63 protein-coding genes (1 of these 63 cut by a window edge) are annotated in these 56,488 nt (G+C 45.5%); 21 read left to right on the top strand and 42 right to left on the bottom strand.

Going from position 1 to position 56,488, the window contains the following annotated elements; genetic code table 11:
- The 9 genes from fliY to aroQ all read right to left on the bottom strand — a co-directional run.
- Positions 1–619, bottom strand: partial view of a flagellar motor switch protein FliY gene (fliY, locus tag Q0394_RS07800; RefSeq protein ID WP_298946576.1) — the 5' portion only. It extends 215 nt beyond the left edge of the window; 619 of the gene's 834 nt are visible here — the first part of the coding sequence; the start codon lies at positions 617–619; its stop codon lies off the left edge, out of view.
- Positions 612–1,718 carry a flagellar motor switch protein FliM gene (fliM, locus tag Q0394_RS07795; protein ID WP_002947559.1) on the bottom strand — a complete coding sequence of 369 codons (1,107 nt, stop codon included), beginning with the start codon at positions 1,716–1,718 and terminating at the stop codon, positions 612–614. The genes fliY and fliM overlap by 8 nt, the downstream gene beginning before the upstream one ends.
- Entirely contained in the window at positions 1,718–2,413 is a 696-nt protein-coding gene (locus tag Q0394_RS07790) for an RNA polymerase sigma factor FliA (RefSeq protein WP_298946588.1), read from the bottom strand. The genes fliM and Q0394_RS07790 overlap by 1 nt, the downstream gene beginning before the upstream one ends.
- Complete coding sequence (locus Q0394_RS07785) at positions 2,397–2,750, bottom strand: hypothetical protein (protein ID WP_298946574.1); 354 nt, start codon at positions 2,748–2,750, stop codon at positions 2,397–2,399. The genes Q0394_RS07790 and Q0394_RS07785 overlap by 17 nt, the downstream gene beginning before the upstream one ends.
- Positions 2,751–2,765: 15 nt before the next feature.
- Positions 2,766–3,632: a MinD/ParA family protein gene (locus Q0394_RS07780; protein WP_298946572.1), complete on the bottom strand. Its 867-nt coding sequence runs from the start codon at positions 3,630–3,632 to the stop codon at positions 2,766–2,768.
- Positions 3,625–5,034 carry a flagellar biosynthesis protein FlhF gene (gene flhF, locus Q0394_RS07775; RefSeq protein ID WP_298058935.1) on the bottom strand — a complete coding sequence of 470 codons (1,410 nt, stop codon included), beginning with the start codon at positions 5,032–5,034 and terminating at the stop codon, positions 3,625–3,627. The genes Q0394_RS07780 and flhF overlap by 8 nt, the downstream gene beginning before the upstream one ends.
- Positions 5,035–5,146: 112 nt before the next feature.
- Complete coding sequence (gene folK / locus Q0394_RS07770; protein WP_298946570.1) at positions 5,147–5,647, bottom strand: 2-amino-4-hydroxy-6-hydroxymethyldihydropteridine diphosphokinase; 501 nt, start codon at positions 5,645–5,647, stop codon at positions 5,147–5,149.
- Positions 5,644–6,669 (bottom strand): M24 family metallopeptidase, encoded by a 1,026-nt coding sequence (locus Q0394_RS07765; RefSeq protein ID WP_298946568.1) that lies wholly within the window; start codon positions 6,667–6,669, stop codon positions 5,644–5,646. The genes folK and Q0394_RS07765 overlap by 4 nt, the downstream gene beginning before the upstream one ends.
- A 13-nt stretch (positions 6,670–6,682) precedes the next feature.
- A complete protein-coding gene (gene aroQ, locus Q0394_RS07760; protein WP_298946566.1) occupies positions 6,683–7,171 on the bottom strand; it encodes a type II 3-dehydroquinate dehydratase in 489 nt (162 codons plus the stop codon).
- 91 nt (positions 7,172–7,262) lie between these two features.
- Here aroQ and Q0394_RS07755 point away from each other — a divergent pair, with 91 nt between their 5' ends.
- Together Q0394_RS07755 and sppA are read left to right on the top strand one after the other, a co-directional pair.
- Complete coding sequence (locus tag Q0394_RS07755) at positions 7,263–8,489, top strand: metal-dependent hydrolase (protein ID WP_298946565.1); 1,227 nt, start codon at positions 7,263–7,265, stop codon at positions 8,487–8,489.
- 155 nt (positions 8,490–8,644) lie between these two features.
- Positions 8,645–9,514 carry a signal peptide peptidase SppA gene (gene sppA / locus Q0394_RS07750; RefSeq protein ID WP_298946563.1) on the top strand — a complete coding sequence of 290 codons (870 nt, stop codon included), beginning with the start codon at positions 8,645–8,647 and terminating at the stop codon, positions 9,512–9,514.
- 378 nt (positions 9,515–9,892) lie between these two features.
- On the opposite strand, the gene thiF is transcribed toward sppA, so the two are convergent.
- The 3 genes from thiF to ribD form a co-directional block, all read right to left on the bottom strand.
- The gene (thiF, locus tag Q0394_RS07745) at positions 9,893–10,747 is read right to left on the bottom strand and encodes a sulfur carrier protein ThiS adenylyltransferase ThiF (protein ID WP_298946561.1); all 855 of its coding nucleotides are present in this window, start codon (positions 10,745–10,747) and stop codon (positions 9,893–9,895) included.
- 285 nt (positions 10,748–11,032) lie between these two features.
- The gene (locus tag Q0394_RS07740; RefSeq protein WP_298946559.1) at positions 11,033–11,815 is read right to left on the bottom strand and encodes a hypothetical protein; all 783 of its coding nucleotides are present in this window, start codon (positions 11,813–11,815) and stop codon (positions 11,033–11,035) included.
- 86 nt (positions 11,816–11,901) lie between these two features.
- Entirely contained in the window at positions 11,902–12,978 is a 1,077-nt protein-coding gene (ribD, locus tag Q0394_RS07735) for a bifunctional diaminohydroxyphosphoribosylaminopyrimidine deaminase/5-amino-6-(5-phosphoribosylamino)uracil reductase RibD (RefSeq protein WP_298946557.1), read from the bottom strand.
- A gap of 162 nt (positions 12,979–13,140) precedes the next feature.
- Between ribD and Q0394_RS07730 the strand changes: the two genes are divergently transcribed.
- Positions 13,141–14,103 carry a DUF3137 domain-containing protein gene (locus Q0394_RS07730; protein WP_298946555.1) on the top strand — a complete coding sequence of 321 codons (963 nt, stop codon included), beginning with the start codon at positions 13,141–13,143 and terminating at the stop codon, positions 14,101–14,103.
- 166 nt (positions 14,104–14,269) lie between these two features.
- On the opposite strand, the gene bamA is transcribed toward Q0394_RS07730, so the two are convergent.
- A complete protein-coding gene (bamA, locus tag Q0394_RS07725) occupies positions 14,270–16,540 on the bottom strand; it encodes an outer membrane protein assembly factor BamA (RefSeq protein ID WP_298946553.1) in 2,271 nt (756 codons plus the stop codon).
- Between the two features lie 80 nt (positions 16,541–16,620).
- Between bamA and Q0394_RS07720 the strand changes: the two genes are divergently transcribed.
- The 16 genes from Q0394_RS07720 to Q0394_RS07645 all read left to right on the top strand — a co-directional run bounded on the left by Q0394_RS07720 (position 16,621) and on the right by Q0394_RS07645 (position 30,872).
- Positions 16,621–17,451 (top strand): prephenate dehydrogenase, encoded by an 831-nt coding sequence (locus Q0394_RS07720; RefSeq protein WP_298946551.1) that lies wholly within the window; start codon positions 16,621–16,623, stop codon positions 17,449–17,451.
- A 72-nt stretch (positions 17,452–17,523) separates the two neighbouring features.
- Positions 17,524–18,891 carry a peptidoglycan DD-metalloendopeptidase family protein gene (locus Q0394_RS07715; protein ID WP_298946549.1) on the top strand — a complete coding sequence of 456 codons (1,368 nt, stop codon included), beginning with the start codon at positions 17,524–17,526 and terminating at the stop codon, positions 18,889–18,891.
- Between the two features lie 63 nt (positions 18,892–18,954).
- Positions 18,955–19,839, top strand: coding sequence for a UDP-3-O-acyl-N-acetylglucosamine deacetylase (gene lpxC, locus Q0394_RS07710; protein ID WP_298946547.1), 885 nt, complete (start codon positions 18,955–18,957; stop codon positions 19,837–19,839).
- Positions 19,840–19,964: 125 nt separating this feature from the next.
- On the top strand, positions 19,965–20,291 hold the full coding sequence (locus Q0394_RS07705) for a glycoprotease (RefSeq protein WP_298946545.1): 327 nt from the start codon (positions 19,965–19,967) through the stop codon (positions 20,289–20,291).
- A gap of 8 nt (positions 20,292–20,299) precedes the next feature.
- Positions 20,300–21,184, top strand: a complete 885-nt coding sequence (gene thrB / locus Q0394_RS07700; RefSeq protein ID WP_298946543.1) for a homoserine kinase — start codon at positions 20,300–20,302, stop codon at positions 21,182–21,184.
- 25 nt (positions 21,185–21,209) lie between these two features.
- Positions 21,210–21,494, top strand: coding sequence for a DUF448 domain-containing protein (locus Q0394_RS07695; RefSeq protein WP_002947517.1), 285 nt, complete (start codon positions 21,210–21,212; stop codon positions 21,492–21,494).
- A complete protein-coding gene (infB, locus tag Q0394_RS07690; RefSeq protein WP_298946541.1) occupies positions 21,460–24,156 on the top strand; it encodes a translation initiation factor IF-2 in 2,697 nt (898 codons plus the stop codon). Before Q0394_RS07695 ends, infB begins: the two co-directional genes overlap by 35 nt.
- The gene (gene rbfA, locus Q0394_RS07685; protein WP_002943703.1) at positions 24,153–24,524 is read left to right on the top strand and encodes a 30S ribosome-binding factor RbfA; all 372 of its coding nucleotides are present in this window, start codon (positions 24,153–24,155) and stop codon (positions 24,522–24,524) included. The genes infB and rbfA overlap by 4 nt, the downstream gene beginning before the upstream one ends.
- Positions 24,511–24,939 (top strand): ribosome maturation factor RimP, encoded by a 429-nt coding sequence (gene rimP / locus Q0394_RS07680; protein WP_122868837.1) that lies wholly within the window; start codon positions 24,511–24,513, stop codon positions 24,937–24,939. The genes rbfA and rimP overlap by 14 nt, the downstream gene beginning before the upstream one ends.
- 298 nt (positions 24,940–25,237) lie before the next feature.
- A complete protein-coding gene (gene accD, locus Q0394_RS07675; RefSeq protein ID WP_298946539.1) occupies positions 25,238–26,131 on the top strand; it encodes an acetyl-CoA carboxylase, carboxyltransferase subunit beta in 894 nt (297 codons plus the stop codon).
- Between the two features lie 2 nt (positions 26,132–26,133).
- On the top strand, positions 26,134–26,589 hold the full coding sequence (locus Q0394_RS07670) for a 23S rRNA (pseudouridine(1915)-N(3))-methyltransferase RlmH (RefSeq protein WP_002947511.1): 456 nt from the start codon (positions 26,134–26,136) through the stop codon (positions 26,587–26,589).
- Positions 26,590–26,598: 9 nt separating this feature from the next.
- Positions 26,599–26,952 carry an RNA polymerase-binding protein DksA gene (gene dksA / locus Q0394_RS07665; protein WP_002947510.1) on the top strand — a complete coding sequence of 118 codons (354 nt, stop codon included), beginning with the start codon at positions 26,599–26,601 and terminating at the stop codon, positions 26,950–26,952.
- 9 nt (positions 26,953–26,961) lie between these two features.
- On the top strand, positions 26,962–27,999 hold the full coding sequence (locus Q0394_RS07660) for a hypothetical protein (RefSeq protein WP_298946537.1): 1,038 nt from the start codon (positions 26,962–26,964) through the stop codon (positions 27,997–27,999).
- Positions 27,996–28,913 (top strand): tRNA-dihydrouridine synthase, encoded by a 918-nt coding sequence (locus Q0394_RS07655; protein ID WP_298946586.1) that lies wholly within the window; start codon positions 27,996–27,998, stop codon positions 28,911–28,913. Before Q0394_RS07660 ends, Q0394_RS07655 begins: the two co-directional genes overlap by 4 nt.
- Positions 28,914–28,915: 2 nt before the next feature.
- Complete coding sequence (gene recO, locus Q0394_RS07650; protein ID WP_298946535.1) at positions 28,916–29,530, top strand: recombination protein RecO; 615 nt, start codon at positions 28,916–28,918, stop codon at positions 29,528–29,530.
- A gap of 190 nt (positions 29,531–29,720) precedes the next feature.
- A complete protein-coding gene (locus Q0394_RS07645) occupies positions 29,721–30,872 on the top strand; it encodes an ankyrin repeat domain-containing protein (protein WP_298946533.1) in 1,152 nt (383 codons plus the stop codon).
- A gap of 104 nt (positions 30,873–30,976) precedes the next feature.
- On the opposite strand, the gene Q0394_RS07640 is transcribed toward Q0394_RS07645, so the two are convergent.
- From Q0394_RS07640 to Q0394_RS07510, 28 genes are all read right to left on the bottom strand, one after another.
- On the bottom strand, positions 30,977–31,744 hold the full coding sequence (locus tag Q0394_RS07640; protein ID WP_298946530.1) for an ATP-binding protein: 768 nt from the start codon (positions 31,742–31,744) through the stop codon (positions 30,977–30,979).
- A complete protein-coding gene (locus Q0394_RS07635) occupies positions 31,741–32,424 on the bottom strand; it encodes a 5'-methylthioadenosine/adenosylhomocysteine nucleosidase (RefSeq protein WP_298946528.1) in 684 nt (227 codons plus the stop codon). The genes Q0394_RS07640 and Q0394_RS07635 overlap by 4 nt, the downstream gene beginning before the upstream one ends.
- Entirely contained in the window at positions 32,421–33,341 is a 921-nt protein-coding gene (gene fabD / locus Q0394_RS07630; protein ID WP_298791573.1) for an ACP S-malonyltransferase, read from the bottom strand. The genes Q0394_RS07635 and fabD overlap by 4 nt, the downstream gene beginning before the upstream one ends.
- A gap of 10 nt (positions 33,342–33,351) precedes the next feature.
- Positions 33,352–33,921 carry a peptidylprolyl isomerase gene (locus Q0394_RS07625; protein WP_298946526.1) on the bottom strand — a complete coding sequence of 190 codons (570 nt, stop codon included), beginning with the start codon at positions 33,919–33,921 and terminating at the stop codon, positions 33,352–33,354.
- Between the two features lie 59 nt (positions 33,922–33,980).
- The gene (locus Q0394_RS07620) at positions 33,981–34,880 is read right to left on the bottom strand and encodes a tetratricopeptide repeat protein (protein ID WP_298791569.1); all 900 of its coding nucleotides are present in this window, start codon (positions 34,878–34,880) and stop codon (positions 33,981–33,983) included.
- Between the two features lie 8 nt (positions 34,881–34,888).
- Positions 34,889–35,407 carry an OmpA family protein gene (locus Q0394_RS07615; RefSeq protein ID WP_298791568.1) on the bottom strand — a complete coding sequence of 173 codons (519 nt, stop codon included), beginning with the start codon at positions 35,405–35,407 and terminating at the stop codon, positions 34,889–34,891.
- Between the two features lie 53 nt (positions 35,408–35,460).
- Positions 35,461–36,735, bottom strand: coding sequence for a Tol-Pal system protein TolB (tolB, locus tag Q0394_RS07610; RefSeq protein WP_298946524.1), 1,275 nt, complete (start codon positions 36,733–36,735; stop codon positions 35,461–35,463).
- Between the two features lie 10 nt (positions 36,736–36,745).
- On the bottom strand, positions 36,746–37,570 hold the full coding sequence (locus Q0394_RS07605) for a TonB C-terminal domain-containing protein (protein ID WP_298946522.1): 825 nt from the start codon (positions 37,568–37,570) through the stop codon (positions 36,746–36,748).
- Complete coding sequence (locus Q0394_RS07600) at positions 37,563–37,955, bottom strand: biopolymer transporter ExbD (RefSeq protein ID WP_009494953.1); 393 nt, start codon at positions 37,953–37,955, stop codon at positions 37,563–37,565. The genes Q0394_RS07605 and Q0394_RS07600 overlap by 8 nt, the downstream gene beginning before the upstream one ends.
- Positions 37,952–38,533 (bottom strand): MotA/TolQ/ExbB proton channel family protein, encoded by a 582-nt coding sequence (locus Q0394_RS07595; protein WP_298946520.1) that lies wholly within the window; start codon positions 38,531–38,533, stop codon positions 37,952–37,954. Before Q0394_RS07595 ends, Q0394_RS07600 begins: the two co-directional genes overlap by 4 nt.
- Entirely contained in the window at positions 38,533–38,922 is a 390-nt protein-coding gene (gene atpC / locus Q0394_RS07590; protein WP_298946518.1) for an ATP synthase F1 subunit epsilon, read from the bottom strand. The genes Q0394_RS07595 and atpC overlap by 1 nt, the downstream gene beginning before the upstream one ends.
- Before the next feature lie 17 nt (positions 38,923–38,939).
- Positions 38,940–40,337 (bottom strand): F0F1 ATP synthase subunit beta, encoded by a 1,398-nt coding sequence (gene atpD, locus Q0394_RS07585; RefSeq protein WP_002947477.1) that lies wholly within the window; start codon positions 40,335–40,337, stop codon positions 38,940–38,942.
- Positions 40,338–40,350: 13 nt separating this feature from the next.
- Positions 40,351–41,235, bottom strand: a complete 885-nt coding sequence (atpG, locus tag Q0394_RS07580) for an ATP synthase F1 subunit gamma (RefSeq protein ID WP_298946516.1) — start codon at positions 41,233–41,235, stop codon at positions 40,351–40,353.
- Between the two features lie 9 nt (positions 41,236–41,244).
- Entirely contained in the window at positions 41,245–42,762 is a 1,518-nt protein-coding gene (gene atpA / locus Q0394_RS07575; RefSeq protein ID WP_002952438.1) for a F0F1 ATP synthase subunit alpha, read from the bottom strand.
- A gap of 12 nt (positions 42,763–42,774) precedes the next feature.
- Complete coding sequence (locus tag Q0394_RS07570; protein ID WP_298946514.1) at positions 42,775–43,305, bottom strand: F0F1 ATP synthase subunit delta; 531 nt, start codon at positions 43,303–43,305, stop codon at positions 42,775–42,777.
- A complete protein-coding gene (locus tag Q0394_RS07565) occupies positions 43,305–43,802 on the bottom strand; it encodes a F0F1 ATP synthase subunit B (RefSeq protein WP_298946512.1) in 498 nt (165 codons plus the stop codon). Before Q0394_RS07565 ends, Q0394_RS07570 begins: the two co-directional genes overlap by 1 nt.
- A gap of 1 nt (position 43,803) precedes the next feature.
- Positions 43,804–44,226 (bottom strand): F0F1 ATP synthase subunit B', encoded by a 423-nt coding sequence (locus Q0394_RS07560; protein WP_298791556.1) that lies wholly within the window; start codon positions 44,224–44,226, stop codon positions 43,804–43,806.
- A gap of 98 nt (positions 44,227–44,324) precedes the next feature.
- Positions 44,325–45,179 (bottom strand): ParB/RepB/Spo0J family partition protein, encoded by an 855-nt coding sequence (locus Q0394_RS07555; RefSeq protein ID WP_298946510.1) that lies wholly within the window; start codon positions 45,177–45,179, stop codon positions 44,325–44,327.
- A 3-nt stretch (positions 45,180–45,182) separates the two neighbouring features.
- Positions 45,183–45,965, bottom strand: a complete 783-nt coding sequence (locus tag Q0394_RS07550) for an AAA family ATPase (RefSeq protein ID WP_002947459.1) — start codon at positions 45,963–45,965, stop codon at positions 45,183–45,185.
- A gap of 160 nt (positions 45,966–46,125) precedes the next feature.
- A complete protein-coding gene (locus tag Q0394_RS07545; RefSeq protein ID WP_298946508.1) occupies positions 46,126–46,761 on the bottom strand; it encodes a biotin--[acetyl-CoA-carboxylase] ligase in 636 nt (211 codons plus the stop codon).
- Between the two features lie 69 nt (positions 46,762–46,830).
- A complete protein-coding gene (gene fmt / locus Q0394_RS07540) occupies positions 46,831–47,751 on the bottom strand; it encodes a methionyl-tRNA formyltransferase (protein ID WP_298946506.1) in 921 nt (306 codons plus the stop codon).
- 114 nt (positions 47,752–47,865) lie between these two features.
- Entirely contained in the window at positions 47,866–48,078 is a 213-nt protein-coding gene (locus tag Q0394_RS11970; RefSeq protein ID WP_366115833.1) for an EF-hand domain-containing protein, read from the bottom strand.
- Positions 48,079–48,084: 6 nt separating this feature from the next.
- Positions 48,085–48,207 carry a hypothetical protein gene (locus Q0394_RS07535; protein WP_298946504.1) on the bottom strand — a complete coding sequence of 41 codons (123 nt, stop codon included), beginning with the start codon at positions 48,205–48,207 and terminating at the stop codon, positions 48,085–48,087.
- Positions 48,208–48,334: 127 nt separating this feature from the next.
- Complete coding sequence (obgE, locus tag Q0394_RS07530; RefSeq protein ID WP_298946502.1) at positions 48,335–49,390, bottom strand: GTPase ObgE; 1,056 nt, start codon at positions 49,388–49,390, stop codon at positions 48,335–48,337.
- 344 nt (positions 49,391–49,734) lie between these two features.
- Positions 49,735–49,992, bottom strand: coding sequence for a 50S ribosomal protein L27 (gene rpmA / locus Q0394_RS07525; protein WP_002943616.1), 258 nt, complete (start codon positions 49,990–49,992; stop codon positions 49,735–49,737).
- A gap of 11 nt (positions 49,993–50,003) precedes the next feature.
- Positions 50,004–50,318, bottom strand: a complete 315-nt coding sequence (gene rplU, locus Q0394_RS07520) for a 50S ribosomal protein L21 (protein WP_002947447.1) — start codon at positions 50,316–50,318, stop codon at positions 50,004–50,006.
- 101 nt (positions 50,319–50,419) lie between these two features.
- The gene (locus Q0394_RS07515; protein WP_298793185.1) at positions 50,420–51,418 is read right to left on the bottom strand and encodes a hypothetical protein; all 999 of its coding nucleotides are present in this window, start codon (positions 51,416–51,418) and stop codon (positions 50,420–50,422) included.
- Complete coding sequence (locus Q0394_RS07510; protein WP_298946498.1) at positions 51,363–51,974, bottom strand: hypothetical protein; 612 nt, start codon at positions 51,972–51,974, stop codon at positions 51,363–51,365. Before Q0394_RS07510 ends, Q0394_RS07515 begins: the two co-directional genes overlap by 56 nt.
- Before the next feature lie 89 nt (positions 51,975–52,063).
- On the opposite strand from Q0394_RS07510, the gene flhB reads away from it, so the two are divergent.
- Positions 52,064–53,140, top strand: a complete 1,077-nt coding sequence (flhB, locus tag Q0394_RS07505) for a flagellar biosynthesis protein FlhB (protein WP_002947441.1) — start codon at positions 52,064–52,066, stop codon at positions 53,138–53,140.
- 538 nt (positions 53,141–53,678) lie between these two features.
- Here the strand turns inward: flhB and Q0394_RS07500 are convergent.
- The gene (locus Q0394_RS07500) at positions 53,679–55,358 is read right to left on the bottom strand and encodes an anaerobic C4-dicarboxylate transporter (protein ID WP_298791266.1); all 1,680 of its coding nucleotides are present in this window, start codon (positions 55,356–55,358) and stop codon (positions 53,679–53,681) included.
- A 214-nt stretch (positions 55,359–55,572) separates the two neighbouring features.
- Between Q0394_RS07500 and larA the strand changes: the two genes are divergently transcribed.
- A partial coding sequence (gene larA, locus Q0394_RS07495; RefSeq protein WP_298946496.1) for a nickel-dependent lactate racemase occupies positions 55,573–56,488 on the top strand: 916 nt, incomplete at its 3' end.

The following is a 56,488-nucleotide window of genomic DNA, read 5'->3' as shown; positions in this document are numbered from 1 at the left end:
CGTGAAGCGGCAGGCGCACATCCATTATGAGCCCGATATTTCGCATTTCCTCGATGCTTAAATCGCCTTTTGCGGGGGTTGCTTGCTGGGCGGGCTCTTTGTGATCTTTATTTAAAAATTTCACCAATGCAAAATCAAGCACTACGGCGATTTGCTCGCTGACGTCTCCGATTTTAACGGAATAGACGTATATTTTTTCAAACGCGTTCAAATCAAAATTTGCGCTCTCGTCGAGGAAATTTACTTTCGCGACCTCGAAATTTAGCTTCGGCATACCTTTTTGCGCGCCAAGGCTCGTAGAAAACGCGCCCATGATATTTGAAAACACCTCTTTAGCGGCATCCAGCTCGTCCTCGCTTAGATTTTCGTTGCGCGAGATCTCTTCTTCTCCGAGCATCCATTCGCCGATCGCGCTCATCAGTACCGGCGTGGCTACTAGTATCATCTTTGCCGTCGTATCGCCGCTAACGGCTATGTTTGCAACGGCTAGAGGCGGCTTTATGCCTTCTTGCTTAGGAGCGTCGTATTCGTTTCTCTCGCCTATTTCAGGCGTCCTACCCGTTAGCCCTTCGACCGTAGCCCTTACCTCGTTTACGAAAATTTTAAAAAAATCATTCATTGTTTTCATCCTCGCCTAATATGTCATCGTCTTCGTACTCATCCTCGTGCTCTGTGCTCATGAGTTTTGCTCTGCGCTCTTCTTCGTACTGCTCGAGGATGTTTTTGATCTCGTCTTTGTCGCTTCTGATTAGCTCTTCTATACGGATAGATTTTCTAAATCTATGCAGCCCGACCTCAGCCAAAAACACCTCTTTTTTATCGATCGTTACGATAGCTTTGTCGTTTGCCGAGCGGTCAAGGCGCAGTATGTCGCCTTCTTTTAAATTTAAAAACTCGTTTACGCTAACGATACTTTTACCTAGTATCGCCTCATATAGCACCTCGGCGCGCCCGATCAGCGTTTTTAGCTCTTTGTTTCGGCTCTTTTTCGCGCTCGTTTCGCCTAGCATTATATCGCGGTTAGCTAGGCGGCTTAAGATCGGCTCTAGGTAGATGACCGGATAGCAGATATTTATCATGCCGCTTGAGTTGCCTACAATGATCTCCATGACGACCATTATCACGATCTCGTTTTGGCTTACGATTTGCACGACGTTTGGGCTACTTTCTTTAGCCTCGACGTTTGGGTACATATCGGTGATCATCGACCAGCTCTCTTTTAGGCGCTGCATCATCATCCTTAGGATCGCATCGAGCAAATTTACCTCGATATCGGTTAGCTCCCTGCTGGTCTCAAAGCCCTCACCGTTACCGCCTAGCAAGCGATCTATCATCGGAAACGCGATGCTTGGGTTTATCTCCAAAACGCAGTTGCCGTCAAGCGGCTTGATCGAAAAGACGTTAAAGCTAGTAGGGCTCGGCAAACTCATCAAAAACTCGCCGTACGTCATCTGATCGACGCTATGCAGGCGGATCTCCACGATACTTCTCATAACGCTTGAAATTTGAGAAGCCAAATTTCTCGCAAGCTTGTCGTGTATGCCCTTTATCGCGCGCAGTTGTTCCTTGCTGACGCGGTTTGGGCGTTTAAAATCGTAAATTATTACCTGCTGCTGTTCTTCTTTTTTTGATTTTTCGCCGATAGATTCGCTAGCATCGTCGTCGTCCACGACTTCTAGTAGCGCGTCTATCTCTTCTTGACTTAAAATGTCCGCCATTATTTACCCTCAAGCTTTTTTCTTATTTTTTCCATCAAACGCTTATGTATCTGCGAGATCCTACTCTCGGTAATCTGCAAAATTTCGCTGATCTCCTTTAAACTCAGCTCTTCGTAATAATAAAGCTGTACGATGAGCTGATCGCGCTCCTCAAATTCGTTTAAAATTTGAGTTATCTTTTCTATCAAATCCTCTTTTTCGACCCGTTCTAGCGTATTCTCCTCGCTCATTAGCTCCATTTGATCGTCGATGTTTAGGACGGCGACGACCGCACTAACGTTCCTTGCTTCGCTTACCTTTTCTACTTCGATACCGAGTTTACTTGCGATATATACATCGTCCGGTTCGCACTCGAATTTATTAAAATACTCATTTACTAAAGCCTCGATAGACTTTACCAAAGTACGGTCCGAGCGGCTAACCACGTCAAGCCCGCGCAAAAAATCAAGCATCGCGCCGTAAACTCGCTTTTGCGCGTAGCCCCAAAAGGAGTCGTTTTGCTCTTTGTCGTATTTTCTGGAGAGCTTTACCATCTCCTCCAGCCCAGCGCCGATCAGGTCGCTAACGTCGATATGAGCGGGCAAACGCTCCTTTAGCCTAAAAGCCATCGCGCGAAGAGCTGGCGTGTAGGCTAGCACGACCTCGTCTTGTTCTTTTTTTAAATTTGAGGCATAAGGATTATGCGGCTTTTGCATTTCTTTCGCCATTTTTGCCTAGCGCTTGTTTTATTAGGATATTTTCGCTAGCTAGCTTACTTAATATATTATCTATACGCTTTTCTCTAAGAGCTAGTTCGCCGATAAGATAATCAGCTGTTTGCTCGTATTGCTCTTTATCAAATCTCTTTTTAAGAGATAATCTTACGTCGATATAGTTCATTATGATAACGTGAATCACGAGATAAAAGAAAAACGTAATCACGAAAGTATAAAACAACATCTGTATCGGGTCGCTTAACTTTAACGCCGAAAAAACGACTCCCGTAAAAAATCCGCAAACAGTAAAAAATGCTATAAAATTTTCCGCTTTCAAAACTAAATCCTAAATTTAAAATTGCTCAATCATGCGCTTAAAAAAGGCGCTAAAGCTATTGACTTGACCATCTTTAAGCACTTTTTGTTCCAATCTCGAAATAAGCCTTTGAGCTATCTGATTTAACTCCAAGCTCGGCAGACAAAATTCGCTATCGTCGGTAAAAAGCGTACGCTGTTTTATGCTCTTTGAGACGCTTTTATCCTCGCTAATAGCCCCTAAAAACTCCAAATTTAGCGGATTTTCGATATTTGCTTTGGCTACCTTTTGTATATGCTCAAATATCCTCATTGCCTCTTTTTCGTTTTTCACCATGTTAAAAACCATCAAAAGATTGTCTTTATCTTTTGAAGTGATTTTTATAACGGCATAGGCATCCGTTATCGCTGCAGGATCGGGCATAGTAACCACCACGACCTCGTCTGCAGCCTCTAAAAATAGCCGAGTGTTGCCGCCAATACCGGCGCCCGTGTCGATGATGATAAAATCAAGCCCGTCAAGGTTCGCCGACTCGGCAAAAAACTGCTCGCACAAAAATTGATTGTTAAATTTTAATATCTCCTCGCCGCTTTCACCGGGAATCAGCGTCAAATTCGGCTTTATTTCGATCAAAATATCTTTTAAGGAACATTCGCCTTTTAGCACGTGAAGCAAATTTTTATTAACGCGCACGTTTAAGATGACATCTAAATTCGCTAGCCCGATATCCGCATCAAAAAGAGCAACTCTATACCCGCTTTTGGCCAAGACGTTAGCCAAATTTGCGCTTATGGTGCTTTTACCTACTCCGCCCTTGCCGCTAGTTACAGCGATAAAATACGTAGTTTTTGCCTTGGCTTGGGCGGCCACTATGCCTTTTAGTTTCTCGGCCTGATTACTCATTATGTTCCTTGCTAAATCCCTCTAATACGCAGCTTACTAAAAATTCGCTCTTTGCTACCAAGATATCGTCCGGCACCTCCTGGCCGACGGAGAAAAAACTAACCGGTTTATTCGTCTCGTAAACTAGCGAAAATACATTGCCGAAAATCTTCGTCTCGTCAAATTTGGTGATAATCAGGGTATCAATGTCAAGAAAGCTAAAACCGTTGTAAATTTCAAGCATATCTTCGATCTTTGCCCCGGCCGATAGCACCAGATGCACGTCTATATGCGTATCCGTACTTTTTATAAACTTTTCTAGCCTTGATAGCTTTTCTTTATCGTACTGTGAGCTGCCCGTGGTGTCTATAAGGATAACCTCGCAGTGATTTAGCTGCTTTAGTGCGTTTTTAAAATCATCAACTTCGATAACGTCAAGGATCGGTAGCTTCATCATCTTTGCGTATTGAAACAGCTGCTCGACCGCCCCGATACGGTAGGTATCAAGCGTGATGATGCCCGTTTTTGCACGCTTACCGTCTCCATACGCAAATCTTGCAGCAAGTTTAGCTAGAGTCGTGGTTTTACCAACTCCGGTCGGCCCAACCAGCATCATTATCTTTTGTTTTCTATCGTCCTCTTCGCTCCTGCACGGCAGCATCTTTCTAAGCAGCGAGCTAAAATATCTCCTAACCGCAGTCGGATTAGCCTTCATCTGAGGCGACATATTTTCCACGGTTATTTTCATTATCTGCTCTAGGTGTTCCTCTTTCATGCCGCTATTTTTGGCATCTTTGTAGATGCTGGCAAACTCGGGCGGTATGCTTAGGTTGTTTCTAGCACCCGCTCTCTCCTCCCAGAACATATCGGCTATCATATTTACTTTTTCGCTTAGCATACTCACTTGCCTTGCGACGTCGTCTATCTTTTTATCGTAGTTTTGATCTTGGCGACTAGGCATAGTTTCGATATTTGCTATTTGGCTTATCTCTTTTGCGGCTTTTGAGATGTTTAGGAGTATGTCCTCGCCGCTATTTTGAACGGTTTTGTAGTTTTGATTTTGCGAGGCTGAGCTCGTGGAGTTTTGGCTAAAATTTGCCGCAGCTAAAGCGCTTTGAGCTTCGACTTCAAAAAGCTCGCGCTCGTCTAAAATAATCTTTTGCGGCCTTTCCTCTTTTGCTGCCTGAGCGCGCAAAAACTCCTCGTAGCCCTTTAAATTTTGCTTTTGAGGCTGATTTTTTTTCTGCTCGCTCGCGTCCTCTTCGACGCTAACTAAAATTTCATAAAGCGGCTTTTTGTTTATCGTCTTTGGCTGAATTTGCTTCGTCGTTACCAAGATCGCCCTCTCGCCGCACTGAGCCTGCGCCTTTTTTAGCGCTTCCATACTGCTCTCGCCGGTAAACGTATAAAACTTCGTCGCCAAATCTTCTCCTTCGTTTCTCGCTAAATTTAGCCGCCTTTAGCCCAAATCGTCGCGGCAAAGGCTATGCATTTTCCGTTCCCGCCTCAAATTTAGGCTTTGCGGCCGCTAAATCTTAAAATCTCACTCCGCTTTTGCTAACGCGCTTCATCGTCCCAAGCGGCAAAATCACGCTAGCCCTGCTTTGCGCGCCGGGATGCGGTAGCGCCAGCCGCGCATCGTTTCTGTTTCGTCCGCTAAAATACAAAATGTCTATATCAAGCGTTCTGGGCGCGTTTTTAAAGCTTCTCACGCGTCCAAAACGCCTTTCTAAATTTGCCGTTATTTTTAAAATTTGCCTCGCGGCAAGGCTCGTTTGCACAAGCATTACGGCATTTGTAAAATCCGCCTGCTCTTTAAAACCAAATGCTTCGTTTATAAGGAGCGCCGAGTTTTCCACGACGTGAAACCTACTATCTCGGCTGAGTTTAAAATGCAGCCCATTAAAGCGCTTTTTCACGTCGCCGATATTACCGCCCAGCCCCAAAATAACGCTATTTTTAAAGCCCGGTCTAAAATCAAAAACCTTCGGGAAAAAGAGGCATTTGCTAAACCGTCTCGCCCCCGCTACCCTCATAAAATTTCGGCTCCGTTTTCGCGCACGACCACGACGTCCTCGATGCGCACGCCAAACTCGCCGGGCAGGTAGATCCCGGGCTCCACGCTAAAGACCATGCCTTCTTTTAGCACGGTATCTCCGCGCTTTGAGATAAACGGAAGCTCGTGGATATCGACTCCTACGCCGTGTCCGGTGCTGTGAAAAAACGCCTCGCCGAGGCTCTGAGCGGCGATAAAATCCCTAGCCGCCGCGTCGATCTCGCGCGCCTTTTTGCCGGGCACAACCGCCGCGATAGCAAGAGCCTGCGCCTCTTTTACGATTTCGTAAATTTCTTGCCGTTTGGCGTTTTTAAAATTTTGCTCTTTGCCGAAGTTAAAATTTTCGTCAAAGCACGCCGTGCGCGTCCTATCCGAGCAGTAGCGGTTAAATTTAACCCCCGCGTCCAGCAGGAGCAAATCGCCCTGCCGTAGCCGCTTTTTGCTTGGCAGAGCGTGCGCCTTTGCGGCGTTTTCGTTGATCGCGACGATAGGCGAAAAGCTAAGCGCGAGCTCGCCCTTTTTCTTAAAGATGAGCTCGGCGTTAAAAAACAGCTCCTCTTCGCTCATCCCTTCGCCGCTAGAGCGCACGAACGCGGCAAATTCGTCAAATCTTTCCGCGCCTAGCTGCGCCGCGCGTTTTAAAATTTTTATCTCGTCTTCTGATTTTACTATGCGCGAAATTTGTGAAAAATTCACCCGCGCCTTAAATCTTATCCCAAGCCCCTTGCTAAGCGCCCCCCACTCGCCCGCGCTAAAATCGTACGGGTTATAGCTAAGCTCAGCAACGCCCGCCTTTCGCAAAAATAGCCGCGCGTCTTTTATCAAATTTCGCTCGACCTCGATAACCTCGGTATCTTTGCAAAGCTCGCGCGCCTCGATGCTATAACGCGCATCGGTGAGGAAAAATTTGCGCCCCGCGAGGCTCAAAAATATCGCGTTGTCGCAGCTGTATCCGCACTCACAAAATACGGCGTTTTCGTCCTTTAGGATAAAATTTTTCAAATCTTGCCTCGTTTTACTCCGCTTTTTCGCCCGCTCTTGCGGCTTTCATAGCTTTTATCTGCTCGAAAATTTGCAGCATCGCAATCATAGCTAGGTGGTAGCCCACGGGTCCAAAGCCCACGATCTGTCCCGCAGTTACCGGCGCTATGAGGCTTTTTTGGCGGAATTCTTCGCGGCGATGGATGTTGCTGATATGCACCTCGATGACCGGAAGCCCGACGGCTGCGATAGCGTCGCGGATCGCGATAGATGTGTGCGTGTAGGCAGCTGGGTTTATGATGATGCCGTCAAATTCGCCAAAGCACTCTTGGATCTTATCCACTAGCTCGCCCTCGAAATTGCTCTGAAAAAACTCAATCTCGATGCCGTTTTGCTCGGCAAAAAGCTTCATCTGTGCGTGGATATCCTCCATCTTCATCGAGCCGTAGATATCAGGCTCGCGCGTGCCCAGCATGTTGATATTCGGGCCTTGGATGACCATTAGTTTAGATTTTGTTTCCATTTTTAGCCTTTTAAAAGATTTAAATTTAGCCTTGATTATACATTTTTTAAGCTAAATTTTCGCTACAATCACGAAAAATAGGAGCTTAAAAATGATCATAGTTAAACCAAAATTTACAATGCTATGCGACGAAAATTTTACCGTTTTAGAGGATGCGGCGGTCGCTTTTGATGAGCGTATCGAGGCGGTTGGGGAGGCCGAGGAACTACGCAAAAGATACGAGGGCGCGCAGTTTTTCGAGTATCCTGACGCCGTTTTGGCGCCGGCATTCATCAACCCGCACGTGCACCTGGAATTCAGCGCGAACAAAACCAGCCTCGTTTACGGCGATTTTTTAGAGTGGCTAAGCTCGGTTATCGCCTCTCGCGGCGCGCTCTCGCAGGCAGCAAACGACGCCGTCATCGCCTCCGCGATAAAAACCATGCAGCGTAGCGGCGTGGCGAGCTTTGGAGCGGTTTCTAGCTTTGGCGGGGATTTGGATGCATGCGCGAACTGCGGTGGCAGGGTCGTGTTTTTTAACGAAATTTTGGGCACGAACGAAGCCGCGTTAGAGCAAAATTTGGCAAATTTTACCGCCCGATTTGACGCGTCGCAAAAGCGCAAAAGTCCGCTTTTTACGCCTGCGGTTTCGGTGCATTCGCCCTACTCCACGCACCCTGATTTAGCTGCTACAGCGCTAAATTTAGCCCGCGAGCGGGACCTGGTCGTCTCGACGCATTTTATGGAGAGCGAACACGAAAAAAGCTGGCTAGAGGGCGGCACGGGCGGCTTTAAAGAGTGGCTGGGCAAATTTAACCCCGCTGCGCACCCGCTTTATACGCCAAGCTCGTTTGTAGCGATGTTTGCGGGCATTCGCACGCTCTTTACGCACTGCGTTTGGGCCGATGATTTTTCGGGCTTTGACCGTGAGCTTCACAGCCTCACGCACTGCGCGGTCTCAAACAGGCTGCTTAGCAAGCACATGCTAAATTTACGCGCCGCGCTAAATGCCGGAGTGAGCATAAATATCGGCACGGACGGCCTTAGCTCAAATATGAGCCTAAATTTCCTTGATGAGCTGCGGGCAAATTTACTCATTCATGCAGATTTTGATCCGCTAGAGCTAGCTAAAATCTTGCTTCTAGCATCGACAAAAAACGCCGCAAAGGCGCTAAATTTAGACGCAGGCGAGATAAAAGAGGGCAAGCTGGCCGACCTCGCGCTCTACGACGGTTTTGCAGACGCCGACGCGGCGCAGCTACCGCTAATGCTCATCTTGCACGCGGGGGGCTGCGAGCGGCTATTGATAGGCGGCGCGGAGGTAAATTTAAACGATTGAGCCGAATTTGCGATTTAGACTTTGGCGCAACAAATGCCAAATTTAAGCTCAAATTTGAAGCAGTTTTCCCAAATCCAGCCCGCTAGCTAAATTTATAAATTTAAATGGTAAAATGCGCCCGAATTTCACGAAAACGATAAATTTAAAGGAAAAAAATGGGATTTTTGAGATTTATTTTTGCACCGATTGGGGCGATTTTTAGGTTCATAAACACGTATTTTAAGACGATGCTGTTTTTGCTCATCGTGTTTTTGATATTTTTTAGCGGCGAGCGTGAGAGCATAAATTCGCCCAACCTAACCCAGATCAACCTCTCAGGCGCGATCATGGACGCAAACGAGGCGCTAGAAAAGATCGAGGCCGCGCGCAAGGACGCCAACATCAAGGGCGTACTGCTCTACATCGATAGCCCGGGCGGCGCGCTCGCGCCTAGCGTCGAGCTGCACCTCGCGGTCAAAAATCTGCGCGCCAAAAAGCCCGTAGTCGCGTATGCGGGCGGGTCGATGACGAGCGGGAGCTACTATGCGGGCGCGGGCGCGGACAGGATTTTGGCAAATCCGGGCGCATTTATCGGCTCGATCGGCGTGATAATGCAAGGTGCCGACGCTAGCGAGCTAGCGGCTAAAATCGGCGTCTCGCAGCAAGTCGTAAAAGCGGGCGAGTATAAAGAGGCTGGGACGTTTCTGCGCCCGTGGAGCAAAATCGAGCGCGAGCAGCTGCAAGAGCTCGTAAACGCCAGCTACGAGATGTTCGTAAGCGACGTGGCAGCCGATAGAAATCTAGACGCCAACAAAAGCAAAGAGTGGGCCAACGCGCGGGTATTTTTGGCTCGAGACGCGGCAAAGCTCGGGCTCATCGACGAGGTTAGCGATTATTATTCTGCGCGCGCCGAGCTAGAAAAGCTAAGCGGCGTGGCCGAGCCCGTCTGGGAAAAGCCGTCCGTCTACCAAAAAGCAATGCAAAAATTTATAAATCAAAGCGCAAACTCGCTAATCTCGGCATTTTTTGAAGCTAAGGCGAGGTAAATTTAAAAACGGCTAGATTTTATAGTCTTAAAATCTAGCCTTTCACGACCGCAAAAACCCGGCTCTCGCAGGTACAAAGGAAAAGGCTTTTAAAACGAAACGTCAATTCGGAAATTTAGTCCGTATTTTTACCTCGCAAGGCAAGATTTATGCTAAATTTTGATACTAAATTTGTAGCGGTGAAAGAGTCGCTAATGTATTGATTTTGTCGCTACAAATTTGCTCAAATTTAGAGCAACTACAAAAACTCGTCAAAAACCAGAAATTAAGCGTGACGACAAAATCAACTTCAAGCAATTCTCAAGCAAATTTGCAAAAGAGAGTCAAAAATCTCGGCCGCAACCAGTGCAAGCTAAAACGCCGTTGCCGCAGTCAAATTTAAACCTCCTCAAGCCCCATCAAAAGCCTGATAGCAAGATTTGCCTCGTGATTTGCGCAGATCGCCACGCGCGCGGCCATGAGCCCCTGCCCTACGCCTGCGGCGTTTTGCAGATCGCCGCACAGATATACGTTTCGCGCAAATTTGACCGTTTTTATGAGATTTGAGCTAAAGTAGCCCGCCATACCGGACGCGCCGACGATCTTTTTATCTCGCAGGCTCGCGCCCGCCTCATTTACCATCATCGCCTTGCCCGCGACGTTGTCAAAGGCCTCGCAGATGATGCTGCACTGCGCGAAAATCTCGGCGACGTTGGCAGCAGTTAGCGTCACGTCGTGCGTCACGACCTCGACAAATGGATTTACCTCGGCGATGAGCTCTTTTAGGGCGTCCGTCTTTTTCATACCGATGTGGCGGACGAAGTACTGCTGGCGGTTTAGGTTGCTAGGCTCCACGACGTCAAAGTCGGCCAGCACGAGCTTGGCGACTCCCGTGCGCGCTAGGCTTAGCGCGATATTTGAGCCAAGACCGCCCAGCCCCGCCACGCCCACGCAGCCGCTAGCTAGCGCCGCGTTTAGCTCGGGGCTGTTTCTGGAGGCGATCATGGCCTTTAGCACTTCGCGTCCGGGCATCACGCCGCGCCTGATAAATACGACGTTTGAGCCCTCTTTTAGCTCTAAATTTTCCTTCGTCGCAAAGCCGTCTAGGATAAAGATATCAGGCTCGCTAGCGTTAAATTTGGCTAGAAATTTATACATTTCGCTGTTTTTGTCGCCCAAAGCCTCGTTTTTTAGCTCCTCCATCGTGTTTGCCGCGACCTTAAATTTCGCTCCGTTTAGCGTTATCTCTTTCATTTTTCTCCTTTAAATTTACAAAATCATAGCGCAAATTTATAAAATGCTTCGTTAAAGAGGCGTCGTAAACTACGTTCTTCAGGAAAATTCGATGGCTTTAGAGCTTGCTTGACGTGCAAAGGCTTCAAATTTTGCCAAAACCTCACCCGGCACGGATTTGTAAATGCGAGATAAATTTTATAAAATGTTAGCATTGGCAAAAAGCTTCATGAATTTTTAGACAAAAACGACAATACACTTACCAATTTCTCAATAATCACATTCTTGCAAATTTAATTTAGGTCGTTAATCTTTTAAAACCTTAAAAACTATCTTTTCGTTATCTGCCAATATAATCTCGATTAGTAAATTTTTAAACCTTATCTGCTTTTGTTTTATGTTATATGTTAGATTTTGAAAAAAAGCAGGTCTGGCCAAATCGTCCGGCGTATATTCTCTGTATACCATAGTTAAATTATCAGCTGTACATCCTGTATAAATCAATTCATATCTCATTCCATCTTTAATTTTGGTCTCTTTTCTATAAACATTTTTTTGAAATTTTATCTCTTTTGGTTCATATGAAATATTTTTATCTATTATATACACTGGATCAGTTGCATTGAGTGACCTGGAAAATTTTAATAAACCAGCTACATTGTTTTTGTCATCCAATAGTAGCTGATAGTAACTCTTTAAGGCATAATTATTTATGACTAAATATTTTTTATTATTTATAGAATAGCTACCTTGTACAAGAAATATATCGTCCCGAACAAAAGAAGCATTTATTGGATCTAATATATTAAAATTTTGAGTCGGCTTAAAGATATCAAACGTTTCTACCATATTTAAAATATCCTTTGAATTTATAAAACTTTCACCCACATAAGATGTTTGAGTATCATTTATTTTATAATTTTTGATAGTAGCTTGTTCCTCGAAATTTTTACTATGATTACTAATATAAAAAATTCTAGCTTCGTTTATATTTGGCTCTTGATTTTTTACAGCAACCTTTTCGCTCAAACATCCAGATAAAAACACCAACGTTATTGCTAAATATAAAATAAAATATTTTTTTATCATTTTATCTCCAATCTAAATATTTTATTAAATTATACCAGAAACAGCTAATCCCATATTAAAAACAGATATTTATTGTTTTGCAAATACTAGGTTTTATACCACCCGTAAACATCTCCGTCAAGCTCGCCGTGAAATAGCGGTTTGAGTTTTAAATTCAGCCTTACCGCGGGCGCGTCCAAAAACTCGCTAGAGCGGTAAAGCAGCAGCCATTTTACGCGTTCGTCTAGGGCTTTTAGCGCGTTTTCGCCGCCCTCAAATATCGTTAAACGCGGCGCAAAAGCTTCGTTTATATCGCTCGTTACGCGCACGCTCCTACCCTCCACGCCAAAAAGCGGTATAGACGCGTCAAGCTCCCGCTCGCGCGAGTATATCATGACGTTTGGGTTTTTGCCGTCCTCTATCAGCCTGGTGTCTAGCCTCGGGCGGTCGGCGCGGACGGTGGCGCCGCCGATAACTAGCAGCTCGGCCGCACTGCGAAGGCGGTGAGAGTGCGTACGGCTAGCTAAATTTGAGATGATCTTGCTCTGCGCGGTGCCGACTGCGACGCCGTTTGCGCTAAGAGCGAGCTTAAAAAAACTAAAATTCCCCCTCTGCCACGTTAGAAACGGCTCTACCAGCTCGTCCGCCTTGCGCCGTAGCACGTCAAATTTGACCGATATGCCGCTGCTTTGCAAGATATGCGCGCCGCCGCTTGCCACGGCATTTTCGTCGCCTCTAGCGATGACGACCTCGGCAAATTTTAGCCGACTTAAAAGCTCGGCGCAAGGCGGAGTTTTACCGCGGTGAGCGCATGGCTCGAGCGTCACGTAGGCCTTGGCGCCTTTTAGCAGATCGCCGTGATTTTGCAGGATGTATTCGTAGGTGAAATTTGGCTCTAAGTCCGCATTTTCAAGCTCGGCCGCGTTTTCAAATTTTACGCCCAAAGTCGCGTTGTAGTCTCGCAAAAAGCTCCTTAAAAACGCTTCGCTTTTTTCGCAGAGCGCCAAAAGAATCGCGCTTGGCTCAGCGTGCAAAAAGCCTGCTCTTTTATGCGCGGCGACCGAGAGTAGCCTACCGCCGGCATCCAAGATCGTGCAGCCGACGGCGGGATTTGGGTAGGTTAAAATTTGAAACTCCCAAGCCTTCTTTATGGCTAGAGACATGTAAAATTCGTCGTTTATCATCGCTGCCGCCTAGTTAAATTTGGGGTATTATACTAAAATTTGCGCGGCTGATTTTTAAATTTAGCGACTTATTTTTACTATTTTGATCTCCAAACCCGCACCCTTACAGCGTAAATTTCGCTAAGATTCGCTTCAAAGGTAAAACCCCAAAAGAGACAAAATTTGAACATAAACGAAGCGATAGTTGCCACCGCCAAAAGGCAAAAAGAGTGCCGGCTAGCATTTATAAAGTATCTGTTTTTGGGAATTTTATTTATAATAGCGCTGCCCGTAGGCGGCGGGTTTGCCGTAGGGCATCTTTTTGAAAATCGCCTTGCACCGCTATTTTTCATCATTATCTATATTCCGTTTTTTCTCGCCGCGCTAATGGCTAACGCTAGCCGGGTGATCGACGAGCTGGGGGATTACAAAGCGTTTTATAAAGACGTCTTCGTCCGTGCCGCCATCCGCGAGGTAGATCCAAATTTTAACTACGATCCGAATGCCGGCATCAGCCGTAAAGAATTTCGCAAAATCGGCATCTATTCGCTAGGTGAGTTTCGCGCCGAAGACCAAATCAGCGGCATTTATAACGGCGTCAAATTTAGCCTCAGCGAAGCGATCGATATCCCAAATGACGCGAAGCTAAATTTAGGCGACTCGGCGACATTAAATTTACTCTCCGCGATAATTTTTGCGTGGGAGTCAATGAAGGATATGCAGGCCTTTAGCGGCTCGGTCTTGGTCTACGAGTTTTACAAGAAATTTAATGGTCAAACTATAGTGGCGAGCCGTACGCTAAATACTAAATTTTTAGGCGAAAAAGAGCAGATGGACGATACTCTTTTTAACGATGAATTTAGGGTTTTTGCAGATGACAAAGTCGAAGCAAGATATCTTTTGACGCCCGCATTCATGAAGCGCTTGAGAGAGTTAAAGATAAAATACGCCGCAGAGATGGGCGTGAGCGCTGCGTTTATGGACGATAAATTTTATCTATTTTTAAATGGAGCGGAAAATAAATTTGAAACAACTATCTTTTCGCTACCGCCTAGCCTTTATGACGTAAATCAGATAAAAAAGGAAATTTCAGATTTTTTATCTATCATAGACGAGTTAAATTTAAACCTTGATATTTTTAAGTGAGGGCAAATTTGACGGCTTAGATGATTGGGGATTTTATAGATAAATTTAAATCGCAACGCAAATAAGGCAAAATTTACTGTAAATTTATATCGAGATAAAAGCTGTATTTATGGATAGAAAGTTAAAAACGGCGTCTTATAAACCAAAACGCCGTTTTATTGTAATATTAGAAACGTTGTCCGATAGTAAATTCAAACGTACTCGTATCGTCGCCGTCTTGCTTTTTGAGCGGTTTGGCAAAGATTAGCTGTAGCGGCCCCATAGGCGTTACCCACTCGATACCTGCGCCAGCGCTATATCTGCTGATACGCCCGTCGACATAATCCACGATGCCTGGTGCCGTTACGTTTGCAATCCTGCCACGAATGACGCCGTAGTCAACAAACAGCACTCCGCGCATCTTTACGCGTTCTATTAGCGGGAAGCTAAGTTCCGCCGAGCTGTTAAACGACGTATCGCCGCCCGTCTCGTACCAGCTACCGCTGGAAACTTTGACTTTAGGCGAGACGGTTCTACTCTCAAACCCGCGTAGATTTCTGATGCCGCCTAGATATAGTCTCTCATTAATAGGCACCCAGCCGCGATCCCAAATTTTGCCGAAGCTTGATTTGAATCTAAAAATAAGGTCATAATCCACCCACTCTCTGATACCTTGATACCAGTTAAAATTTGTTCTGCTCTTTAAAAATTTCTCATCGCCGCCTACACCTGCAAACTCTAGGCTAGTACTTGCGATGATGCCCGTGCGAGGTAGGTAATAATCATCCGTGCTGTTATATGTAATAGACGGTATGAGCGAGCTTTTTAAGCTCTTGCCGTCTTTGTACCCGACGGTTTTTAGCACGTCGCTAAGCCCACTGATACGGCTTTGCTCTATGATGTAACCCAAAGACGCGCTTAGATTTCTAGTCAGCTTTCTACCTACGACGACGTTTAGACCGTATGATTTCTCGTCGTAGTTATTCCAGCTATAGTCGTTAGCATATAGCGTGCCACCCAGGCTGTACTCTGAGTCAAAAAGGCGCGGGTTGGTTAAACCTATCTGGCCGGAGAGCTCGTTGTCGCTCCTATCAACGCTTATGACGCCTTTCATGCCGCTACCAAATACGTTCGTATCAGACACACTCGCGTTAAGTAGCAAACCGTCCGAGCTACCGTATCCAATACCGCCGCTGATCGAGCCCGTGGAGGCCTCTTTTACTTTTACGAGTAGATCGACTTGGTTTGCTCCGACGCGCTGCTCCTCGATCTCGACCTCATCAAAATAACTCGTTCGCTTTAGCGCGTCCTTACTGTCTTGTAGGTCGGTTCTGCTGTATAAATTTCCCTCCGTGAGATATAGTTCACGCCTAACGACCCTATCCACGGTTCTGTCGTTACCTGAAATTTGCACGTTTCTTATATATACTTTTTCGTCAGGCACAACCTCGTAGACGATACTTACAGTCTTGTCTTCGACGTTTTTCTCGGTTTTTGGATTTATCCTTACAAACGCGTAGCCCTTATCCGCTACCATATCGTCGAGCTTTTTTATATCTTGTCTTAGGCGAGCGGAGTTCATCACGTCGCCGCTTTCTAGCCTAAAGTCTTTTAAAATTTTCTCTTTATCAAGCTCTAAAAACTCAGGCGCTTCGATATCTACGCTAGATACTCTATACTGCTCGCCCTCGGTCACGTAGTAGGTGAGATCTGCCGTGTAGTTATCCATGTAGGCGTTTAGATACGGGTTTGAAACCGTCGCGTCTAGGTAGCCTTTTTGGTAGTATTTATCTTGGATTCTCGCAGGATCGTTTGGTAGCTCAAAAAGCTTAACTTTACCGTCGTTTCTGCCCCACATCCAGCCCATAAATTCACGCTCTTTATTAGCCACCACAGGCTCGATGTCGCCGTAATCAAAAAGCTTCGCGCCAACTAAATTTACGTTTTCTATTATGATATTTTCGCCGCGGTTTATGTTCATCGTGACAAAAAGACTGCTTTCATTGCCCGCCACCGGCTCTTTGGTTACGTCTATGACCGTGTCGAAGTAGCCTTTTGACTCGTAGTACTGCCTGATGCGCTCTTTTGCGCGCTCGATGGCTAACTCGTCGTACATATTGCCTTGTTTGATGTTGATTAGTCCGTCGATGGCGGTTTTATCGTTAGTCACTACGCCTTTGATATCGATACGAGCGATGCTAGGTTTTTCTTTTACCGTTACGGTCACGTCGCCGCCCTTATTTTCGATGTAGATATCGTCGAAATAGCCCTGTCTAAACAGCTTTGCGATCGCCCTATCCGTGCTATCGACATTTAGCTCGTCTCCGACTTTTAGCCCCATTATCTCCTTTGCAGTTTCTGGAGACAGATGCACGAGACCTTTAAAATTTATGGAAGTTATCTGCTCGGCATTCGCCAAAACTGCGCCCAAAAGTAGTAGAAAAACGCTTTTTTTCATTGATTTAACCTAAAAGTGATGATAAGGCTGTATAATAGCACATTTTATTTTTAAACAATATAAATTTAAAAGGCGAATTTATGAAAATCGGTATCGTAGGCCTAGGACTCATCGGTGGCTCGCTCGGACTCAGTCTCAAAAACGAAAAACTAATCAGCTGCGTTAGCGGCATGGATCTAAGCAAAGAGCACGAAAAACAGGCGATGCAGCTCGGCCTCGTGCATGAAATTTTAACCCTTGAGCAGATGAAGCAAAAGTGCGATATGATATTTCTAGCCATCCCAGTCGAAGGCATCATAAAAATCGTCAAAGAATTTGAAGGCATCGGCGAAAACACGACCATCGTCGATCTTGGTAGCACTAAGCAAAAAATAATCGAAGCCGTACCCGAGAGCATCAGGCAAAATTTCATCCCCGCTCACCCGATGGCGGGTACCGAGTACTCCGGCCCGACCGCAGCTTTTTCGGGGCTTTTTAAAGATGCCGTCGTAGCTATCTGCGATTTTAAAGAAAGCGGCGAAATGCACGTCAAGCGCTCGGTTGAGCTGTTTTCGCACCTGGGCATGAAGATTATCTTCATGAGCGCAGCCGAGCACGATCATCACGCCAGCGTCATCTCTCACCTACCCCACGCCATCAGCTTTTCGCTAGCTAGCAGCGTACTAAAAAAGGAAAACAAAAAAAATATCATCGCGCTAAGCGGCACTGGATTTAACGGCATGATCAGGATCGCCAAAAGCTCGCCCGTGATGTGGACGGATATCTTTAAACAAAACAAGCAAAATTTGATAAATTCGATAGACCTTTTCAAAAAAGAACTGGACGAATGCGAAAATTTAATCAAAAACGAGAAGTGGGACGAGCTGCGAGAATGGATGAATGAAGCTAGAAAAATACGCGAAATTTTATAAATTCGAGGGTAAATTTACCTTAAATTTATCGCTTTTTAGTAAAATCGGTCTCTTTAAGATTTAGGAGATTTTATGAGAAGACGCGGCAATCCAAATTTGATATTTTTTGGCGTTATTATTTTGCTTTTAGTTGCGGCGATAGCTTTTTTATTTACCTCAAAAACGTTTGAGCGCGAAGCCCCGAGCATAGCTATCTCAGATCAAATTTACTGGAACCTAACCTCGCCTCTACCGATCAAGATAACCGACGAAGGCGGCGTAAAATCAGTTAAAATTTCACTCGTTGACGAAAAAGGCAGCGTAAATTTGCTGACTCAAAAATTTGAAGCGCCGTCTGAAATCGTCGATTTAAATTTGACCTTTCCCAAAACGGGATTTGGCGCACAAAAAGATATCTATAACATCGTAATCGAGGCCACCGATACTAGCAAGTGGGGATTTTTCCTCGGCAACACGCAAAAAAAAGAGGTCAAAATCACCGTCGATAACAAAAAACCCGACGTAAACATCCTAAACCACTCATACGCCATCACTAAAGGCGGTAGCGCGACGGTCGTGTTTAAGGCGACTGATGAAATGCTAAAAGAGGTCTATATCGAGACGAATTACGGCAAGAAATTTATCCCGAGCAAATTCGTAAAAGACGGCTACTACGCTTCTTTAGTCGCCTGGCCAGCACAGCAAGGCTCGTTTAGCGCCGATGTCGTGGCGCTTGATGCGGCGGGAAATATAACCAAAAGCAAGATAAGATTTTTCTACCAAGACAAAAAATACCGCATCTCAAAAATAAAACTAGACGGCCAAAGTAGATTTTTAAACGAAAAAATCCCGGAACTAGCGCAGCAATACGCTAAAAACTACGACGCCATGAGCAATCTGGAAAAGATGAAATTCGTAAATGAAAATCTACGCGAGGCAAATGAGAAAATAATCTCGCAAATCGCCGCAAAAGTCGAGATAGACGCGGTGGAAAACTTTAGCGTAAATAAATTTTACCCGCTAAAAAACGGCAAAGCGGTAGCGAGCTTCGGCGACCACAGATACTACACCTTTGAAGATAAAGACGTCAGCGAAAGCTGGCACATGGGCATCGACCTAGCCTCGACACAAAAAGCCGACATCGTCGCCAACAACGACGGCACGGTCGAATTTGCCGCAGAAAACGGCATCTACGGGCGTAACATCCTGATAAATCACGGATTTGGCCTTTTTTCACTCTACGGACACTGCAGTTCGCTAAATGTCAAAGCCGGCGACTCGGTCAAGGCGGGCGACGTCATCGCAAACACGGGCGTTACGGGTCTAGCGATGGGTGATCACTTGCACTTTGGCATGCTAGTTCAAGGCATAGAAGTGCGTCCGGAGGAGTGGATGGATAACGGCTGGATGAAGGATAACGTCACGGGCGTTTTGAATGCGGCTAAAAAAATGGTCGAATAAATTTGCCGTTTTGTTGCAAATTTGTTGTATAATGGCAAGAGTAAGAAAAATAAGGGCGAAATTTTGAAACAAACAACTATAAAATCAACTGTAGAAGGCGTAGGTATCGGACTTCACAAGGGCGAGCCGATAAAAATCACGCTTGAGTCGCTCGGGGCAAATTCTGGAATAATATTTTACAGAAAAGACCTCGGAGTGAGCTTTAAAGCAGAGCCGAAAAACGTGATAAACACTCAAATGGCAACCGTAATCGGCGGCAAAGAGGGCTACATTTCGACGATCGAACATCTCCTTAGCGCGATAAACGGCTACGGCATCGACAACGTCCGTATCGTCCTGGACGCCAACGAGGTGCCGGTCATGGACGGCTCGGCGATAAGCTACTGCATGATGCTGGATGAAGCCGGCACATCGGAGCTTGACGCAGATAAAAAGGTAATCGTAATCAAACGCCCAGTAGAAGTAAACAAAAACGGAAAATTCGCCAGAGTAACGCCGTCAAATAACCCGAAATTCGACTTTACTATCAAATTTGCCCACCCGATAATCGGCGAGCAAAACTACGTGTTCGAGTTTAGCAAACAAGCCTACATCGAGGAGATCGCGCGCGCTAGAACATTTGGATTTTTAAAAGACGTCCAGATGCTAAGAGCGCAAAATTTAGCCCTCGGCGGTAGCCTAGATAACGCCGTGGTTATCGACGATAATAAAATTTTAAATCCTGAAGGCCTACGCTTTGAAAACGAATTCGTTCGTCATAAAATTTTAGACGCGATTGGCGATCTAAGCCTGATGGGTGCGCCATTGATGGCTGACTATACGAGCTTTGCGGGCAGTCACGAGCTAAACCACGAGCTAACGCTAGCTATCCTAAGCGACGATAAAAACTACGAAATCGTCACGCTAAAAGGCGATTTCGCGCGCGAGTACCAAAAGGTATTTGCATAAAAAATATCCAAATTTTAGTTATCGCTCTTAGCTCGCCGCTAATCGTTGGCATTTATGACGAAAACGGCGAGCTTTTAGAGCAAATTTCTAGCGAAGAAAAATCCGACGTCTCCCTAGTAAAAATAATGGACGAGATTTTAAACGACGGTAAATTTAATCTACAAAAAATCATCTACGCAAACGGCCCTGGTAGTTTTATGGGAGTCAAGGTCGCATACGTCGTTTTAAAGACGATTAGTATAGTAAAAGAGTGCGAATTTTATGCAGTTAGCGGCTTTGAGCTAAACGACGGCGCACCGATACGAGCGAATAAAAATTTAAGCTTCGTAGATACGCCTGATGGCGTCAAACTGCAAAAAGCAGAGGCCGGCGAATTTGGCTTGCCACAAAATTTAGCCGTTTTAAATCTAAATTTAGATACCCTACCAAATTACGTTATTCAAGCCGTTTAGGAGATTTCTTGCAAATTTTAGTTCCCGCCACGAGCGCAAACATTGGCCCCGGTTTTGACGCTCTAGGACTTGCCTTAGAGCTACACAACACTGTCGAGATAACAAGGGCGAATTTCGCCTCAGTGAGCATTTTGGGCGAAGGCAAAGACAACGCGCTTCTTAAAAAAAACAACATTTTTTTATCTATTTTCAATGAAATTTACGTCAAACTAACGGGCAAAAAAGATACTTTTCGTATGATTTTTACCAATCAAATTCCCTTCTCTCGCGGCCTTGGTAGCTCCTCTGCGGTTATCACTTCAGCCATCGCGGCGGCTTACGCGGCGGCTGGATTTAAGGCTGATAAAAGCGCCATTTTAAACCAAGCTCTAGTTTACGAAAATCACCCGGACAACATCGCTCCGGCGACGCTTGGCGGCTTTGTGAGCTCGGTCGTTGAAAACGGCAAAGTAAAATCTCTAAAAAAGCCTTTAAACGCCGATATAAAAGCCGTCGTCGTGATCCCCGATAAGCCCATGAGCACGAACGAATCGCGCGCCAAGCTACCTAAAAATTTCACGATGGGTGAGTGCGTTAGCAACCTCTCTCATGCCGCATTTCTCACGGCTTGCTTTTTTAGCGAAAATTACGATCTTTTAAGAACGGCGGCAAAAGACGTCATGCACGAACAAATCCGCATGCAAAACCTGCCAGAACTCTTTGAGGTGCGCAAGATGGCCTACGAAAACGGCGCTCTTTTGAGTACGCTTTCTGGCAGCGGGTCTAGCTTTTTAAACATCGTTTACGCGGACGATACGGCAAATTTAAAACAAAAACTTCAAGATAAATTTAAGAGCTTTCGAGTTGAAATTTTTAATTTTGACAACGACGGGATAAAAATCCTACAAAGCTAAAAAAAAGCTAAAAGAAGTTATAATAATGGCTCAAAAATTTATCCCTATCAGGACGTGCGTGGTCTGCAAAAAGCGCTTTGAACAGCAAATTTTGCGTAGATACAGACTGATAAATTCTTCGCTATTTTTCGGAAACGGAAACGGACGTAGCTTTTATCTTTGCGAGGAATGTCTAAAAAAAGACGAGAAAATTTTAAGAAAATCGCTCGGAAGAGTCGCAGGCAGCTTTATAGCGACGCTACAAAACGGGCAAAATTTAAAGGAGATACTCTTAAATGGGGACTGTTCGAATTTCAGAGATAGCAAATGAGCTCGGCTACAATAGCAAAGAGGTTTTAGAAAAGGCTATTGAGCTTGGGCTAAAGGTCAAAACGCACTCAAGTGGCGTTAGTCCTGAAGAAGCGGCGGCGCTATACACCTACATCCAAACCGGCGAGATCCCCGAAGCTCTCAAGCAAAAACCCGAAAAGAAAAAACCGACCGTAAGAAAAGCGGAAGCTAAAGAGGGCAAAGAGGGAAAAGAAAGCAAGCCAAAAGAGGCTAAAAAACCAAGCTCCGCAAAAGAAGAAAAGCCTTTGCCAAAAGAAAAAGTAGAAACAAAAAACGATAAGAAATCTGAAAAAGAGCAAAAAACAGTCATTCAAAAACCGGCCGAAAAAGCGCCGGAGCCAAAAATCCAAGCAGCTCCCAAAGAGGAGCCAGAGGCCCAACCTGTGGCTACCGATCCCGTTCAGCCAAAAGAAAGCTTAGCCGATGTTAGCCTGCAAAAAAGACGCGGCCTAGTCATCGTAAAAAAGAAAAAAGACGAACAGCCAGCACCTAGAGCAAGCGAGAGAAGAGAGTCTGCGCCGGCGCTAAATTTGGAAAATATGTTTAAATTTAGCGACGAAAAGATCGAACGCAAAAAGAAAAAAGAGAAAAAACCGGTCGTCGCAACCAAAAAAGACGGCGCTACAAAGATGGATCTACTCGGCGACCGCGATATGGCGGACATCGTGATAGACGACGAAGACGTAGTTATATTGCCCGATTTTTCAGTACGAACGCAAACTCCGGAGCCTCAAAAAATCAAACAACCGACAAATACGGGCTATAAGCCGGTCCTAAATACCTCCATAAGCTCGTTTCTAGAACAAGGCACAGCGCGCAGGCCTCGCAAAAAACATAAAAAATCGCAACGAGCCGACCATAACGGCGAGGCGGTAACCTACGTTGAGATACCAAAAGAGATCCGTCTTTACGAATTTGCTGACAAAATCAACAAGCAACCGAGCGAAATCATCGGCAAGCTCTTTATGCTCGGCATGATGACGACCAAAAACGACTTCCTGGACGAGGATGCGATAGAGATTTTGGCTGATGAATTCGGCATAGAGGTAAATATCGTCGATACGCAAGAAGCGTTTGACTACGTTAAGGCCTACGACGAAGAAGAGGAGCAACTAGACGATGCAAATTTGACCGTCCGAGCTCCTGTTATAACCATCATGGGTCACGTCGATCACGGTAAAACCTCGCTACTAGACTACATCAGAAACTCGCGCGTGGCAGCTGGCGAAGCTGGAGGCATCACGCAGCACGTAGGCGCCTACATGGTAAATAAAAACGGCAAAAATATTACCTTTATCGACACTCCGGGCCATGAAGCTTTCACGGCTATGCGCGCTAGAGGAGCCAAGATCACCGACATCGTTATCATCGTAGTCGCAGCCGACGACGGCGTAAAACCGCAGACCAAAGAAGCCGTAAGCCACGCAAAAGCCGCGGGCGTGCCGATCATTATCGCGATAAACAAGATGGATAAAGAGGCCGCAAACCCTGACAAAGTAAAAAGCGAACTAGCCGAGCTAGATATCCTATCTACCGACTGGGGCGGCACGTACGAGTTCGTACCGATCTCGGCAAAAATGGGTATGGGTATAGATGATCTGCTTGAGATCGTACTCTTGCAGGCTGAAATTTTAGAACTAAAAGCAAATGCACAAGCAAACGCAAAAGCCGCCATAATAGAAAGCTCGCAGCAAAAAGGGCGCGGTCCGGTAGCTACGGTTATCGTAGAAAACGGTACTCTAAGAGTCGGCGATATCGTGGTTGCAGGCGTCGCATACGGCAAGATAAGAACGATAACCGACGATCAAGGCAAAATTTTAAAAGAGATAAAACCGGGCGAATGCGGCGTAATAATGGGACTTAGCGAAATTCCGGAAGCCGGCGAAACGCTAATAAGCGTCAAAACCGATAAAGAAGCCCGCGAATACGCACAGAAAAAAGCTGAATATTTGCGCCAAAAAGAGCTCAGCAAAACTACTAAAGTAAGCCTAGAAGAGCTTAGCGAAAAGATCGCCGAGGGTGAGCTAAAATCGCTCCCTGTCATCGTAAAAGCCGACGTGGGCGGCTCACTAGAAGCCATCAAGGCAAGCCTAGAAAAACTTCGCAACGACGAGATAAAAGTAAATATCATCCACTCAGGCGTGGGCGGCATCACACAAAGCGACGTGGAGCTAGCCAGAGCGAGCGAAAACTCCGTGATTTTGGGCTTTAACATAAGACCGACGGGCGAAGTAAAAGAAAAAGCCAAGGAAAGCGGCGTCGAGATCAAAACCTACAACGTCATCTATAACCTACTCGACGACGTAAAGGCGATCCTAAGCGGCCTAATGTCGCCTGTCATCCACGAGGAGCAGCTCGGACAAGCCCAAGTACGCCAGGTCATCAACGTCCCTAAAGTAGGCGCGATCGCAGGCTGCATGGTGACGGAAGGTACGATAAACCGCGGCGCGAAAATTCGCCTAATCAGAAACGGCGTAGTCGTACACGAGGGCACCGTAAGCTCGCTAAAACGCTTCAAAGACGACGTGAGAGAGGTAGCGCGCGGCTTTGAGTGCGGCGTAGGTATCGACGGATATAACGACATCAGAGAAGGCGACTACATCGAGAGCTTTAAAGAAGTAGAGGAGCAAGCCAGCCTATGAACCCCTCGGAGATAAAGCGGCTGCGCACGCAAAGCGTACTAAAAGAGCTTCTACCTGAGGCTCTATCTACGCTTGAGGACGAGCTTTTACGCGGACTGTGCGTGACCGACGTCGAGTGTAAAAAAGGCAGATACGACGCGTTCGTATACCTCGATAAGATGATGTTTGACGAGCGCGAGCAGGCCTATATACTAGACCGCCTAAAACGCGTATCAAAGCACCTACAAAACCACTGCATGGCAGCTGAGGGCTGGTATAGGGCGCCAAATTTTCACTTTAAATTTGACGACAGGCTCGAGTATCAAAACCATATGGACGATTTGTTTGAAAAAATCTCAGAGGATCTAAACAAAAATGCAAAATCTTGAAAATTTGATCTCGCAGTGCGGCGTGCAGCTCTACGACGTCGAGGTCGCAAACGAAAACGGCAGAGCTATTTATAGGATCTACATCGCAAAACCTGGCGGCGTAAATTTAGACGACTGCGAAAAGGTTTCACGTTTGCTTTCGCCGATATTTGACGTCGAGCCGCCGCTTAGCGGAGACTACGTGCTAGAGGTTAGCTCGCCGGGTCTGGAGCGAAAGCTAGAAAAACCGAGCCATTTTATCTCGAGTATCGGCGAACTGGCTAAAATTTCAGCCGAAGTAGACGGCGAAAACAAAAAACTAAAAGGCAAAATTTTATCCGCCGACGATGAAGAAATATCGTTTGAAAGCGAAGGTCAAATTTTAAAAATAAAAATCGCAAACATAAAAAAGGCGAAAACCTACATCGAGTGGTAAGCCGTAAATTTAAAGGCTCAAATTTATTTGAGTTAAATTTTACAAATTTGAGCTCTTTAAATTTATATCGCAAAGTTAAAACACACCGCAGTCAAATCTCTTAAATTTAACCTTTCAAATTTTAAAACCAACTCCGTATAAATTTAAAATTTCCACGGAAAACATAAAAATAACAGTGCAAATTTACGCGATTCTACCCGCCTACTCCCGAAAGCGCGTAGCGTAAATTTAATACCCGTCTAGCAAAACATAAGCTAACTTTGGCTATAATCCCTAAATTTTTTAAAAAGTAGGAATCATGAGCTTTTTAGATATTTTTTCCAAAACGAGAAAGCAACAATCCGCTCCTAGCGAGGCTCCGGCGCACTGGGTCAAATGCGACAGCTGTCACTCGCTGATGTATTACAAAGAGGTCGAAGCAAATTTTAACGTCTGTCCAAAGTGTGGTTTTCACATGAGATTAGCCGCCGATAAGAGGATAGCGATGATCTGCGACGAGGGCAGTTTTATCGAGCTTGATACCAAGCTAAAGCCCGTCGATCCGATCAAATTCGTCGATAAAAAATCCTATAAAAAACGTATAAGCGAAAACGAGGAAAAGACCGGCAGAAGCTCAGCCGTGATCTGCGGCGAAGCCAAGATCGACGGCATGAACGTACAGCTAGCGGTTTTTGATTTTAGCTTTATGGGCGGCTCTTTAGGCTCGGTCGAGGGCGAAAAGATCGTGCGCGCCGTAAAAAGATCGCTCGATAAAAAGCAGCCTCTCATCATCGTTTCAGCTTCGGGCGGAGCGAGGATGCAGGAGAGTACGTTTTCGTTGATGCAGATGTCAAAAACCTCCGCCGCGCTAAAGCTACTTGACGAGGCAAAAGTGCCGTATATCTCGGTCCTAACCGATCCTACGATGGGCGGAGTTAGCGCGTCTTTTGCGTGGCTGGGCGACGTCATCATCGCAGAGCCGGGCGCTCTCATCGGCTTTGCCGGACAACGCGTTATCAAGCAAACCATCGGAGCCGATCTGCCGGAAGGTTTTCAAAGATCGGAGTTTTTGCTAGAGCACGGTCTAATAGACGCCATAGTCGAGCGCAAAGAGCATAAGCAGTTTTTAAGCGATATGATAAGGCTGCTCTCAAACAACCCGGCCTACGCCGCTAAGCAGCCGAGCGCTCAAAGCTTGGACGACGAGGAATAAATTTGGAAATTTCCGTGTTTTGCATCCAAAAGTCAAAACGTGAAAATTTTGAAAACGAGATCAAAGAGTACGCGAAAATGTCGTCGAAATTCGCCAAAATTTCAGACGTCGTTATCTTTAACGACAAAATCGCCAAAGCCCAAAGCAAAGGGCGAGATGAGGCGCTAAAAGCCTACGACGAGGTTTATGAGCCAAATTTAAACGGCTTTTGCGTGGCTCTTGACGAAGCGGGTCGCGAATTTAACAGCGAGGAGTTTGCCAAACTCATCTCGGACAAGGCTCAAATTTCGTTTTTTATCGGCGGAGCTTACGGGCTGAGCCAAAATTTTAAACAAAAAACCGACGCCGTCGTTAGCCTAAGCCGCATGACGATGGCGCACAAGATCGCTAAACTTATGCTTCACGAGCAGATTTTCAGAGCTCTTTGCATAAACGCGAACCACCCATATCACAAATAAAGGAAAAAAATGCGCAAAAGCGACCTGGAGCAGTTTAAGGCACTTTTACTGGAGCGAAAAGCACAGATAACTAAAAATATTTTTGACTCGTCAAACGAGATGGCAGGACTACGCCAAAGCGGCGTCAGCGACGAGTTTGATATCGCCTCCGTAAACGCCGATCAGCTCATCGAGCAATCAATCAGCGCTCAACAAAGACAAGAACTAGCCGAGATCGACGTCTCGCTGCGAAAGATCGCCGACAAAACCTACGGCATCTGCGAGATGTGCGAGGAAGATATCGGACTGGCGCGTTTGCGCGTCAAACCGCACGCAAAATACTGCATCACCTGCCGTGAGATAGTGGAAAAAACCGCAAAATAGGGGTACGCCATGCAAATCAAACGTTTTATAGCTTGCGCCGCGCTTTACCTGGTCGTAGTCGGCGCGATAGTTTATCTTTTCGAGGGAGGCTCTTACGAGCTTCATCTTAAATTTGCCTTTTTAGGCAGCGACGTAGAGTATGCGTTAAATTTACCCGTCGCCGTGTGGATGATATTGCCGCCTGCGATTTTGACGATATTTTGCGTGCTTCATATGGCCTATCACGGCTTTAAATTTTACGCTTTTAAACGTAAAATTTCGCACGACGAGAAATTTTATAGAGACCTCGGCAAAGAAATTTTACTCGGCCTTGATACGAACAAAGACTTTAAAACGAACTTTTATAAAATCCCATCCCAGATAGCCAGAGTCCTCTCGCCGTGGGATAGATACAAGGACGCAAATATCGAGGGCGAGGAACTACAAAACGCCTTAGATATAATGCGCACGGTCAAAAACGGCGAAGTCGCAGACCTAAAGAAATTTAAGCTACCTAAAGACAATCCGCTCTTTATCAAAAACGAGCTAAACAAAATAGCAAATTTGGACGGATACTATCTGGAAACGCTTAAAAAATCTATGGGCGATCAAGGCGAAATCGCTCGCGAAGCAAGGCAAAAGCTAATAAATTTAGGCTCGCTCGCCGATATCAAAAAATTTGCTCCAGATCTGGACGAAAAAGAGATCATGACGCTTATCGCCCGCTTTGCCAAAGACGAGATAAATTTGAGCAACGACGAGATTTTAGAGCTGTTAAATTCGGATAAAATTTCAAAAGATAGCTTTAGTATCAGCGCCGCGACGCTAAAAAGCAAAATCGCTCCGGACGCTATCATCGGCATCTTCGAGCGGCTCAAAAACGAACGCCAAGAGGCGCAGGAAGCGTACGTCTATCTGCTGTTTGAGTTTGAGATGCTCGAGCGCGCGCAGGAGGTTTTAGCAGGCCTTGAAGCCGGCGAATACCAAAATTTCCGCACCCTGCTATACCTCAGACAAAACGGCAAAAACGTCCCGACAGATCTATTTTTCAAGCACGCGCATTGCTGATAGATTTTTCAAAAAAGCCGCTTTTTCTAGCTCCGCTCGCGGGCTTTTCGGATCTGCCGCTTAGAAGCGTGGTCAAGCAGTTTGGCTGCGACGTGACCGTAAGCGAGATGATAAGCGCAAACGCCCTAGTCTACGAGGGTAGCAAAACGCTTGAGATGCTCAAAAAATCACCGCTTGAAATGCCCTATATCGTGCAGATCGCAGGCAGCGACGCGGACATCGTCAAAAAAGCGGTGGAGATTTTAAACGGTATCGAAGGCATCGACGGTATCGATCTAAACTGCGGCTGCCCCGTGCCAAAGGTCGTCAAACAGTCCGCAGGCTCTGCTCTGCTAAAAGATATCTCGAACCTAAAACGCATCGTAGAAACCATCAAAAAAACCTCAAATAAGCAAATAACTAGCGTCAAACTACGCCTGGGCTTTGATGAAAAAATACCCGAAATTTTAGCCCTCGCCGCGCAGGACGCAGGAGCAGACTACATCGCATTTCACGGACGCACAAGAGCGGGCGGCTACACGGCAGCGGTAGATTACGCCGCGATCGGCCGAGCCAAAGAAGCTGTAACCATCCCCGTCATCGCAAACGGCGACATCTCGCCCGAAAATGCGGCCGACGTGCTAAATTTAACCAACGCCGACGCGCTAATGATAGGACGCGCCTGCATCGGCAAGCCGTGGGTTTTCCACGAGATAAAGACGGGCGGCAGCATCGACGCGGCGACGAAAAAGGCGATCATCTTGGCGCATTTTGACGCGATGATCGAGCACTACGGCGAGCACGGAGCGGCGATCTTTCGCAAGCACCTACACCGCTACTCCAAAGGTATAGACGGCGCAAGCGCCTTTCGCGACGAGATAAATCACATCGCCGAGCCAGACATCCTGCGCCAAAAAATCCAAGCCTTTTTCTAACCATGCAAGGCTACATCCTGCACACGCAAAAGGTGCGCGACGAGGACCTACTCGTCTACATCCTCACGCCATCGCTGCTAGTCAAATCCTACCGCTTCTACGGCGCGCGCCACTCAAACGTCCTGCAAGGCTACAAGATCGACTTCGAGCTCGAAGGCGGCGAAAACTTCCTCCCGCACCTGCGCAGCGTCCTACACCTAGGCTATCGCTGGCTACTCTCGCGCGAGCGACTGCTCGTGTGGCAGCAGTTTATGCGCCTACTCTACGCGCACCTGCGAGACGTCGAGCAGATAGACGAGGTGTATTTTCGGGAGCTTGAGCTTTGCGCCTCGCGCTTTGATAGAGGCGCCCCCAAACGCCTACTCATCGAGAGCTACGTGCGCATTTTAGAGGCCGAGGGCAGGCTGCACGACGAGCTTTTTTGCTTTATCTGCGACGAGCCCGTGGAGGATAGAGTTGCGCTAGCTAGGAGCTTCTTGCCCGCTCACGAGCACTGCGCCGCACAAAAGGGTTTTGCGTTAGAAAAGATAAAAATGCTCTTTAGCGAGCGCTCTACGCTGCTGCTTGACGATGACGAAATAGACGCGCTCTACTCCATTTTGCTTCAGGGGCTTTGATCAATTTTACCGTTTCAAATTTTGCTTTCCCGGATTTGCTTTTAAATTTAACCCGCTCAAATTTTATGCGGACGGATCTCGCCGCGCCCTGCCCCCGATATCCAAATTTATCGGCTCAAATTTCATCAAATTTACCGCCTCTTTACCGGGTTTTGGCTAATATTTCGCAAATTTGATTTAAGGGATAAATTTGAAGAAATTCGCACTTGGCTTCACCGCTCTTTTCCTCATCGTTTTTGTAAATTTCCTTTACGAAAAGCTGTCTCGCCCTACTCATTTTACCGTCACTCCTGATACTAAAATAGACCCAAACTCCGAGCTAGCCAAATACGTAACGCAAGAGGAGATAGACGACTTTGGTTTTAGATACTGGGATATAGACGAATACGAGGAAAACAACGCCACTCTTAACGCTTTAAGAAATTTACTGAGGCTAAAAGATACGGATAAGATTTTAAATTTTATGACAAGAAACGGGCTTAGCGCCGACGTAAAGATGAAGGCTAACACGACTCCGCTGATGTACGCTAGCTTTTATGGCGACGAAACCACAGCAAAAAGACTCATGGATATGGGTGCGGACACTCACGCGCAAGATAACTACAAACTCTCGCCCCTAGCCTACGCCATAGAAAACAACTCTACAAAGACCGTTAAGCTGCTGCTTGATAGCGGGGTTAAATTTAGCAATAAAGAAAAAATTCAAAGGTACTTAAAAGCGCCCCAAAACGATAGGATAAAAAGCTTGACTATCGACGGAGATAATATATTTGTAGAGTACGAAGTAAAATACGGTCAGAAAAACGAAGGCTCAAAAGGCTGGATATTGCCTTTTGATTATATTACCTTTGGCAACTTTACCGAGATGCTACAAATACTATTTAGTATGGGGTATTTTGACGGGAACGGCAACTATTTTAAAGATATGGAATATATGCCAAACTACGAACCTATGCTAAATTTACTACTAGACAACAACGTTTCGGGGCAACCTACTAAAGAGGAGCTAAAAGAGGCGTATAAAAAGTGTCATGATACTTATATATGGTATAAAATAAGATGGATAGACGGAGAAAATATAAACAAAAAAAGGCCGTTTTATGTAGATATGCCAATAAAAAATTTAGAAAAATATTGCACGGAGCCTGATGGAACCTTTCAAGACGTACGAACATTTATGTCGTGGGCAAACGAGCAAAAAAAGATGGATGCAATAATACGCATAGGAGATACGGCAAAGGTGATCTATATCGACGCCAATATAAGTAGTCAAGACAAAGAAAAATTAATATCTAATAAACTAATACAAAAACGAAGGAGCAAAGATGCCGCAGAGCGATGATAGCGTATCGCAATATGGCGCGGCGGGAGAATGAGGCAACCTGGCCGGCAAAAGTCAAATTTGACCGAAAGAGCGGTCAAATTTAAGCTAAATTTGACGAGTGCTCACTCCTCGTCGGTCAAATTTTGTGCCCCAGCGGCGAAAAACGTATCGCTGTGGATGTTTTCAAAAGCGGCCTTTAGCGAGACGAAAAGCTTTGGATTTTGCTTTTCTAAATTTGCCAAAAGCTCCTTAGTTTCCGCTCTAGCGTGAGGCATCTTGACGTCAAATCGCATCGCCGGACACGCCTCGTCGCCGATAACCGCAAGCCCGTTTCGCACGGCATTTTCGCGCAGCTGTCGCTCGCGCACGAATATAAACGGCCTGATAACCTCGATACCGTTTGCCGCGACGTATTTGGGGGCAAGCGTTCGTAGCGCGCCGTTATAAGTAAAATTCATAAAAAAGCTCTCGACCGCGTCGTCGAGGTGGTGGGCGATGGCGAGCTTGTTAAAACCGTGTTCGAGCGCGTAGGTGTAGAGATAGCCGCGCCTCATACGCGAGAAAAAGCTGCAAAAGCTGGAGTTTTTGCGGATCTTGTCCTTGGATATCTCGAATATCGAGCTGTCGATCACGTCGTGCTCGATGCCGTGCTCGGCGCAGTGGCGCGTGAGATATGCATAGTCCTCGCCCATGCCGTAGCTTAGCGTCACGGCCTTAAACTCAAATTTTTCGGGCGTGACGTTTTGCATGTGTTTTAGCACGTGTGCGAGCGCGAGGCTGTCCTTGCCGCCGCTAAGACCGAGCAAAATTTTATCCCCGCCGCGCACCATGCGGTATCTGGCGTTAGTTTGCCCGACCTGGCGCAGCAGCCGCTTGCTAAGCTCTATCATAGCCGCTCGATCATCGCGAGCATAAACTGCGCGCTGACGTTTGCCGAGTCTTGTAAAAACTTATCGAAGTCAAACTCCGCGCTACCGCCCGCCTCGTCGCTGATGGCGCGAAGCACGAAAAACGGCACGCCCAGGCTCTCGCAAACTAGCGCCACGCTAGCGCCTTCCATCTCGGCCGCATCGGCTTTGAAGGTCGCTTTTAGCCACTCTTTTTTAGCGTTGTCGCAGATAAACTGATCGCCCGTGGCTATGATGCCGCCTTTTAGCTCGATGCCTTTTTCGGCCGCGACGCTAGAGGCTAACGCATTTAGAGCGTCGTCGCTTTTGATAAAGATACTGGTCTCGGGCACGTAGCCGTGCGGGTGCCCAAACGCCGTGATATCGACGTCGTGCTGCACTAGACTAGTCGCGTAAAGCATATCGCCGATTTTTAAATTTGGATTTAGCGCGCCTGCGACGCCGGTAAAAAGTAGCTTCCGGGCGCCGAATTTCTCTATCATCGCGCTTGCGGTTAGAGCGGCGTTTACCTTGCCGATCTTAGAGTAGGCGATCACAAGCTCCTTGCTGCTAAAATTTGCTAGGTAAAATACGTTATTTGCGTGCTTAACTTCTTTATAATCCTTGATGCGCTCAAGTAGAGGGGCAACCTCCTCGCGCATCGCGCCTAAGATCGCTATCATTTAAGCTCCTTTAAAAGCTCGTCAAGGCTGCTAAGATCGGTGACGCTAAAGGTCGGCTTTTCGGTGATTTTTTTGTTGATGCCTTTTAGCACGTTACCACCGAACTCCACAAACATATCAACCTCGTTTTCGATGCTTTTGATACTTTGTTTGTATAAAACAGGGCTAACGAGCTGGGCTTTTAGCAAATTTAACGCTTCGTCTTTCGAGCCGTAAGGCTTCGCCGACGCATTTGAAACGACTGGGGCAAATTTAGCGGCTAATGCCGGCTCTAGCTGCGCCGTTAGTTTCTCGCTCGCGTTTTTCAAAAGCGGGCAGTGGCTGATGACGGACATATTTAGAGGCAGTACGCGCTTAGCGCCTGCTTCTTTAAACGCAGACTCAAATTTGGAGATGTCGTCTTTTAGCCCTGCGATCACGATCTGACCGTCGCAGTTGTAGTTCGCGGCGTAAATTTGATGGCCGTCCGCTTGCGCGTTTTTGCAAATTTGCTCGACCGTCTCGTCGCTAAGCCCTAAAATAACGCTCATCGTCACGTCTTTGCCCGCGCAGTCCTCTTGCATAAATTTACCGCGTAAATTTACGATCCTAAGCGCATCGACAAAATCAAACGCGCCGCTAACCGCAAGCGCGCTAAACTCGCCCAAAGAGTGGCCAAGCGCGAATCTAGGCTCTAAATTTACGCTTTGCTTTAAAGCAAGATAGCACATAAGCGAATTTAAAACGATGGCGGGCTGAGTAAATTCGCTCCTGTTTATAAGGTCATTTTCGTTGAAAAGTAGATTTGAAAAGTCGATTTTTAGGCTATCGCTTGCATTTTGCAAAAGCTCGGCAGCCGGGCGGAAATTTTCGTAAATTTCCTTACCCATGCCGATACTTTGCGAGCCTTGCCCCGGAAATATAAACGCCGCTCTCATCTAGGTACTCTTAGTGGCAACCGCATCCGCCGTCATCGTGATGATGACCGTGGCCTCCGCAGCAACCGCCTTCGCCGTGGTGATGGTCGTGGTCGTGTCCGCCACAACCGCATGTATGTGCGCCGCCTACCATGCCGGTAGCTATCTCGTCCTCTGTAGCATCGCGTTTGTCGAAAATTTGAACCTTAAACTCCAAATCCTTGCCTGCATAAGGGTGATTAAAATCAACCGTCACGTCGTCCTCGCCGATAGATTTTACAATCACGCGTACGCTCTCGCCGTGCTCGCCTTGACCGAAAAGCTCCATGCCCTCTTTTAGCTCGATGCCCGCAAATTGCTCTTTAGGCAGCATTTGAACCGCGCTAGAGTCATACTCTCCGCAAGCCTGTGCAGCCGGGATAACGATAACCTTTGTTTCGCCCTTTTCTAGTTTAGTAACTTCTTCTTCTAGCTTCTCGATAATATGTCCGCGACCTGTTAAAAAGGAAATTTCTTGCCCAACCTGCATATTGGACTCTAAAATTTCGCCCGTTTTTGCGTCTTTTAGCTCATAAAACATAGCTATAACTTGTTCTTTCACGTTCTTCTCCTATTTATGAAAATAACGTGATTATATCGTTAAATTTATTAAAGAATGTTTTAGTTTCGAGTAGGTGCAGCTTTGGCTTCTTTGCTGTCCGGATAGCCTAATTTTAGCGCTTTGTAAAATTTATTCGCACTCGCCGTGTCTTTTATCTTATCAAAGCTAATAGCAGTGTGATAAAGAAGCTTTGGCGTATATTCGGCCTTGTCGTAAAGCTGGATACTTTGCTGGTAGTATTTTATGGCGTTGTTGTAAGCTTTTTGCTGATACGCTATCTCGCCGAGATAAAAATTCGCCATTGCAGGCTTATGATCTTTGCTTAAAAGATATTCGTATCTAGCCTTTGCATCGTCGAGCTTACCTGCGTCAAATAGCTTTTTAGCTTCGCTTGCTACATCTTGATTTTTTTGTTTGGTAAAATCAATTTTCGGAGCTTGTGGCTCAGCAGCGGCTGGGCTATTGCTAGCTACCGGCTTGTCTTCATCGTTTTTTTTTGTGGTAGCGGGTGCGGCGTTGCTCTTATCTATCAAAGCGCCCATATCCTTAAGGGCTTTGGTGATTTTAGCGTTGTTGGCCTCTTGTATTTTTCGGCTTTCTTCTACGTATTTTTTAAGCTCGTCAAAATCACTTTTTGCGGTAGAATTTCCGTCGTTTCCTTCGATATCGTTTAGTCTTTTTTCTATCCTAGACATTCTTGAGTTTAGTCCGTCTAGTACACTTTGCAAGCCCTCTAAGCGCTCTTGCATAGCATTTAAATTTGACTCGACGTCGCCCATGTTTCTACTTAAATTTTCTACGTTTTGCTTGTTCTTTAGAAAAGTTTTTTCGTTATCGGTCAAACCGTAGGGACTCGAGCTATCTAAATTTCCAGCATCAAATACCGAAATTTCATTGGAGGCGGAATAAGAGAGAGTGGCTCCTATAAAAAGAGCCACGAAAGTTTTTAAATTCGTCATAAAATTAATTATGGAAGAACTTTAAATTCAGCACGTCTATTTTGAGCGTCGCAAGCTTTTGTTTTGTCTGTGCAAACAGGATTGCTTTCGCCATAGCTTACAACCGTGATTCTGTCAGCCGCAACGCCTTGTTTTACAAGCGCGTCTTTAGCAGCTTTTGCTCTTTTTAGACCAAGCGCATAGTTGTACTCATCAGTACCCCACTCGTCGCAGTTGCCCTCTACTTTTACAGAAAGAGCTTGAGCCTCTGATTGATTAAATAGGCTTGCGTTTGTGTTGATAGCAGACTGCATGTCGCCTTTGATATTAAATTTATCAAAGTCAAAGTATACAGTTTGAACTTGACCTTCAATGCTTGAGATTAATTGTTGCAATCTCTCGCTATCACTCATCATGTTATCGCTTGAGTTCATACCGCCCATATTTTGATTAGCGTCAGCGCTCATATCAACTTCAGGGTTTTTAGAGCTACAACCGCTCAACAATAAAGCCGCAATAGCAGCAGAAGTTAAAACTACTTTTTTCATTTTCATCCTTTTATAGAAATTTAACGTGATTATATCATAAAATTTACTAAATATTACCAATCAATCGACTGAATTTTGCCGATTTTTAACGGAAATTGGAAACTTTTGTTCTCGTTTACGCGAATTATACCAAGTGAACTCTGTCCTCCAAGCTCTTTTATAAACACTACGCTTTGCCCGTCGCTAGAAAATCTAGGGTATAAATTTTTACCGCTTGCGGTAAGCTGTCTGATGTAATCAGTCTGCGTAGAGATCATGTAAATGTTAAAATCTCTCGTTCCAAAGCTACTCTTGCCGTCTTCTCTACTAGAGTAAACTATATAGTTTTGATAGGTACTGACGGAGTTGTTGTTTTTGCCGTGATAGACCAACTGCTCAAAGCCGCTTCCATCGACGTTTTGTGCGAAAACGTTAGGATAGCCGAGTCTATCGGAAACGAAAACTACGCGTCTGTCGCCATCGACGAAGTTGCCGTTGACGTCTATGCCGCTATAGTTGGTTACCTGAGATAGTCTTTTTGAATTTAGATCGTATATATAGATATCAGGCTGATCTTGCGGAGCCATAGTTAGCAAAATTTTATCTCCGTTTTGGCTAACGTCGGAGGCTATAAGCATACCACCCTTGCTATCTAAAATTTTAGTTTTTTGGCCGCTTGCAACGTCATATCTATAAAGAACTAAGTTTTTGCCACTGTAATCAGAGTAATAAAATGCACTCTGATCAGCTCCTACCCATTTAGGAAATATATTCAAACCGCCGCGAACAAGTACTTTTTGGTAGGTCAAAGTGTAGTCGGCTATAACGATCTCGCTTTGCTTTGAACCAGTTCCTTTGGCAAAGATGATAAATTTCTCCATCCAGTTTACAGGCGGCATTTTTAGCTCGTTGATAAGCTCAACTATCGCTTTATGCGCGATAAACGGATACTTTGATCCGTCGTTCATATTATAAATTTTCTCGTACTGAGTAGTCGCCGTTTTTGCATTAATTAGCTTAACTCTGAGGGTTAGAGGCGAGTTTGCAGAGCCCTCAAGCGCGTATCTAAATATAAGCTGCGCACCTTTTTCGCTCATGACGTTCGTATTCGAGTCGCCCTCATAGCTACTGGCGATATATTCGTCCACAACTTCAAAATCAGAGCTGACCTTCAAGTCTCCCAACATGATTTTATGAAATTTGCTTTTAAAAGCCTGATCGCCGACGGCGGTTGTAGCGTCTTGAAGCACGATTTTTGGTAGGGCTAAGCCTTTGTTGACGACCGAAATGGTTGCATCAACGGCAAAAAGCCAACTGGTAAAAGCAAGAAAAAGTAAAATTTTCTTCATTTTTCCTCCATTATTCTAGTTTGTCTTCTAGTTTGGTTCCGAGCCTAACAGCTCTGCCTATCTGGGTAGGCGGCGGAAATTTCTCAAAAGTCATACTTTGCAAGAAATCCCTAACTTTGTTATTAAATTCGCTATTATACGATAACTTTTTTATATCGTAACTAAACGATCCATCAATGCCAATGACGATCTCAACCTCCGCCTCATCGGTAGAATCAGCCTTATAAGCACTCCATTTGCTCTGTAAAATTCTACTAATCATACCGAAGTATTCGTTGTATTCGCCTGTCATTTGCGACTTTGGAGTCTTGGCAACCTGATCTAAAGTAAGCGCATTTATAACGTCGCTAGCTTTTTTTTGCTGGCTCGTTATCTGGACTTTTTCCGGTTTTTTACGACTTTGCTCTTTTGGTTGCTCTTTTTTCTTCGTAACCTTATCCTCTTTTAGCTTAGAGGTATCAATACTGCCGAATAGATCCTTTAAATTTGGTTCTTCAACTTTTTTTTCTTCAGGTTTTGGCGGTGCAGGATCCGGTTCAGGCGGCTTGTTTGTAGTGTCCGGCTTTGGCTCTTCTTTTTTAACCTCTTCCTTTACCGGTTGAGGTTTTTCCTCTTTTACAATCTCTTTTTTGGGCTCGGGCGCTTTTACGGTGATGTCGGGCTCGCGCTCAACTATCATAATATCCATAAAAGCATCTTTAGTATCGGTGTATTTTTTAGGCTCTTCCTTAAAATAGGTAAGCTTAATAAAAATACCGCTTATGATACAAAGATAAAGAAAAGCCGATAGTAAGAAGTAACCGGAAGTGTTAAATTTGAGATCAAATTTATCCATTAGTTTGGAGCGCTACCTTTGTAAAGCCTGCGTTTTTTACGCTCTTTAAAACAAACATCACATCATCGTATATGAGGCTTTTGTCAGCCTTAATATAAACAGGCGAGTTTTTATCGTATTTTGCCCCGATAAGCACTATATTGTCAGGAAGTTCGCGCAAATTCATGGTATTTTGATCTATTCTAACCTTTTTTGTGGCATCAACGATAACAGTCAAATCTTTTTTTTGAGCCGAGGATGTTTTAGTTTTTGAGCCGTCCGGTAGCAAAATTTGCTCCTCATAAACGATAGTAGGCGTCGTAACCATAAGGATCGCCAGCAAAACAAGCATGATATCCACAAGTGGAGTTATGTTTAGCTCCGGAGTTTCGTCGAGATTTATCATTGATCTTCTTTAAGCGTTACTAGGATATCGACTTCACGCCTGATGACACCCATGAGCTCATACGCTTTTCGTTTGATAAGCAAGCTAAACGTATAAGCGGGAATCGCTACAAATATACCTGCTCCGGTAGCCACGAGAGCCTCACTAATAGCTGGAGCAATAACTCCTAACGACGAATTTCCTCCGCCTTGACCAAGCTGAGAAAAGGTCTCCAAGATAGAAACAACCGTGCCGAAAAGTCCGATAAAAGGCGACGTAGAGGCAACTATACTAAGCCAAGTAATGCCACTAGTTGCATTTCGCTCAGCGATACTAACGGCGACCGAGAGCTTCTCTCTAGATATCGAGCCACTTATAAACCGTTTTAAAATGGATTCGTTTAAAACATGTTTAGACCCGCCCATTAATAACGACTCAAGAGCATTTTGTTCTTTTTTTTGCCATGATCTAAGCCCTGCCATACGAGAAAATAGTATAGTAAGGCTTATAATGAAATAAAAAGAAAGCCAGCTCAGCACAAATATGGTAATAAAACTACTTCTAGATAAGTAGTTTAAAAAAATATCAAGCCCAGCCACTATCTTGTCCGAGCCATACTATCTAATTTTGCTACAGCAGCAGCCATAGCGTTGTTCTCGCTACTCATACCGACAATTAAATCCTTCGCCTTTTGCAATGAATTTGCTATCTCGCTCTCGGAATTTCCAGACACATGAACGGCGCCGTCAGCAAGGATAGTGGCCTTGCCTTCGTTTATCTCAGCATATCCCCAGTTGATCGCGACGGCATCATGACTTTTATCTTCGCTCTCGATATCTATAACGCCGGCTTTCAAAAGCGAAATAAGTGAAGCGTGTCCGGGCAAAACCCCGAACTCGCCCTCACTACCAGGCAAAACTACGCTTTTGATATCGTTTGAAAACACTAAACCCTCAGGCGTAACGATTTCTAAATGTAATTTATTCATTACTTTTTCCTTTAAATTTAGGCTTTAAGTTTTTCAGCTTTTGCTATCGCCTCGTCGATGTTTCCTACCATATAAAATGCGTTTTCCGGCAAATCATCATATTTGCCTTCCAAAATTCCCTTAAAGCCGGCGATATTCTCCTCAAGACTTACGTATTTACCAGGGCTTCCAGTAAATACCTCGGCAACGAAGAATGGCTGAGATAAAAATCTCTCGATCTTTCTAGCGCGGTCGACAGTAACCTTATCTTCTTCGCTAAGCTCGTCCATACCAAGGATCGCGATAATATCTTGAAGGTCTTTATATTTTTGTAAAACCGCCTGTACGCCGCGAGCTACCTTATAGTGCTCGCCGCCTAAAATTTGAGGATCGAGCATTCTTGATGTCGAATCAAGCGGGTCAACCGCAGGATAAATTCCCTTTTCCGCAATAGCTCTGTTTAGAACGGTAGTCGCATCAAGGTGCGCAAAAACGGTCGCAGGAGCTGGGTCGGTAAGGTCGTCAGCAGGGACGTAAACGGCTTGAACCGAAGTAATCGAACCTTTTTTAGTTGATGTAATTCTCTCTTGGAATTTACCCATTTCGCTCGCCAAAGTCGGCTGATAACCAACGGCGGACGGGATACGTCCAAGAAGCGCCGACATCTCTGCACCAGACTGAGAGAAGCGGAAGATGTTATCAATAAACATCAAAACGTCAAGTCCCATCTCGTCGCGGAAGTACTCAGCCATTGTAAGACCTGTTAGAGCGATACGGTTTCTTGCCCCTGGTGGCTCGTTCATTTGGCCGTAGCACAAGGCAACTTTGTCCAAAACGTTACTTTCTTTCATTTCGTGATAAAGGTCGTTTCCTTCGCGCGTTCTCTCGCCAACACCTGCAAATACAGAGTAACCGCTGTGTTTAAATGCAACGTTGTGGATAAGCTCCATGATAATAACCGTTTTGCCAACGCCAGCACCACCGAATAGTCCGACCTTACCACCCTTTGCGTAAGGAGCCAAAAGGTCAACCACCTTTATGCCTGTTTCAAAAATTTCACTCTTCGTGCTTTGCTCTTCAAACGGTGGAGGATCGCGGTGAATAGACCATTTTTTGTCAAATTCTACACCCTCGCCTTCGTCGATTAGATCGCCGACGACGTTGAAAATTCTTCCCAAAACTTTTTCGCCAACCGGAACGCTAATAGGCGCGCCAAGAGCCGTAGCCTCAAGGCCTCTAGTTAAACCTTCACTCATATCCATGGCGATAGTTCTTACGCGGTTATCGCCAAGGTGTGCGGCAACCTCTAGCACAAGTCTATTTTGCTTGCCCTCAACCTCGAAATTTACTTCGACGGCTTCGTTGATCTTGGGTAAATAATCCGTGAAATCGACGTCGACTACCGGACCCATTACCTGAGAAATGATACCTTTCATCCATACTCCTTAATTATTTCATTGATTCGACGCCACTGATGATCTCGATAAGCTCAGTGGTGATAGACTCTTGGCGAGCCTTATTATACGATAGTTTTAGCTGTGCGACGCGCTCTTTGGCGTTATTAGTCGCATTATCCATCGCCTGCATTCTAGCGCTATGCTCAGCCGCAAGGCTATCTACTAAAGCATAATACATACTATACTCGAAATACTTCGTAAGTAGTTCGTTTAAAATTTTGCCGTCATCGCTCGGTTCAAATTCCATCAAAGAATTTGTCTCAACCTCAACGAGTTTCGGCGGCTCGACCGGCACGATATCGTTTATGCGAATTTGCTGAGAGATCATGTTATTGTAGCCGTTATGCACCAAAATAACCTTATCTGTCGCACCATTTATAAAGTCGTCTATCGCGTCTTTTATAATATTTTGAGCTTTCTCATAAGTCGGAGATGAGCTAACGCCGACGTATTTTTCAAGCAAATTTATACCCTGGAAGCTAAAAAATTCTATACCTTTTTTACCTACCGCGCGGAGTCTTATCTTTACTTTTTTCGCCTTAAATTCGTTAATCATATTTTTAACGGTTTTAATGGTCTGAATATTAAAACCGCCGCAAAGACCCTTGTCCGCGGTAACAAATATAATATCAACCTTTTCGATATTCTCCTTAACGTCGAAAAATTTACTCTCGGCATTTACAGAGCGATATTGGTTGATTTTATAGGCGATTTCAGATAAAACTTCGTTGATCTTGAGCGCATAAACCCTAGAGTGACGAGCGGCCTCTTCAGCCTTGCGAAGTTTGGCTGTAGACACCAGCTTCATCGCGCGCGTCGTCTTTTGGGTGTTTTGGACGCTCTTGATCTTTCGTTTTATATCTTTTAAATTTGACATATTCTAGCCTTAGTTAGCGGCAAACGTCGCTTTAAAGTCTTTTAGCGCCTTATGCAAAAGCTCCTCGATTTCTTTGTCAAGTGCTTTTTTAGTTCGAATTTGCTCGAAAATCTCAGGATATTTCGCCTCTATATAAGGATAAAGCTCGGCTTCAAATTTTGTAACCGCTACAGTCGGGATGTCATCTAGGTAGCCTTTCGTACCGGCAAAGATGATAACGACTTGCTTTTCAACGGCTAGTGGGCTATAAGGAGGCTGTTTTAATACCTCGACCATCCTCTGACCGCGCTCGAGCTGTTTTCTCGAACTCTCGTCAAGGTCGCTCGCAAACTGCGCAAACGCTTGAAGCTCGCGGTATTGCGCAAGGTCAAGTCTTAATGTTCCAGAAACTTGTTTGGTTGCCTTTATCTGAGCCGCACCGCCGACGCGAGAAACCGAAAGACCGACATTGATCGCAGGGCGGATACCTGAGTTAAATAAGTCAGACTCAAGGAAAATTTGACCGTCGGTGATAGAAATAACGTTTGTCGGAATATACGCAGAAACGTCGCCTGCTTGAGTCTCGATAATAGGAAGAGCCGTTAGAGAACCTGCGCCTAGCTTATCATTTAGCTTAGATGCGCGCTCTAACAAGCGAGAGTGTAGATAGAAAACGTCGCCAGGATAAGCTTCGCGGCCCGGCGGTCTGCGAAGAATCAAGCTCATTTCGCGGTATGCGACGGCGTGTTTTGAAAGATCGTCATAGATGATTAGGGCGTGGCGAGAGTTGTCTCTAAAATATTCACCCATAGTTACGCCCGCATATGGAGCTAGGTATTGAAGCGCGGCAGCATCTGATGCGCCTGCATTTACGACGATGGTATACTCCATAGCACCGTACTCTTCGAGTTTTTTAACAACTTGCGCGACTGTTGATTGTTTTTGTCCGATCGCGACATAGATACAAATAACGTCTTGACCTTTTTGGTTGATGATGGTATCTATCGCGACGGTAGTTTTGCCTGTTTGGCGGTCGCCGATGATGAGCTCGCGTTGTCCGCGGCCGATCGGCACTAGCGCGTCGATAGCTTTGATACCAGTTTGAAGCGGCTCGTGAACGCTCTTTCTAGCCATGATGCCTTTTGCTTTTTCCTCGACGAATCTAGTCTCGCTAGCTTCGATCGGGCCTTTAGCATCTATCGGCTCGCCGAGCGAGTTTACGACGCGGCCTATCAAAGCATCGCCCACAGGAACGCGCAAAAGCTTAGCTAGGCGTTTTACACTCGAACCCTCTTTGATGCCGTCCGTTTTGCCCAAAATAACGATACCGACGCTGCTCTCCTCAAGGTTTAGAGCCATGCCTTTTTCGCCGTTCTCAAACTCGACCATCTCGCCGGCCATAACGTTTTTTAGGCCGTAAACGTTAGCAACGCCGTCGGCTACGGATATAACTTTGCCCGTCTCGTTCACATCAACGTTAAGGCTGAAATTTTCAATCCTTTCCTTGATGATGGCGCTGATTTCATCTGCTTTTATTTTTGCACTCACGCTTTTTCTCCTTTATATTGCTTTTAATATGTATTCGCTCATTTGGGCTTTTAGCCTATCTACCGAAAAGCTAGCCTCCACGCCCAAATCGTCTAGTTCAATCTTGATACCGTTGTAGTCGCTTTTTACCGCCTCTAAAATAATTTTTGCGTTAAATCTCTTAGAAAAGCTGCTTTCGAGCTCTGAAATTTGAGCCTGACTAATCTGCGAGCCACCGTAAATTTTACCGTAAAAAACATTATCCATTTTTGACTTTTGCGCCAAAAGCTCCGAAACGATATTAGGCAAAATATCAAGCCTTTTATTTTCGCCGAGTAGCTTTATGAAATTTACAAATTTCTGATCCGCCTCACCGACTAAAGATAGAACAAAATCCGCTTTTTGGCTATTTTTTAAATTCGGCGAAACGATGATATTTTGAAATTTTTCATTTGCAAATGCATTTGCGATCTCTTGTAGCTTGGCGGTAAAGCTATTAAACTCATCTTTGCTAAGGTCACCAACTAGGGCTTTTACGTATTTTTTTGCTATAAGTTCTTTCATTAGCCGACCCTCTTAAGCATGATATTTATAAGCTCGCTTTGATCCATTTTCACACTGTCGCTTGAAAAAATTTCATTTAAAATTTCGCCCACAACGGACTTAACCATGCGTCTTTTTTCAAATTCTTTTTGGTCTTGGAAGCTTTTTTCTAAATTTGCGACCTCTTGTCTGGTTTCTTCTTTGATACGCTCAGAAATCAAAACAGCCTCTTTTCTAGCCGTTTCTACTAGGCTAGCCGCATTTGCTTTAGCCTCTTCTACGCGCCTTAGAGCGTCGTCTTTTTTGGCTTTTGAGTCCTTTAGCTTTTGCTCGATATTATCAAGTCTCGCCGCGATACCGGCGATTCTTCCTTTGTAGGCATTTTTGATAGGGTTCGCTATAAAATAATACAAAATCGCGGCAAAAACGATAAAGTTTATCATCCTAGGCACAATGTCGTATCCGCCGTCCGCCATTAAAACAAAAGGACATAATAAAAGTAAAATTTTGCTTTTCATATTAAATCCTTGCGAGTTTTGCTTTTAAAGCAGCTTGAAGTTCAGGCAATTTTTGCTGCAAATCAGCTCTAAAATCGCTCTTTTGAGAGTTTAAATTTTGGATAAAAGCATCGTAATCAGCCTCCAAAACTCCGCGCTTTTCGCTAACTATCTTAGCGGCCGCATCTTTTGCGGCATTGATAGCCTCCTGCTTGATCTTGCCAGCTTCGTTTCTTGCGGCAGCTATGAGCTGTTCTATCTGCGCTTCATACACGCCAAGATCGCTCGTATTTTTGCTAGCGCTCTCTTCGTCGTTTTTTATCGCATCGTTTCTAGCGTCTATAAAATTAAGTAGAGGCTTGTAAAGGATGGAATTTAAAACGGCGATAAGCCCTAGAAAAATAACTGCCGTCAGGACGACTAACGGCAAATTAATTTCCAACATCAAATCTCCTTAAAGTTTAATATTTTCTTAAGCATAATAAAATCGTGCTTATTTTACAAAAAAAAAAGATAAAACAAGCTAAATTTAAAGAAATATTTTTATTTTATCTTGTTTATTAGCCTATCGATATCTGCTATGTCATCAAATTCGATAGTGATTTTTTTGCCTTTTATCTTAACCGGCACGTCAAATTTAGAAAAAATCTCTTTTAAATTTGTTAGTCTTTCAAGGTATCTCTCATCTAGCTTAAGTGCGGCTTTAGGCGGCAGCTTATTTTTTAGATTTTTGACTAAATTTTCCGTCTCGCGCACGCTAAGACGCTGCCCGATGATAGTATCAACCGCCGTTTTTTCGTCGTTTGGCTCAAGACCTACGATGACTTTGGCGTGTCCTTGCGTTAGTTTGCCCTCTTTTATATACTCCTGCGTCACGGCGCTAAGGCTCAAAAGCCGCATGGTATTTGTTATCTGAACTCTGCTTTTGTGGATGATGTTTGCAAGCCCGTCCTGCGTAATTTTGTATTCGTCTATAAGCTCTTTGTAGGAATTCGCAAGCTCGATCGGATTTAAGTCTTCTCTTTGGATATTTTCTATGAGTGCTAGTTCGCGAAGGCTTTGGCTTTCGATGTCGGCGACTATGGCTTTTATCTTGCTTTCGCCTAGTAGCTTAGTCGCGCGAAATCTCCTCTCGCCCGCAATCAGCATATATCCGCCATCTTTTTCTATAACGATGATCGGTTGGATGAGTCCGTGTCTTTTGATACTTTCGCTAAGCTCTCTTAGCGCAGTTTCATCGAAATTTTTACGCGGCTGATACGGGTTTTCGACAATCAGGTCTAGATCAATATCCTTTACTATATCGCTGTTGCCCTCGTTTAGCTCAGCTTTGTACGCAAGCTCTACATCACCCAAAATCGCTTCTAGTCCGCGCCCTAGTCCGCCTTTTTTAGCCATTCGTTATCCTAAAATACAGCATGCCAAATTTTGATACGCTACCGAGCCGGGTGATTTTATGTCATATAAAATCACTGGCTTACCAAAGCTCGGGCTTTCGGCAAGCTTTACGTTTCGCGGTACTATTACGAATTCGTCGCCCATATCCTTGTTTTTAAACAGTTTATTTTCAAAATGCTGCTTTAAATTTGCCACCGTTTCCTTGGCGAGGTTATTTTGCGAACTGTACATAGTCGGCAAAAATCCTTTGATATTTAGCTTCGGATTTATGGTTTTTTTGATGATTTTTACCGTATTTAAAATTTGCGCAAGTCCCTCTAATGCGTAAAATTCGCACTGTATCGGAATTATCACGCTATCGCTAGCACTTAGTGCGTTTACGGTGATACTGCCTAGCGCCGGAGGGCTATCGATGATGATAAAATCATACTGCCCCTCGACCTCTTCGATCTTACTTTTTAGTATCTTTTGATAGTCTTTGTTTTGTTCGCTTAGTTCTTGCTCTATACCCACGAGACCGATGTTTGAAGGCGCTAGAAAAAGTGTCGGTATCTCGGTTTTTAGCACGATTTGCGAGAGTTTTTTACGGCCAGTGAGTACGTGATATATATTATATTCGTAGTCGTTTCTACTAAAACCCATTCCAGTCGTCGCATTTGCTTGTGGATCGATGTCGATGAGTAAGACTTTTTTTTCGGCTACCGCCAGCGATGCAGCCAAATTTACCGCCGTAGTCGTCTTTCCGACGCCACCTTTCTGGTTTGCGATAGTTATAATTTCACACATGAGAATTTTCCAATTTTTTTGTTTTTTAATTGATTGATTTTACAAAAAACTTACTTTGTCCAAGTTTAGTTTCGGCTTTAAAATTTCTGAAAGAATTTCGCGGCGCGTACCCACCGATATTTTGTAAAAATATTAAATTTTACGTCAAATTTAAGCAAATTTATCTGAGTGAAAAAACCCTTCGACCATTTATATCCAAAGAGCCGTCAGATAGGAGTTTTGTGTCTTTGAGCGCCACTTCTTCGCCCTCAAAGTGCGTGACAAATTCTCTCGATTTTTCAAATTCGTTCTCAAATTTTTTAAAAATTTCCGCCCATGACGGAGCGGTTTGTAATCTCTTACAAAACTCCCCGACCGCAACGCTAGGACTCACGTCTATATCTAAAATTCCGGCATTTTCGGGTGCGTTTTTTAGATTTATGCCCATGCCGCAAACGTAAATTTCACCGACTCTCGTCGTCAAGGTTCCGCCGATTTTTTTGTCGCCGACATAAAAGTCATTCGGCCATTTTAGCCAGATTTTCGAGCCGCGAGCCGCGAGCACTTCGCGCATTATCATCGAAAAGTAAATAGACGCCGACTCGCCCCTTAGATCGCTAGGTAGCGCCGTCTCGCTCATGCAAAATGAAAAAAACAGATTGCCCTCTAGCCCGCTCCACGTGTTATTTCTGCTGCCGATACCCTGCGTCTGCTCTTTTGCCACGAGCGCAAAAGGCGGCTGTATTTCGCCGTTTCGCAGCCCTTCGACCAAAACTTTTTGCGTAGATGGGACGCTATCTGCGAACTCTATTCTCAAATTTTATTCCTTTTAAATTTACGCTAAATTTGATGTTTTGGCGCGCTTGCTACCGTTGCTCTGCTCATATTACAAAGCTATATCGCCGATACCAAGGCGCTTGCCGTTTAGATACGCGCTAGCGTCCACCGGCTTTTTGCCGGGCTCTTGCACCTTTAAAATTTTGATAGCGCCCTCGCCGCAAGAAACGCAAAAGCTGAGCTTGTCGACGCTTAAAATTTCGCCCGTACGTTCAAATTTACGCCCGCGGGATTCGCGCAAAAGCTCTAGTTCTAAAATTTTTAACCCGCTAGCTAGATAGATCCCGGGCCAGGGCGTTAGCGCACGAAATTTATTACAAATTTGCTCTGCGCTCTGCTCAAAGCCAAAAAGTCCGTCAGATTTGCTTATTTTTTTGCAGTGCGTAGCCTGCGCGTCATCTTGCTTAATCGGCGTCAAATTTGCAAAATTTCGCAACACTCGCACGATAAGCTCACCCGCCAGATCCCCGAGCTCGTCAAAGAGCTGCGCCGCCGTCTTGTCTTCGCAAGGCGTGTAGGCAAAATCAAGCATATCGCCCGTGTCAAGCCCCGCATCCATCAGCATCGCCGTCACGCCCGTCCGCTTTTCGCCAGCTAGTATTGCGCTTTGGATCGGGCTTGCGCCGCGGTATTTAGGCAGGATCGAAGCGTGCAGGTTTATGCAAAGCACGATATCAAGCACGCTTTGCGGCAAAATTTTACCGTATGCCGCGACCACTATAAAATCAGGCTTTAGCTCTTTTATCTGTGCCGCGACCGCCTCATCTTTGAGTGTCGCAGGCTGAAAGATCGGTACGGCGGGCAGGTGCTTCTGCGCGTAAATTTTCACCTCGCTCGGAGTTAAAATTTGCTTCCTGCCCACAGGCTTATCAGGTTGCGTAAATACGGCAACGATCTTAAATTTCGCCTCGGCAAGAGCGCGTAAAATTTTAGCCGCATACTCGGGAGTACCCATAAAAACTATATTCATTCTTTTCCTTTAAATTTAGCCAAATCAGGGCGCGAGCGATCATACGGGCGCAATCGTGCTCGCAATAAATTTTACGCATACCGCAGTGCAAACACGGGTTCACGCTCGTGCGCCTTATTTAACGGCGGATTGATTTTTATCCTCGGATCCGTCCGACCAAGGCCAAAAAGCGCACGGATCTTCGGACCAATAAATCTTTGCAGACGGTTTTGCCCCCAGCTCATCAAGGCTAATCTTGCCGTCACGATTAGCATCGAGCCTATTAAATTCCGAGCCTGAGCGTAGATTTAACTCTACTCTCAGCCCAGACGGCACCTCGCTCGCCATCCACTCCTACAAGCCCAGCGCGCCGCCATTATCCTTGTCGTTAAAGTCCATAAAATTTGGCACCGGATCGGCGGGATCGCAACCGTATGCGCCGAAACATAAAAATACTAGAATAAAAATTTTATTCATTTCGCCTCCTTAAATTTTATCTTTTTGCGGCGTTTGCGAGCGATAAAAATAAAATTTAACCGCATACACGGGCGCGCTTAAGGCCTGCATTCACATAAGCCCTCTACGGCGCGGCTTTTGGCGCAATCTACAGCTCCTTTTTGAGTAGTTCGAGCAGGCTAAATTTAAGCTCGCCGATATTTTGCCCAGTCGCCGAAGATATCGGCATCACAAAAAACGGCTTGGTGGCGTCAAGCTCATAAATATCTTGCTTAAATTTCATTTCTCCAGCCGTGCCCGAAAGCCCCAAATGCGCCAAAAACGCGTCAAATTTTTCCTGCAAATTTTCGGCCGCGTCCGCGCGGGTTAGAGCGATCGCGTAATCTCTTTTTGCAAGCTCTCCGGAAAATTTCGCCGTCTCGGCCCTCAGCGCGTCAAACTGCTCCTCAAGGCTGCGGTAGTTCGCAAGATCAAGCATAAAAAGCAAAATTTTAGTGCGCTCAACATGCTTTAAAAACTGCACGCCAAGGCCGCGCCCTTCGCTTGCACCCTCGATGATGCCCGGGATATCGGCCATGACAAAGCCGCTGTATTCGTCAACCTCGACTAGGCCTAGCTTTGGCGTGAGAGTGGTAAACTCGTAGTTTGCGATCTGAGGTTTAGCATTTGAGACGGTCGAGATCAGCGTGCTTTTACCGACGTTTGGAAAGCCCACGAGCCCCACGTCGGCGATGAGCTTAAGCTCCAGCCTCACCTCGCGCATTTCGCCCTCAAGGCCTTTTTGCGCGTATTCGGGAGCTTGGTTGATCGAGCTTTTAAAGTGCACGTTGCCAAGCCCGCCCTTGCCGCCTTTTAAAAATAGCTCGCGCTGCCCCTCGCTCGTTAAATCACAGAGTAGCTCGCCCGTCTCAGCATCTAACACCGCAGTGCCTGGAGGCACGATGAGCTCGAGGTGCTCGCCTCTTTTGCCGTGCATCCTGCGCCCCGTGCCCGCTTCGCCGTTTTGCGCGCGCATGACTTTTTTGCCTTTATATGCCGCTAGCGTGTGGGTGTTGTTGTCAGCGACGAAATATACATCCCCGCCGTCGCCGCCGTCGCCGCCGTCCGGCCCGCCCAAAATCACGTGCTTTTCGCGGCGAAAGCTCACCGAGCCGGCTCCGCCGTGACCCGAGCTTAGGGTTAAATTTACGCTATCTATAAACATTTTTTGCCTTAGTTTTTAAATTTTATTTCATTATTTTTCGGTTCGTAATTTTGCGAAATTTTCGGATTATATCGGTTTATTAATTAAAATTTGATTTGCCGCAAAGTTTAAACGATTTGCCATGCACCGTTATTTATGCGGATCGTTTGCGGTAAATTTTCGCGGTTTGGATCAAATTTCAGGATTTGACGAATAGAGCGACGATCGTTTCTAATACGAGATTTTTTGATAAATTTTAAATCTTTTCTAAGAGAGTTGGGATAGCGAAGCCGTTTTGAGCGAGAAAAACCTTTAGATTTCATGAAAATTGAGTTATTTTTAAAAAGGGGCTTTCGCCCCAAGGATTACGCAGCGGGATAAACAGAAACTTTTTTTCTATTTTTATCTAGTCTTTCGAATTTAACAAAACCGTCGATTAGTGCGAAAATCGTGTGATCTTTGCCTAGACCGACGTTGCTGCCCGCGTGAGTGGCGGTACCGCGCTGGCGGATGATGATGTTGCCCGCGCGAACGAATTCGCCGCCGAATTTTTTAACGCCTAAGCGTCGTCCGATACTATCTCGGTTATTCTGGGTTGAGCCTTGACCTTTTTTGTGTGCCATTTCTTATCTCCTTAAGCTGCGATACTTACGACTTTTACGCGTGTAAACTGTCTTCTAAAACCGCGTTTTAGTTTTGAGTCTTTGCGTCTGCGTTTTTTGTAAATAACGACTTTTTTATCCTTGCCCTCGTTTACGACTTCAAGAACGACTTTCGCACCCTTTACGAACGGCGCGCCTACCTTTACTTCACCGTCGTTTACGCACAAAACGTCCGTAATCTCGACTGATGATTTTGCTTCAGCACTGAAATGGTCAAGCTTAAGATATTCGCCTTCGCTGACGCGATACTGCTTGCCGCCGTGCTTAAATATAGCGTATTTTGACATACTCTACCTTTCTAAATTTGGTAAGACCAAAAAGCGCTTTTGGATTTCAAAAGACTTGGGGGAGCTTTGTTGGTTGTAAGAGACGGATGATATCCAAAAATTTATAAATTTTGGTTTAATGCCCCAGCTTTTAAAATTTCATCCGCCAAATTTTCGACCATCGCGTCGTGATCGAGAAACCGTATTTGATCGCTCGGCGAAGGCCCGTCAAAAGGCTTATAAAGCACTGTTTTAGCCGGCGGCGCGTTTAAAATTTGATTAAAAACGTCAAATTCCGGCGGAAAGCTAAAATATAATTTTGGCTGCGCCGGTTCGCCGCCCAAAAGCCTTTTTGCGTAAATTACGCTGAAATTTTTAGCTTTCGGCAAGCTAATGCGCTCAAAAATCTCAAAAGACAAGAGGTAATGCGCCAAGGCATAAAGTCCGTGCGCGAAAAAGCTAATCCTCTTTTCAAATTGCGGCGCGGCGGTTCTGGCAACTTTTACACAAAAATTACTCAAACTCTCGCTCATCGCGGCCGCGTCTTTTTCGTGCAAGGCAAGGACGAATTTTACCGCTTCTCTTTCATTTATCGGCTTTTTGGAGTCCGCAAATCTACGCGCTTTTTTCAGTGCGGGCTCGAGCGATTTTTTATCGTCCCATAGCAGCGCCGAAACCAGATCGCTCATCACGCATAAAAATCTATATCCGTTCGTACTAGGCGGCATAGAGTGCGTCATTACGTTTTTTACGCCGTTCATGTCGCCGCACGCCAGCGCAAGAAACGAATGAATAAGCCTCTCACACTGATCGTACCCGCCCTCGCAGCCCGGTAGCAGCTCGTTTCTGGCGTACTGAAAAACTAGATCGTTTAGAGCCTCCACATCGCCGCTTTCTATACATTTTTCCAGCCAAATTTCATAAGGAATTTGCGGTATCGAAAAAGCCATCAGTTTTATCAACTCGCACAAAAACTCGCGCTCGCTCAAATTTTTCTTTTTTAGCTTAGCTAAAACTTCGCCGCACTCGTCCAAAAGCAGCTCGGTTTCGCTTTTTTGCGGTTTTTTAGATTGTGAAAATTTGCGGGAATTCTCCTGCGAGTCTTGCAAAAACGTTTTCATCTACATACTCCCTATTTTTATTTATTTTATCAAAAACTTCTTGCGCCAGGGGCAAATGCGCGCCGTATCTGGCCAGATAGAGCCAGTCTAGCCCTTCGCACGGCGTTTTGGAAAGCGCCTTGCCGCCTTTAGTAGCCCTGGCCGAATACTCCAAAACAAAAGGCAAGGCCGAGTGCGCCCCGTCCTCTTTATATAAAATCCCCGTCATTGCGTAAAATTTAGCGCGGTACTCTTTGCAAGAAAGCAAACTCGCCAAAAAGCCGTTCTCGACGCCGTCAGCTAAAAACGCGGTAGTTAGAGCCGCATTGCCTTGTACATCTAGACTTTTAAATTTGGCGGCGCATTTTAGAGCGGGTATCGCACGCACCGTGCCTAGCTCGCGCAAGGCGATAGTAGCCCAAAGGAGGTCAAATTTATCCTGCGAGCTTTGCAAAACCTCTATCAAATTTGACTCGTCGTAGGGGATTTTGCGGCTTTTGAAGTGATCCGCGGCAGCCTCGTTGCGCGCCTTCATCTGCCCAAACCACTCGCTTACGTGATCGTCAAGCTTTTGCATTTTATTCCTTTAAATTTAGGCAATTGTAGCGTAAAATTTAACCTCGTTTTAGGTATAATCGCCCAAATTTAAGCAAACTCAGGATAGAGATGGCAGGCGAAGACCAAGAAAAAACCGAAGAACCCACCTCCAAAAAGATCGAAGACGCGCGCAAGGACGGCAACGTCCCCAAAAGCCAAGACCTAGCCGGCTTCGTCACGCTCGCGGTCGCGATCTTTGTCGTTGTGGCACTTCTTGGCTTCATCGGCGATCAGTTTTTCACGCTGTATAACTACTATCAGAGTCTAATCGGCCAGGAGTTTACGCGCAAGCTACTCTTTAGCGTCGCGATCACGACGATATTTCGCACGCTGCTCATCATCCTACCTATCGCCGTTTGCATCGCGATCGCGGGCGTCGTCGCCAACCTCATGCAGTTTGGATTTATATTCACAACCAAGCCTTTAGAGCCAAATTTAAACAAAATCAATCCGATAAAAGGGCTCAAAAATCTCTTTTCTCTTAAAAAACTGATAGACGGCATCAAAATGGTGCTCAAGGTCACGGCGGTTTTTACGGTCGGATTTTTGATGTTTTTAAGCTTTATCAAAGAGTTGCCGCATACGCTGTTTTTCTCGATGGCGGCGCAGCTAGCGTGGCTAAAAGAAAAAATGCTGATTTTAGCCGCCGTGATGCTCATCGTGATGTTTATCATCGGGCTTCTTGACGTGCTGATCGTGCGTTTTCAGTATTTTCGCGACCTGCGCATGAGCAAGCAAGAAATCAAGGACGAATACAAACAGATGGAGGGCGACCCGCAGGTAAAAGGTCGCATCCGCCAGCTGCAAATGCGAGCCGCGCGCAATAGAATGATGCAAAATATCCCGCAAGCAGACGTCATCATCACAAACCCGACCCACTACGCCGTCGCGCTTCGCTACGACAAAACAAAGGAAAAAGCGCCAGTGATCCTCGCTAAAGGCGTGGATTTTCTAGCGCTTCGCATCAAGCAAATCGGAGTGCAAAATAACGTCAAAATCGTCGAAAATCCGCCGCTAGCGCGCGAGCTATACAAGATGTGCGAGGTAAACGATATGATACCTGCGGAGCTCTTTCGCGCCGTCGCCGAGGTGCTAAGCTTCGTCTATATGAGCGACAAACAAAAATTCGGCGATAGGCTGAAGTGAAATTTAAATTTGACTTTTTAGCTGTAAATTTGAAGCCAAATTTGGAGTCAAATTTGCGCCGCTCAAATTTGAATAAATTTTAGAATTTTACTCGCCGAGACCCGCACCTTTAAGGCGCTAAATTTGGTTTTATCAAATTTAGCATTGTAAATTAAGTTCTTTGAGTAAAAAACAACCGTTTAAGGTTGTTTTTTACTTTGTTGTAAAGGGGGTGGGGGCTTAAATTGCGAAGTCGCTCCCCTCCCCCTACGACGCTTTTAAGGTGGCGACATAGCTTTGCTTGCGCAAAGCGTCGCAAATTTTAAATTTATCGATTTTGCGGCGCGGGTCTCGGCAGGTAAAATTTAAGACCGAAATTTGCAAATTTGACTTCAAATTTGAACGTAAAACGATAAGGCGAAGTATTTTTTCTTTAGACGAGGCGGAAACGACGGAGGCAAGGGAGCGGACTAGTCGTCCGTGACCGAAGACGACCGAGTTTCCAACGAAGTATAAAGGAAAAAGACAAGCCGCAAAGGCAGCTTGTCTAAAAGCAAAATTATTTAATAAATCCGTAAAGGTTAGCTAGCACCCAACCCACCGCGCACGAGCTAAACACGCCGATAAGGCCAGGGATGATGAAGCTGTGGTTGATGACGTATTTGCCGATCTTTGTCGTACCTGAGCGGTCAAACTGGATCGCGGCAAGGTCGCTCGGATATGTAGGAAGGATAAAGTATCCGTAGCAAGCCGTAGCAAACGCGACGATGATACCTGGATCCACGCCGATCTGAACCGCAAGCGGTACGAATGTCGCAGCAGCTGCTGCTTGAGAGTTTAGGAACTTAGAAATCAGCATACCTACTACGATATACATCCACGGATAGGCCCTCATCACCTCTCCTAGCGAGCCTTTTAGCATCTCGATGTGAGAGTGGAACATCGTATCGGCCATCCAGCTTATGCCGTAAATCGCTACGAGCGCAACCATACCGCTGTGGAAGATCTCGTTTTGAGCGATCTTGGCAGCCTTTATGCCTGAGTAGATCATCATGATAGACGCGGCTAGTAGCATGAAAATTTGGATCGTATCTACCATGCCTAGAGGGGCGGTCTTTTTCATAGTATCTTTTACTACGATGCTAGCGTTTGCGACGGTTTCGGTTTTACCCTCTTTAGTGATAACTACATTGCCGTCTTGAAGCACGATAGTTTGAGTTACTTTTTTGTCTTTATCTAGGACTTCTACGTTCGTAAATTTAGTAGCGTCTTTTACTTTACTGTCTTTTACGTTTGAGACGACTTTGCTACCATCTACGGTAGAGACTACTTGTCCGTCTTTTACGGTGATGTTTTTAACTACTTTTTCACCTACTACGATTTCGATAGATTTGCCAGGGACGTTGCTAGTCCAGCTAGGGCGTAGTTGTTTATAGTAGCCTAGAACCGCCACGATAGCGATAGTAGCTAGGAATATCCACATCACGTTCCACTGTTTAGCAGGGAGTTTTGCGCCGATTAGAGAGTGAGATTCGTCTGAGCCGTAGATATATTTTCTTTGCTCAGGGTCTTTGATCCTCTCTTGGAAATCAGGGTCTTTATCTAGGTCTTTACCTCTAAAAATCGAGTAAGTACCGATGATAAGCATACCGATAAAGGTTGACGGGATAGTTACTTTTAGTAGATCCACGTAGCTAGTAAATCCATCGATATGAACTGTGCCAGTGCCTAGCAAAACGGCGACCATAGATACGCCCGCAACCGAAACCGGGCTAGCGATGATGGCTAGCTGAGACGAGATCGTAGTAGCAGCCAGCGGTCTTTCCGGACGGATGCCGCTTTTGATAGATACGTCGTAGATGATCGGTAGCAGCGTATAAACCGTGTGTCCGGTGCCGCATAGAACCGTTAGCGTCCAGCCGCAAATAGGAGCTAGGATACAGACGAATTTAGGATTTTTTCTTAGCGCTTTTTCCGCTATCTGAAGCATAACGTCAAGACCACCTGCAGCTTGCAGCGTAGCGCTTGCTACGACGACGGCTAGGATCGTTAGGATGACGTCTACTGCTGGTTTGCCTGGCTTCATACCGAATGCAAACACCAAGATAACAAGACCGATACCGCCTAGTACGCCTAGAGCCATACCGCCTTTTTTAGCGCCGTAGAATAAACATCCGAGCACTACGATTAGTTGTAGAGTGAACTGAGTGCTTTCACTCAAACTGGTTAGGAATTCCATTTGTTCTCCTTTTTGGAAATTACGCCGCGATTATATAAATATTAAAATTAAATACTAATAAAAAAATTAAAAATACATTTGTAAGTATTAATCATATATTTAACCAAATTTGATGTGCCGCCAGTCAAATTTAATCGATCTAAATGCATTTAAAAGAAAATTTGATATATAATCCCAAGACAAAAAAATTAATAAATCTGCTTAAGGAGGAAATATGCAAATCCCTATCGCATACGGCAAAGATGATCATCTAAATCTAGAGATAAACGAGAAAAATTTGCTCGGCGTTTTCGATCCAAACCCCGTGGCTAAATTTGACGAAACGGCGCTCATCGCAAAGGCTCTGGCAAATCCGATAAATCAAAAAAGCTTTGACGAGTTTATCGCGGGCGACGAAAAGATCGTCATCATCGTAAACGACGGCACCAGGCCCACGCCGACGGCAAAAGTTTTAAAGCAAATTTACCCGAAAATCCGCGATAAAAATAAAATTTTCATCATCGCCACGGGCTGCCATAGAGAGGGTACGCTCGATGAGTACGAGATGATATTTGGCAAAGAAATTTACGCCGAGCTTAACGCCAAAAACGAAGTTCACGATCACGACTCCAAGCACGACGAGATGGTCTTTTTAGGCGAGTCCAAAAACGGCACGCAGATGTATCTAAACAAAATCGTGGCCGAAGCGAAAAAGGTGATCGTCATAGGCTCGGTCGAGCCGCACTATTTTGCGGGCTACACCGGCGGTAGAAAGGCCTTTTTGCCGGGCACCGCGTCTTATGAGAGCATCACGCAAAACCACAAGCTCGCCCTAAGCTCCGACGCGCAGGCGCTGCGCCTAGAGGGTAACCCCGTGCATGAAGATATGATCGACGCGATGAAGGTGCTCGCGCACATCGACGTTTTTTCGATCCAGACGGTGCTTGATAGCGAGCACGGCGTGTATTACGCGAGTGCGGGACACCTAAACGACAGCTTTTACGACTGCGTGAAAAAGGCAGACGAGGTCTTTTGCGTAAATATCCCGCGCAAGGCAGATATCGTGATCTCGGTCGCGCCCTATCCGATGGACGTCGATCTCTATCAGGCGCAAAAAGCCCTAGATAACGGCAAACTAGCGCTCGCGCAGG

Source organism: uncultured Campylobacter sp., assembly GCF_938039205.1.
Classification (GTDB): Bacteria; Campylobacterota; Campylobacteria; order Campylobacterales; family Campylobacteraceae; genus Campylobacter_A.
The sequence above is the reverse complement of the archived record's forward strand: the minus strand, read 5'-3'. Positions and strand labels throughout refer to the sequence as shown.

Excerpts from the sequence above, each read along its gene's own strand:
- aroQ (WP_298946566.1), bottom strand. The coding sequence starts at position 7,171 with ATGGAAACAAAATCTAAACTAATGGTCATCCAAGGCCCGAATATCAAC.
- Q0394_RS07695 (WP_002947517.1), top strand. The coding sequence starts at position 21,210 with ATGGCTCAAAAATTTATCCCTATCAGGACGTGCGTGGTCTGCAAAAAG.
- Q0394_RS07705 (WP_298946545.1), top strand. The coding sequence starts at position 19,965 with ATGGACGAGATTTTAAACGACGGTAAATTTAATCTACAAAAAATCATC.
- Q0394_RS07740 (WP_298946559.1), bottom strand. The coding sequence starts at position 11,815 with ATGATAAAAAAATATTTTATTTTATATTTAGCAATAACGTTGGTGTTT.
- Q0394_RS11970 (WP_366115833.1), bottom strand. The coding sequence starts at position 48,078 with ATGGCGAGCGAGGTGCCGTCTGGGCTGAGAGTAGAGTTAAATCTACGC.
- fabD (WP_298791573.1), bottom strand. The coding sequence starts at position 33,341 with ATGAGAGCGGCGTTTATATTTCCGGGGCAAGGCTCGCAAAGTATCGGC.
- sppA (WP_298946563.1), top strand. The coding sequence starts at position 8,645 with ATGGGATTTTTGAGATTTATTTTTGCACCGATTGGGGCGATTTTTAGG.
- ribD (WP_298946557.1), bottom strand. The coding sequence starts at position 12,978 with ATGATAAACGACGAATTTTACATGTCTCTAGCCATAAAGAAGGCTTGG.
- rimP (WP_122868837.1), top strand. The coding sequence starts at position 24,511 with ATGCAAAATCTTGAAAATTTGATCTCGCAGTGCGGCGTGCAGCTCTAC.
- Q0394_RS07515 (WP_298793185.1), bottom strand. The coding sequence starts at position 51,418 with ATGAAAACGTTTTTGCAAGACTCGCAGGAGAATTCCCGCAAATTTTCA.
- atpD (WP_002947477.1), bottom strand. The coding sequence starts at position 40,337 with ATGAAAGGTATCATTTCTCAGGTAATGGGTCCGGTAGTCGACGTCGAT.
- Q0394_RS07550 (WP_002947459.1), bottom strand. The coding sequence starts at position 45,965 with ATGTGTGAAATTATAACTATCGCAAACCAGAAAGGTGGCGTCGGAAAG.
- thiF (WP_298946561.1), bottom strand. The coding sequence starts at position 10,747 with ATGAAAGAGATAACGCTAAACGGAGCGAAATTTAAGGTCGCGGCAAAC.
- Q0394_RS07640 (WP_298946530.1), bottom strand. The coding sequence starts at position 31,744 with ATGATAGAGCTTAGCAAGCGGCTGCTGCGCCAGGTCGGGCAAACTAAC.
- Q0394_RS07605 (WP_298946522.1), bottom strand. The coding sequence starts at position 37,570 with ATGGATAAATTTGATCTCAAATTTAACACTTCCGGTTACTTCTTACTA.
- fmt (WP_298946506.1), bottom strand. The coding sequence starts at position 47,751 with ATGAATATAGTTTTTATGGGTACTCCCGAGTATGCGGCTAAAATTTTA.
- Q0394_RS07555 (WP_298946510.1), bottom strand. The coding sequence starts at position 45,179 with ATGGCTAAAAAAGGCGGACTAGGGCGCGGACTAGAAGCGATTTTGGGT.
- Q0394_RS07790 (WP_298946588.1), bottom strand. The coding sequence starts at position 2,413 with ATGCAAAAGCCGCATAATCCTTATGCCTCAAATTTAAAAAAAGAACAA.
- Q0394_RS07780 (WP_298946572.1), bottom strand. The coding sequence starts at position 3,632 with ATGAGTAATCAGGCCGAGAAACTAAAAGGCATAGTGGCCGCCCAAGCC.
- Q0394_RS07620 (WP_298791569.1), bottom strand. The coding sequence starts at position 34,880 with ATGACGAATTTAAAAACTTTCGTGGCTCTTTTTATAGGAGCCACTCTC.
- recO (WP_298946535.1), top strand. The coding sequence starts at position 28,916 with ATGCAAGGCTACATCCTGCACACGCAAAAGGTGCGCGACGAGGACCTA.
- rplU (WP_002947447.1), bottom strand. The coding sequence starts at position 50,318 with ATGTCAAAATACGCTATATTTAAGCACGGCGGCAAGCAGTATCGCGTC.
- tolB (WP_298946524.1), bottom strand. The coding sequence starts at position 36,735 with ATGAAGAAAATTTTACTTTTTCTTGCTTTTACCAGTTGGCTTTTTGCC.
- Q0394_RS07570 (WP_298946514.1), bottom strand. The coding sequence starts at position 43,305 with ATGAAAGAACTTATAGCAAAAAAATACGTAAAAGCCCTAGTTGGTGAC.
- Q0394_RS07510 (WP_298946498.1), bottom strand. The coding sequence starts at position 51,974 with ATGCAAAAGCTTGACGATCACGTAAGCGAGTGGTTTGGGCAGATGAAG.
- Q0394_RS07715 (WP_298946549.1), top strand. The coding sequence starts at position 17,524 with ATGAGAAGACGCGGCAATCCAAATTTGATATTTTTTGGCGTTATTATT.
- Q0394_RS07600 (WP_009494953.1), bottom strand. The coding sequence starts at position 37,955 with ATGATAAATCTCGACGAAACTCCGGAGCTAAACATAACTCCACTTGTG.
- rpmA (WP_002943616.1), bottom strand. The coding sequence starts at position 49,992 with ATGGCACACAAAAAAGGTCAAGGCTCAACCCAGAATAACCGAGATAGT.
- infB (WP_298946541.1), top strand. The coding sequence starts at position 21,460 with ATGGGGACTGTTCGAATTTCAGAGATAGCAAATGAGCTCGGCTACAAT.
- atpG (WP_298946516.1), bottom strand. The coding sequence starts at position 41,235 with ATGTCAAATTTAAAAGATATAAAACGAAAGATCAAGAGCGTCCAAAAC.
- accD (WP_298946539.1), top strand. The coding sequence starts at position 25,238 with ATGAGCTTTTTAGATATTTTTTCCAAAACGAGAAAGCAACAATCCGCT.
- Q0394_RS07560 (WP_298791556.1), bottom strand. The coding sequence starts at position 44,226 with ATGTTGGAAATTAATTTGCCGTTAGTCGTCCTGACGGCAGTTATTTTT.
- Q0394_RS07615 (WP_298791568.1), bottom strand. The coding sequence starts at position 35,407 with ATGAAAAAAGTAGTTTTAACTTCTGCTGCTATTGCGGCTTTATTGTTG.
- folK (WP_298946570.1), bottom strand. The coding sequence starts at position 5,647 with ATGAGGGTAGCGGGGGCGAGACGGTTTAGCAAATGCCTCTTTTTCCCG.
- rbfA (WP_002943703.1), top strand. The coding sequence starts at position 24,153 with ATGAACCCCTCGGAGATAAAGCGGCTGCGCACGCAAAGCGTACTAAAA.
- dksA (WP_002947510.1), top strand. The coding sequence starts at position 26,599 with ATGCGCAAAAGCGACCTGGAGCAGTTTAAGGCACTTTTACTGGAGCGA.
- flhB (WP_002947441.1), top strand. The coding sequence starts at position 52,064 with ATGGCAGGCGAAGACCAAGAAAAAACCGAAGAACCCACCTCCAAAAAG.
- obgE (WP_298946502.1), bottom strand. The coding sequence starts at position 49,390 with ATGTTTATAGATAGCGTAAATTTAACCCTAAGCTCGGGTCACGGCGGA.
- atpC (WP_298946518.1), bottom strand. The coding sequence starts at position 38,922 with ATGAATAAATTACATTTAGAAATCGTTACGCCTGAGGGTTTAGTGTTT.
- Q0394_RS07720 (WP_298946551.1), top strand. The coding sequence starts at position 16,621 with ATGAAAATCGGTATCGTAGGCCTAGGACTCATCGGTGGCTCGCTCGGA.
- Q0394_RS07635 (WP_298946528.1), bottom strand. The coding sequence starts at position 32,424 with ATGATAGCGATCTTAGGCGCGATGCGCGAGGAGGTTGCCCCTCTACTT.
- Q0394_RS07535 (WP_298946504.1), bottom strand. The coding sequence starts at position 48,207 with ATGAATAAAATTTTTATTCTAGTATTTTTATGTTTCGGCGCATACGGT.
- Q0394_RS07500 (WP_298791266.1), bottom strand. The coding sequence starts at position 55,358 with ATGGAATTCCTAACCAGTTTGAGTGAAAGCACTCAGTTCACTCTACAA.
- fliM (WP_002947559.1), bottom strand. The coding sequence starts at position 1,718 with ATGGCGGACATTTTAAGTCAAGAAGAGATAGACGCGCTACTAGAAGTC.
- Q0394_RS07565 (WP_298946512.1), bottom strand. The coding sequence starts at position 43,802 with ATGAAAAGCAAAATTTTACTTTTATTATGTCCTTTTGTTTTAATGGCG.
- Q0394_RS07660 (WP_298946537.1), top strand. The coding sequence starts at position 26,962 with ATGCAAATCAAACGTTTTATAGCTTGCGCCGCGCTTTACCTGGTCGTA.
- Q0394_RS07755 (WP_298946565.1), top strand. The coding sequence starts at position 7,263 with ATGATCATAGTTAAACCAAAATTTACAATGCTATGCGACGAAAATTTT.
- bamA (WP_298946553.1), bottom strand. The coding sequence starts at position 16,540 with ATGAAAAAAAGCGTTTTTCTACTACTTTTGGGCGCAGTTTTGGCGAAT.